Annotated in this window: 47 protein-coding genes (1 of these 47 only partly in view); 30 read left to right on the forward strand and 17 right to left on the reverse strand. The window is 69.8% G+C overall.

The annotated features are described in order from the left end of the window. Nucleotides 1–24: 24 nt before the first annotated feature. The 4 genes from ACZ69Q_RS00240 to ACZ69Q_RS00255 form a co-directional block, all read right to left on the reverse strand. Nucleotides 25–933: an amino acid ABC transporter permease gene (locus ACZ69Q_RS00240; protein WP_471033807.1), complete on the reverse strand. Its 909-nt coding sequence runs from the start codon at nt 931–933 to the stop codon at nt 25–27. Beyond that, on the reverse strand, nt 930–1,604 hold the full coding sequence (locus ACZ69Q_RS00245) for an amino acid ABC transporter permease (RefSeq protein ID WP_471033809.1): 675 nt from the start codon (nt 1,602–1,604) through the stop codon (nt 930–932). The genes ACZ69Q_RS00240 and ACZ69Q_RS00245 overlap by 4 nt, the downstream gene beginning before the upstream one ends. A gap of 96 nt (nt 1,605–1,700) precedes the next feature. Then, nucleotides 1,701–2,549, reverse strand: a complete 849-nt coding sequence (locus ACZ69Q_RS00250) for a glutamate ABC transporter substrate-binding protein (RefSeq protein ID WP_471033810.1) — start codon at nt 2,547–2,549, stop codon at nt 1,701–1,703. Between the two features lie 132 nt (nt 2,550–2,681). Next, nucleotides 2,682–3,458 carry an amino acid ABC transporter ATP-binding protein gene (locus ACZ69Q_RS00255; RefSeq protein ID WP_471033811.1) on the reverse strand — a complete coding sequence of 259 codons (777 nt, stop codon included), beginning with the start codon at nt 3,456–3,458 and terminating at the stop codon, nt 2,682–2,684. Nucleotides 3,459–3,747: 289 nt separating this feature from the next. On the opposite strand from ACZ69Q_RS00255, the gene ACZ69Q_RS00260 reads away from it, so the two are divergent. Beyond that, a complete protein-coding gene (locus ACZ69Q_RS00260; protein ID WP_471033812.1) occupies nt 3,748–4,434 on the forward strand; it encodes a response regulator transcription factor in 687 nt (228 codons plus the stop codon). 8 nt (nt 4,435–4,442) lie between these two features. Then, a complete protein-coding gene (locus ACZ69Q_RS00265) occupies nt 4,443–5,834 on the forward strand; it encodes a sensor histidine kinase (protein WP_471033813.1) in 1,392 nt (463 codons plus the stop codon). Between the two features lie 24 nt (nt 5,835–5,858). Here the strand turns inward: ACZ69Q_RS00265 and ACZ69Q_RS00270 are convergent, their stop codons facing one another. After that, complete coding sequence (locus tag ACZ69Q_RS00270) at nt 5,859–6,854, reverse strand: TAXI family TRAP transporter solute-binding subunit (protein WP_471033814.1); 996 nt, start codon at nt 6,852–6,854, stop codon at nt 5,859–5,861. A gap of 118 nt (nt 6,855–6,972) precedes the next feature. Between ACZ69Q_RS00270 and ACZ69Q_RS00275 the strand changes: the two genes are divergently transcribed. Then, on the forward strand, nt 6,973–7,377 hold the full coding sequence (locus ACZ69Q_RS00275) for a pyrophosphohydrolase domain-containing protein (RefSeq protein WP_471033815.1): 405 nt from the start codon (nt 6,973–6,975) through the stop codon (nt 7,375–7,377). 85 nt (nt 7,378–7,462) lie between these two features. Here ACZ69Q_RS00275 and ACZ69Q_RS00280 read toward each other — a convergent pair whose 3' ends face one another. The 3 genes from ACZ69Q_RS00280 to ACZ69Q_RS00290 are packed head-to-tail and all read right to left on the reverse strand — an operon-like array spanning nt 7,463 to nt 9,515. After that, on the reverse strand, nt 7,463–8,410 hold the full coding sequence (locus tag ACZ69Q_RS00280; protein ID WP_471033816.1) for an NADP-dependent oxidoreductase: 948 nt from the start codon (nt 8,408–8,410) through the stop codon (nt 7,463–7,465). Nucleotides 8,411–8,445: 35 nt separating this feature from the next. After that, on the reverse strand, nt 8,446–8,760 hold the full coding sequence (locus ACZ69Q_RS00285) for a DUF2218 domain-containing protein (RefSeq protein ID WP_471033817.1): 315 nt from the start codon (nt 8,758–8,760) through the stop codon (nt 8,446–8,448). A 44-nt stretch (nt 8,761–8,804) separates the two neighbouring features. Next, a complete protein-coding gene (locus ACZ69Q_RS00290) occupies nt 8,805–9,515 on the reverse strand; it encodes a GTP cyclohydrolase II (RefSeq protein ID WP_471033818.1) in 711 nt (236 codons plus the stop codon). Between the two features lie 252 nt (nt 9,516–9,767). On the opposite strand from ACZ69Q_RS00290, the gene ACZ69Q_RS00295 reads away from it, so the two are divergent. From ACZ69Q_RS00295 to ACZ69Q_RS00310, 4 genes are all read left to right on the forward strand, one after another. Beyond that, nucleotides 9,768–10,244 carry a MarR family winged helix-turn-helix transcriptional regulator gene (locus ACZ69Q_RS00295; RefSeq protein ID WP_471033820.1) on the forward strand — a complete coding sequence of 159 codons (477 nt, stop codon included), beginning with the start codon at nt 9,768–9,770 and terminating at the stop codon, nt 10,242–10,244. An 80-nt stretch (nt 10,245–10,324) separates the two neighbouring features. Beyond that, a complete protein-coding gene (gene miaB, locus ACZ69Q_RS00300; protein ID WP_471033822.1) occupies nt 10,325–11,851 on the forward strand; it encodes a tRNA (N6-isopentenyl adenosine(37)-C2)-methylthiotransferase MiaB in 1,527 nt (508 codons plus the stop codon). Between the two features lie 46 nt (nt 11,852–11,897). Continuing rightward, nucleotides 11,898–12,188 (forward strand): hypothetical protein, encoded by a 291-nt coding sequence (locus tag ACZ69Q_RS00305; RefSeq protein ID WP_471033824.1) that lies wholly within the window; start codon nt 11,898–11,900, stop codon nt 12,186–12,188. A 10-nt stretch (nt 12,189–12,198) separates the two neighbouring features. After that, nucleotides 12,199–12,927, forward strand: coding sequence for a class III extradiol dioxygenase subunit B-like domain-containing protein (locus tag ACZ69Q_RS00310; RefSeq protein WP_471033826.1), 729 nt, complete (start codon nt 12,199–12,201; stop codon nt 12,925–12,927). Nucleotides 12,928–13,015: 88 nt separating this feature from the next. On the opposite strand, the gene ACZ69Q_RS00315 is transcribed toward ACZ69Q_RS00310, so the two are convergent. Beyond that, on the reverse strand, nt 13,016–13,285 hold the full coding sequence (locus ACZ69Q_RS00315) for an antitoxin (protein WP_471033828.1): 270 nt from the start codon (nt 13,283–13,285) through the stop codon (nt 13,016–13,018). A gap of 24 nt (nt 13,286–13,309) precedes the next feature. Beyond that, nucleotides 13,310–13,576 carry a hypothetical protein gene (locus ACZ69Q_RS00320; RefSeq protein ID WP_471033830.1) on the reverse strand — a complete coding sequence of 89 codons (267 nt, stop codon included), beginning with the start codon at nt 13,574–13,576 and terminating at the stop codon, nt 13,310–13,312. A gap of 182 nt (nt 13,577–13,758) precedes the next feature. Here ACZ69Q_RS00320 and miaA point away from each other — a divergent pair, with 182 nt between their 5' ends. The 6 genes from miaA to hflX all read left to right on the forward strand — a co-directional run bounded on the left by miaA (nt 13,759) and on the right by hflX (nt 22,295). Beyond that, entirely contained in the window at nt 13,759–14,697 is a 939-nt protein-coding gene (miaA, locus tag ACZ69Q_RS00325) for a tRNA (adenosine(37)-N6)-dimethylallyltransferase MiaA (protein WP_471033832.1), read from the forward strand. 108 nt (nt 14,698–14,805) lie between these two features. Continuing rightward, nucleotides 14,806–15,315, forward strand: coding sequence for a hypothetical protein (locus ACZ69Q_RS00330; protein WP_471039956.1), 510 nt, complete (start codon nt 14,806–14,808; stop codon nt 15,313–15,315). Nucleotides 15,316–15,426: 111 nt separating this feature from the next. Next, nucleotides 15,427–16,302 (forward strand): diaminopimelate epimerase, encoded by an 876-nt coding sequence (dapF, locus tag ACZ69Q_RS00335; protein WP_471033833.1) that lies wholly within the window; start codon nt 15,427–15,429, stop codon nt 16,300–16,302. A 297-nt stretch (nt 16,303–16,599) separates the two neighbouring features. Continuing rightward, complete coding sequence (locus tag ACZ69Q_RS00340) at nt 16,600–18,771, forward strand: RelA/SpoT family protein (RefSeq protein ID WP_471033834.1); 2,172 nt, start codon at nt 16,600–16,602, stop codon at nt 18,769–18,771. Nucleotides 18,772–18,899: 128 nt separating this feature from the next. Beyond that, nucleotides 18,900–20,480, forward strand: coding sequence for a M1 family metallopeptidase (locus ACZ69Q_RS00345; RefSeq protein WP_471033835.1), 1,581 nt, complete (start codon nt 18,900–18,902; stop codon nt 20,478–20,480). 321 nt (nt 20,481–20,801) lie between these two features. Next, complete coding sequence (gene hflX / locus ACZ69Q_RS00350) at nt 20,802–22,295, forward strand: GTPase HflX (protein WP_471033837.1); 1,494 nt, start codon at nt 20,802–20,804, stop codon at nt 22,293–22,295. Nucleotides 22,296–22,383: 88 nt separating this feature from the next. Here the strand turns inward: hflX and ACZ69Q_RS00355 are convergent, their stop codons facing one another. Both ACZ69Q_RS00355 and ACZ69Q_RS00360 read right to left on the reverse strand, forming a co-directional pair. After that, complete coding sequence (locus ACZ69Q_RS00355; RefSeq protein ID WP_471033839.1) at nt 22,384–23,598, reverse strand: trypsin-like serine peptidase; 1,215 nt, start codon at nt 23,596–23,598, stop codon at nt 22,384–22,386. A gap of 269 nt (nt 23,599–23,867) precedes the next feature. Next, nucleotides 23,868–25,088 (reverse strand): trypsin-like serine peptidase, encoded by a 1,221-nt coding sequence (locus ACZ69Q_RS00360; RefSeq protein WP_471033840.1) that lies wholly within the window; start codon nt 25,086–25,088, stop codon nt 23,868–23,870. Nucleotides 25,089–25,603: 515 nt separating this feature from the next. On the opposite strand from ACZ69Q_RS00360, the gene ACZ69Q_RS00365 reads away from it, so the two are divergent. The 4 genes from ACZ69Q_RS00365 to ACZ69Q_RS00380 all read left to right on the forward strand — a co-directional run bounded on the left by ACZ69Q_RS00365 (nt 25,604) and on the right by ACZ69Q_RS00380 (nt 33,097). Continuing rightward, nucleotides 25,604–27,457, forward strand: coding sequence for a diaminobutyrate--2-oxoglutarate transaminase family protein (locus ACZ69Q_RS00365; RefSeq protein ID WP_471033842.1), 1,854 nt, complete (start codon nt 25,604–25,606; stop codon nt 27,455–27,457). Nucleotides 27,458–27,826: 369 nt separating this feature from the next. Continuing rightward, nucleotides 27,827–29,698, forward strand: a complete 1,872-nt coding sequence (locus ACZ69Q_RS00370) for an IucA/IucC family protein (protein ID WP_471039958.1) — start codon at nt 27,827–27,829, stop codon at nt 29,696–29,698. A 39-nt stretch (nt 29,699–29,737) separates the two neighbouring features. Continuing rightward, a complete protein-coding gene (locus ACZ69Q_RS00375; protein WP_471033843.1) occupies nt 29,738–30,691 on the forward strand; it encodes a GNAT family N-acetyltransferase in 954 nt (317 codons plus the stop codon). 417 nt (nt 30,692–31,108) lie between these two features. Then, on the forward strand, nt 31,109–33,097 hold the full coding sequence (locus ACZ69Q_RS00380) for an ATP-dependent DNA helicase (protein WP_471033844.1): 1,989 nt from the start codon (nt 31,109–31,111) through the stop codon (nt 33,095–33,097). A 213-nt stretch (nt 33,098–33,310) separates the two neighbouring features. On the opposite strand, the gene lexA is transcribed toward ACZ69Q_RS00380, so the two are convergent. Beyond that, on the reverse strand, nt 33,311–34,090 hold the full coding sequence (gene lexA / locus ACZ69Q_RS00385; RefSeq protein WP_123997280.1) for a transcriptional repressor LexA: 780 nt from the start codon (nt 34,088–34,090) through the stop codon (nt 33,311–33,313). Between the two features lie 564 nt (nt 34,091–34,654). Between lexA and nrdR the strand changes: the two genes are divergently transcribed. Further along, nucleotides 34,655–35,224: a transcriptional regulator NrdR gene (nrdR, locus tag ACZ69Q_RS00390; protein WP_471033846.1), complete on the forward strand. Its 570-nt coding sequence runs from the start codon at nt 34,655–34,657 to the stop codon at nt 35,222–35,224. Between the two features lie 164 nt (nt 35,225–35,388). Further along, on the forward strand, nt 35,389–38,283 hold the full coding sequence (locus ACZ69Q_RS00395; RefSeq protein WP_471033848.1) for a vitamin B12-dependent ribonucleotide reductase: 2,895 nt from the start codon (nt 35,389–35,391) through the stop codon (nt 38,281–38,283). A 156-nt stretch (nt 38,284–38,439) separates the two neighbouring features. On the opposite strand, the gene ACZ69Q_RS00400 is transcribed toward ACZ69Q_RS00395, so the two are convergent. Then, complete coding sequence (locus ACZ69Q_RS00400; protein ID WP_471033849.1) at nt 38,440–38,973, reverse strand: TerD family protein; 534 nt, start codon at nt 38,971–38,973, stop codon at nt 38,440–38,442. A gap of 157 nt (nt 38,974–39,130) precedes the next feature. Between ACZ69Q_RS00400 and ACZ69Q_RS00405 the strand changes: the two genes are divergently transcribed. The 3 genes from ACZ69Q_RS00405 (at nt 39,131) to ACZ69Q_RS00415 (ending at nt 41,449) form a co-directional block, all read left to right on the forward strand. Then, nucleotides 39,131–39,736, forward strand: a complete 606-nt coding sequence (locus ACZ69Q_RS00405) for a YdbC family protein (RefSeq protein ID WP_471033850.1) — start codon at nt 39,131–39,133, stop codon at nt 39,734–39,736. 129 nt (nt 39,737–39,865) lie between these two features. Next, nucleotides 39,866–40,525, forward strand: a complete 660-nt coding sequence (locus ACZ69Q_RS00410) for a histidine phosphatase family protein (protein ID WP_471033852.1) — start codon at nt 39,866–39,868, stop codon at nt 40,523–40,525. A gap of 12 nt (nt 40,526–40,537) precedes the next feature. Beyond that, on the forward strand, nt 40,538–41,449 hold the full coding sequence (locus ACZ69Q_RS00415; RefSeq protein WP_471033853.1) for an ADP-ribosylglycohydrolase family protein: 912 nt from the start codon (nt 40,538–40,540) through the stop codon (nt 41,447–41,449). 385 nt (nt 41,450–41,834) lie between these two features. Here ACZ69Q_RS00415 and ACZ69Q_RS00420 read toward each other — a convergent pair whose 3' ends face one another. Next, nucleotides 41,835–43,382, reverse strand: coding sequence for an MFS transporter (locus ACZ69Q_RS00420; RefSeq protein WP_471033855.1), 1,548 nt, complete (start codon nt 43,380–43,382; stop codon nt 41,835–41,837). A gap of 187 nt (nt 43,383–43,569) precedes the next feature. On the opposite strand from ACZ69Q_RS00420, the gene ACZ69Q_RS00425 reads away from it, so the two are divergent. From ACZ69Q_RS00425 to ACZ69Q_RS00435, 3 genes are all read left to right on the forward strand, one after another. Then, on the forward strand, nt 43,570–44,193 hold the full coding sequence (locus ACZ69Q_RS00425; protein ID WP_471033857.1) for a TetR/AcrR family transcriptional regulator: 624 nt from the start codon (nt 43,570–43,572) through the stop codon (nt 44,191–44,193). Nucleotides 44,194–44,275: 82 nt separating this feature from the next. Then, nucleotides 44,276–44,977 carry a ribonuclease HII gene (locus tag ACZ69Q_RS00430; protein ID WP_471033858.1) on the forward strand — a complete coding sequence of 234 codons (702 nt, stop codon included), beginning with the start codon at nt 44,276–44,278 and terminating at the stop codon, nt 44,975–44,977. Between the two features lie 68 nt (nt 44,978–45,045). Further along, complete coding sequence (locus tag ACZ69Q_RS00435; RefSeq protein WP_471033859.1) at nt 45,046–45,687, forward strand: hypothetical protein; 642 nt, start codon at nt 45,046–45,048, stop codon at nt 45,685–45,687. A gap of 315 nt (nt 45,688–46,002) precedes the next feature. Here ACZ69Q_RS00435 and ACZ69Q_RS00440 read toward each other — a convergent pair whose 3' ends face one another. Continuing rightward, on the reverse strand, nt 46,003–46,638 hold the full coding sequence (locus ACZ69Q_RS00440; protein ID WP_471033860.1) for a hypothetical protein: 636 nt from the start codon (nt 46,636–46,638) through the stop codon (nt 46,003–46,005). Between the two features lie 314 nt (nt 46,639–46,952). Beyond that, entirely contained in the window at nt 46,953–49,118 is a 2,166-nt protein-coding gene (locus ACZ69Q_RS00445) for a RecQ family ATP-dependent DNA helicase (protein WP_471033861.1), read from the reverse strand. A 250-nt stretch (nt 49,119–49,368) separates the two neighbouring features. Here ACZ69Q_RS00445 and ACZ69Q_RS00450 point away from each other — a divergent pair, with 250 nt between their 5' ends. The 5 genes from ACZ69Q_RS00450 to ACZ69Q_RS00470 form a co-directional block, all read left to right on the forward strand. Beyond that, the gene (locus ACZ69Q_RS00450) at nt 49,369–51,078 is read left to right on the forward strand and encodes a DUF4192 domain-containing protein (RefSeq protein WP_471033862.1); all 1,710 of its coding nucleotides are present in this window, start codon (nt 49,369–49,371) and stop codon (nt 51,076–51,078) included. A gap of 713 nt (nt 51,079–51,791) precedes the next feature. After that, nucleotides 51,792–53,732, forward strand: a complete 1,941-nt coding sequence (locus ACZ69Q_RS00455) for a glycogen debranching N-terminal domain-containing protein (RefSeq protein ID WP_471039960.1) — start codon at nt 51,792–51,794, stop codon at nt 53,730–53,732. A 407-nt stretch (nt 53,733–54,139) separates the two neighbouring features. After that, complete coding sequence (locus ACZ69Q_RS00460; protein WP_031486391.1) at nt 54,140–54,898, forward strand: NUDIX hydrolase; 759 nt, start codon at nt 54,140–54,142, stop codon at nt 54,896–54,898. A 169-nt stretch (nt 54,899–55,067) separates the two neighbouring features. Next, complete coding sequence (locus ACZ69Q_RS00465) at nt 55,068–57,083, forward strand: ABC transporter ATP-binding protein (RefSeq protein ID WP_471033864.1); 2,016 nt, start codon at nt 55,068–55,070, stop codon at nt 57,081–57,083. A gap of 163 nt (nt 57,084–57,246) precedes the next feature. Then, nucleotides 57,247–57,671, forward strand: the start of a protein-coding gene (locus ACZ69Q_RS00470; RefSeq protein WP_471033867.1) for a FadR/GntR family transcriptional regulator. It continues 463 nt past the right edge of the window; the window shows 425 of its 888 coding nt (coding positions 1–425); its start codon is at nt 57,247–57,249; its stop codon lies off the right edge, out of view.

A 57,671-nucleotide genomic window follows, 5' to 3' on the forward strand; every position in this document is an offset into this window, starting at 1 on the left:
GTGCTCAAGCGATGTGACCAGGGGTCAGATCGACCCTCCGGCACCGGTTCCGAAGGTGCCGCCGGTCGCCGCCGGGTTCAGCTCCTCCATGTCCTCAGCGCTGAGGACCGCGCCTGTGCTCCTCTTGCTGCGCCGCAGCCGCTTCTCCAGCCAGCTCGCGAAGCTGGTGAGTATGAAGTTGAGGACGATGTAGATGATCGCCACCACGATGAAGCTGGGGATGACGTTGGCGTAGAAGGCTGCCAGGGTCTGGCGCGCGTTGAGCAGCTCGGTGAACCCGATCATCACGCCGCCCAGCGCGGTGTCCTTCACGATGACCACGAGCTGGCTGACGATGGCCGGCAGCATGGCGGTGACGGCCTGCGGAAGCAGGATGCTCCGCATCGTCTGGCCCTTTGTGAGACCGACCGCCTTGGCTGCCTCGGACTGCCCCTTGGGCAGGGCCAGGATGCCGGCCCGTACAACCTCGGCGAGGACGGATGCGTTGTAGAGCACCAGGCCGGTGACGACCGCGTAGAGGGGCCGCTGTTCGCTGGAGACGTTCGTGTAGCGGTCGTAGAACTCGTTCGCGAACAGCATCAGCAGCAGGACCGGAATCGCCCGGAAGAACTCGACCACCCACGCGGCCGGAAGCCGCACCCACACATGGTCGGAGAGGCGGGCGATGCCGAAGACCGCGCCCAGCGGGAGGGCGATCAACATGGCCAAGGCCGCGGCCTTCAGCGTGTCGCCGAGACCCGGCAGCAGATAGGTCGTCCAGGTCTGCGACTGGGTGAACGGCTTCCACAGGGCCCAGGCCCACTGGTTCTTCTCGTCCAGCTTGTACCAGATGAACCAGGCGAGCAGGGCGAGCAGGGCGAAGAAGACCACCGAGATGAGCACATTGCGCCGCTTGGCGCGGGGGCCCGGAGCGTCGTAGAGAACGGAGGTCATCGCTTCACCGCCAGTCGCTTGCTCAGCCAGCCCATGAAGAGGCCGGTGGGCAGAGTCAGTACCACGAAACCGAAGGCGAAGATCGCGGCGATGAGCAGGACCTCGGCCTCGTTCTCGATCATTGCCTTCATCAGATAGGCAGCCTCTGCCACACCGATCGCGGCCGCCACTGTGGTGTTCTTGGTCAACGCGATCAGCACGTTGGCCAGCGGGCCGATCACCGAGCGGAACGCCTGCGGCAGCACGATGAGCCGGAGAGTCTGGCTGAAGGTCAGCCCGATGGCGCGGGCTGCCTCGGCCTGCCCGAGCGGCACGGTGTTAATGCCAGACCGGAGCGCCTCGCAGACGAAGGCCGCGGTGTAGGCGATGAAACCGAGGATCGCCAGGCGGAAGCCCTGGACCTTGAAGTCGTCGCTGCCCATCGTCACGCGGAAGATGTCCGCGAGGCCGAGCGAGGTGAAGATGATGATGACCGTCAGGGGGATGTTCCGGACGATGTTCACATAGGCCGTGCCGAACCCGCGCATCAGTGGGACCGGGCTGACTCGCATCGCGGCCAGGAGAGTTCCCCAGATCAGGGAGCCGATGGCGGAGAAGAAGGTGAGCTTCACCGTCATCCAGAAGGCGCCCAACAGGGTCGGGTCGTTGTAGTCAGAAAGAAAATCGAACACGATCTCCCGCGCTTCCGGGTGGGTGGCGTACGTGGATAGCGCGGCGCGCCGCCGCCCTGATCGCGGTGGACGGCGGCGCGCCGATGGATCCCTGCGCTACTGGACGATGACGCCGATCTTCGGCGCGGGCTCGTTCTTGTAGCTGGCCGGACCGAAGTTGTCGGTGACCGCCTTGTCCCAGGCCTTGTCGCTGACCATCTTCTCGAGGGCGGTGTTGATCTTGTTGACGGTCTCGGTGTCGCCCTTCTTCACGCCGATGCCGTAGTTCTCGTTGCTCAGCTTGAGGCCGGCGAGCTTGAACTGGCCCTTGTACTGCTCCTGCGCGGCGAAGCCGGCGAGGATCGAGTCGTCCGTGGTCACGGCGTCAACGGCGCCGCTCTGGAGGGCGGCGATGCACTCCGAGTAGCCGCCGTACTCCTTGAGGTTGGCCTTCGGGGCGATCTCTTCCTTGACGTTCTGCGCCGAGGTGGAGCCGGTGACGGAGCACAGGTTCTTGCCGTTGAGGTCGGTGGCCTTGCTGATGTCCGAGTCGGACTTGATCAGCAGGTCCTGGTGGGCCAGCAGGTACGGGCCGGCGAAGTCGACCTTCTCCTTGCGCTCGTCGGTGATCGAGTACGTCGCCGCGATGAACTTCACGTCGCCACGGGCGAGGGCGTTCTCACGGTCGGCGCTCTTCGTCTCGACGAAGTCGATCTGGTCGGGCTCGTAGCCGAGCTCCTTCGCCACGTACGTCGCCACGTCCACGTCGAAGCCGGAGAACTTGCCGTCCGGCTCCTTCAGGCCCAGACCCGGCTGGTCGTACTTGATGCCGATCTTGATCTTGTTGCCGCCACCGGAACCCGAACCGCTGTCGCTGTCGTTGTCGCCGTCGCCACCACAAGCGGTGGCTGCGAGGGAGAGGACGAGTGCGGCGGCCGCCGCGGCGGAGACCTTGCGGAGCTTCATGGTGAACATCCTTTGTGTGGAGAAGAGATGCGTGCCGCCAGGAGCGGCGGGGTGACGCAGGTCCTCGGCTGCGAGACGCGGTCCGTCAGTGGTGCGCAAACGCAGTCCGTCAGTAGTGCGTGACGCAGTCCGTCAGTGGTGCAGGATCTTGGACAGGAAGTCCTTCGCGCGATCGCTGCGCGGATTGCTGAAGAACTGGTCCGGTACGGCTTCCTCGACGATCTTGCCGTCTGCCATGAAGACCACACGGTTGGCGGCCGAACGGGCGAAGCCCATCTCGTGGGTGACGACGATCATGGTCATGCCGTCGCGGGCGAGCTGCTGCATGACCTCCAGGACCTCGTTGATCATCTCCGGGTCGAGCGCCGACGTGGGCTCGTCGAAGAGCATGACCTTGGGGTCCATTGCGAGTGCACGGGCGATGGCCACTCGCTGCTGCTGGCCGCCGGAGAGCTGGGCGGGGTACTTGTCCGCCTGGTTGGCCACGCCCACCCGGTCGAGCAGGGCGCGGGCCTTCTCCTCGGCCTTCTTCTTGTCCGTCTTACGGACCTTGACCTGGCCCAGCATCACGTTCTCGAGCACGGTCTTGTGCGCGAAGAGGTTGAAGGACTGGAAGACCATGCCGACGTCCGCGCGCAGCCGGGCCAGCTCCTTGCCTTCCTGGGGCAGCGGCTTGCCGTCGATGGCGATCGCGCCGGAGTCGATCGTCTCGAGGCGGTTGATGGCGCGGCACAGGGTGGACTTCCCGGACCCGGAGGGTCCGATGACCACGACGACCTCACCGCGGGCGATCGTCAGGTCGATGTCCTGCAGCACGTGCAACGCGCCGAAGTGCTTGTTCACGTTCTTCAGGACGACCAGGTCGCCGGTCGCGGCCACACTGTCCTTGGCCACCGATACTTCGGTCATCGCTCTCAGGCTCCGTCCTCCTCGGTTTCGGAGGACAGTAATAACCGTATCCGACCTGCGTCATTAGTTCTGAGGGGAATCTGAGCATCACGATCCGATAGCAATCGGACACGTGTCGTAGCACTTGCGACCTGCCGCGCGTACCGGCTGGGTAACGGAACCCGTCCGCAACCGGAACCCTCTTGACGGCGTCCTCGTCAATCAGCGTGACTCTCATGGTGCACGCGCGCGTGCGCACGCACTGTGTATCTATCCGAATCGTACGGCCGGTGAACCGAGGGAGGCCGGGATGAGACTCCTCCTCGTCGAGGACGACAACCATGTCGCTGCCGCGCTGTCCGCGGTGCTGGCACGGCACGGCTTCGACGTCACGCACGCGCGCAGCGGCGAGGAGGCCCTTCAGGCGCTCGTCCCCGAGGGCAACGGCTTCGGTGTCGTCCTCCTCGACCTCGGCCTGCCCGACCAGGACGGCTACGAGGTCTGCGGCAAGATCCGCAAGCGCACCAGCACGCCGGTGATCATGGTCACCGCGCGCTCCGACGTCCGCTCCCGCATCCACGGCCTCAACCTCGGGGCCGACGACTATGTGGTGAAGCCGTACGACACCGGGGAGCTGCTCGCCCGGATCCACGCCGTCAGCCGGCGCACCGCGCCCGAGGACACCGAGCCGGGCGGCGACGGTGTGCTGCGCCTGGGCGCCGTACACATCGAACTGCCCACCCGTCAGGTCAGTGTCGACGGTTCGGTCGTCCAGCTCACCCGCAAGGAGTTCGATCTCCTCGCGCTGCTCGCCCAGCGCCCCGGGGTGGTCTTCCGCCGGGAGCAGATCATCAGTGAGGTGTGGCGCACGAGTTGGGAGGGGACCGGGCGCACCCTTGAGGTGCATGTGGCGTCCCTGCGCGCCAAGCTGCGCATGCCGGCTCTGATCGAGACCGTACGCGGCGTCGGCTACCGGCTCGTCGCCCCGGCCTCGTAGCGGGCACGGTGCGCACTCGACTCCTTCCGCTGCTCATCGTCCTGATGGCGGCCGTGCTGCTCGCGCTCGGCGTGCCGCTCGGCATCAGCCTGGCCTCGGCCCAGCAGCAGAACGTGGTCGTCGACCGGATCGACGACACCGCCTACTTCGCGGCCATCGCCCGGCCCGCCGCGGACGTCACCACCGGATCCCGTGACGACCTGCGCATCCTGAGCCGGGAGCTGGAGAGCTACTACAACGTCTACGGCGTCCGGGCCGGTGTCTTCCTGCCGAACGACACGCCGCTCGCCAACGGACCGACGACCTGGTTCCTGCCCGAGACCGGCGAGGTACGCGACGCCTTCGAGGAGTCGCTGCTCAGCCGGCGCAGCCACGACCCCAAGCAGGTGTGGCCCTGGCAGCACGGGCGGCTCGTGGTCGCCTCGCCGGTGATCAGGGACGGTGACGTCGTCGCGGTCGTCGTCACCGACTCACCCACCGGGCAGATGCGTTCGCGGATCCTGAACGGCTGGCTGATCATCGCCGGCGGTCTGACGGTCGCGATGCTGGTGGCCGTCGGGGCCGCTCTGCGGCTGACCGGCTGGGTGCTCAGGCCGGTGCGCGTGCTGGACGTCACCACGCACGAGATCGCCAGCGGCCGGCTGAAGTCACGGGTCGCGGTGGCCAGCGGTCCGCCGGAGCTGCGTCGGCTGGCCCGGTCGTTCAACGAGATGGCGGACAACGTCGAGGACGTGCTGGAGCAGCAGCGCGCCTTCGTCGCCGACGCCTCGCACCAACTGCGCAACCCGCTCGCGGCGCTGCTGCTGCGCATCGAGCTGCTCGCCTTCGAGCTTCCCGAGGGCAATGAGGAGATCGCTTCGGTGCAGACCGAGGGCAAGCGCCTCGCGCAGGTCCTGGACGACCTGCTCGACCTCGCGCTGGCCGAGCACACCGCGGCCGACCTGCGGCTGACCGACGTCGGCGCGCTGGCCGCCGAGCGCGTCGCGGCCTGGGCGCCGACCGCCGAGGCCAAGGGGGTCCGGCTGGTCGGGAGCTGCCCGCCCACCACGGCCTGGGCCGACCCGGTCGCGCTGTCCAGTGCGCTGGACGCGGTGATCGACAACGCGGTCAAGTTCACCCCGAAGGGCGAGCGCGTCGAGGTGACCGTCGCCTCCAACGGCGCCATGTCGACGATCGAGGTGGCCGACAACGGCCCCGGCCTCACCGACGAGGAGCTCGCCCGCATCGGTGACCGTTTCTGGCGCAGCGGCCGCCACCAGAACATCAAGGGCTCGGGCCTGGGCCTGTCGATCTCCCGCGCCCTGCTCTCGGCGGGCGGCGGCTCCATCTCGTACGGCCGTCATGAGCCCCGCGGCCTGCGGGTGACGGTGACGGTGCCGAGGTCGGGGCCGTCCGCCTGAGTCCTGATCCCGCGGCCGCGTCGGCTACGGCTTGACCGAGCGGTAGTACCGCCGGGCCCCGTCATGCAGCACCAGCGGGTCGGTGTAGATCGCCGTGCGCAGGTCGACGAGCTGCGCGGAGTGGACGTGGGCACCGATCCCGTCGCGGCTCTTGATCACCGTGCGGGTGAGCCATTCGGTGAGGCGGGGGTCCATGTCCTTGCGGGTGATCAGCAGGTTGGAGACGGCGATCGTCGGCACCGTGTCGCCGTTCTGCACGGTCGGATACGCCGACTCCGGCATGTTGGTCGCGCGGTAGAAGTGCGCCGTGTCGCCCTGGGCGTGCACCTTGGCGACCAGGTCGGCGTCGATCGGCACGAACCGGAACGCGGACGACTCGGCGATCTTCTGCAGCCCGTCCGTCGGCACGCCGCCCGACCAGAAGAAGGCGTCGAGCTCGTGCCCGAGCCGCTTGGGCCCGGTGTCGATGCCCTCCGCCCTGGGCGTGATGTCCTTCTCCGGGTCGATGCCGGCGGCCTCCAGCACGCGGGTGGCGATCAGCCGTACGCCGGAGTTGGGCAGCCCTATGGCCACCCGCTTGCCCTTCAGGTCCGCGACGGAACGGATGTCCGAGTCCGGCGGGACGACGAGCTGTACGTAGTCGTCGTACAGGCGGGCGACACCGCGCAGTTGGTCGGTGGCGGGCCTGCCGCCCATCCTGTACGTGTCCACGGCGTCGGCGGCGGCGATCGTGAAGTCGGCCTTACCGGTCGCCACGCGCTCGACGTTCTCCTGTGAGCCGGCGCTCGTCAGCAGCTTCACCTTGAGCTGCGGCATGTCCCTGGCGAGCTCGTTGCGCAGGAGCTCGCCGTACTTCTGATAGACCCCCGCGCGCGTGCCGGTGCTGAACGTGATCGTCCCGCTCGGCGGGTCCTCGCCCAGGGGCAGCACCCACCACAGCAGCAACCCGAGGGCCACGACCCCGGCGGACGCGGCCTGCACGGCTCGGCTCCTGCTGATGCGGGTGAACGGCTTGGACATGGCGGCGATCCTGCCAGCCGGTACGCCGTGCTGACCAGGGCCGAGGTCACAGGGACCGGCCGCGTCCATGATCAGGACCGCGACCGGGACTGTCCGACCCGGTCGCTACAGTCGCCGCATGAGTTCCTCGCCTGCCGACCTGGTCCGTGAATTCCACCTCGCTTTCGGGCTGGCCGCGCGCAGTAGGCCGACAGAGGTGTCCCGGGACCTCGCCGCCCACAGAGGGGAGCTGCTCGCCGAGGAGGCCGCGGAGGTCGCCGAGGTCTCCGTCACCGGCCCGCTCGACAGGCTGGCGCACGAGCTGGCGGACGTCGTCTATGTCGCGTACGGCACGGCCCTGGTCCACGGCATCGACCTCGACGCCGTCCTGGCCGAGATCCACCGCTCCAACATGACCAAGCTGGGCCCCGACGGCCAGATCGCCCGCCGGGCCGACGGCAAGGTCCTCAAGGGCGAGCACTACGAGGCACCGGACGTGTCGGGCGTCCTGCGCCGCCAGGGGTGGGCGGCCGAAGGCGCGTGAGCCTGCGGCGCCGGGCGGCCAAAGCCGCGTGAGCGTGCGGCGCCGGGGCGGCCTCGCCGACCGGCGGCGGGCCGCGGTTGCGGCGTCAGAGCAGGATGACCGTCTTGCCGCGCGAGCCACCCGCGCGGGCGCGGATCACGGCGGCGGGGGCGTCGGCCAGGGGCACCTCGGTTTCGATCGTGATGCGGAGCTTGCCCGCGTCGGCGAGTGCGGCGAGGGACTCCAGCTCCTTGCGGCTCGGGTCGTTGACGAGGTTGACGCCGTGGATCTCGCGGGCGGCCAGGGCGTCGGGATCGGCGGCCCGGTTGGTGCTCACGAAGGTGCCGCCCGGCTTGAGCAGCCCCGCCAGGGCGTCGATCTCGCCGCCGGGTGCGGTGACCAGGTCGAGGATCGCGTCGATGCCGTCGGGATGGGCGGCCAGGACCTGCTCGGCGGTGGGCGCGGCCGTGAAGTCGACGGTCTCGTCGGCGCCGAGATCACGGAGGTGGCCGGCGATGTCGCCCGTGGCGGTGGCCAGCACTCTTGCCCCCTGGAGGGCGGCGAACTGGATCGCGGACTGCCCCACCCCGCCGGAGGCGCCGTTGATCAGGATCACCTGCCCGGCGTCGAGTCGGGTCGCCTCGATGGCCTGGTACGCGGTCACGCTGGCGGTGGGCAGCGCCGCCGCGACCGGGAACGGCAGGTCGTCGGGCATGCGGGCGAGAGTGCCGTTCTCGGCGGCGATCACGTACTCCGCGTAGGAGCCGCGGCCGTACGCGAGGTTCATGAACTGGCCGTAGACGGTGTCGCCGGGCCGGAAGTGGATGACACCGGGGCCGATGCGCTCGACCACGCCTGCGCCGTCCGAGCCCATGACGAGGGGGAAGCCGTGCTCGACCATGCCCTTGAGGGCTCCGTCGGCGACCTTCCAGTCGAAGGGGTTGAGCGCGGCGGCGTGCAGCCGGACCAGCAGCTCGCCCGGGCCCGGTTCCGGCACGGGCAGATCGGTGAGGAGCGGCTCGGCCCCGAAGCCTGTGATCGTGACGGCCTTCATGACGGTGCCTTTCTCTCGGGCGCCGGGCCGGCGCGTCAGTCCTGAGCGGGGTTCTCCTGAGCAGTGGGCTCGTCCCAGGCGACGCGCAGTTCGTTGCGCTGCCCGAAGCGTTCGAGGTGGCTGCCCACGACGTCCCGGATGGCGGTGAGCGTGGACGCGTCGGGTGCGGTGACGCGGATCAGCAGATGTGCGGGCCGGGGTTCGAGAACGACGTAGGTGTTCTGGAAGGTGAGGCGGTGGCCGCCGTCCGGTGTCTGCTCGACGGGGATCTTCCGGCCGAAGTGGGAGGCGAGCTGCTTGGCGTAGCGCGGGGCGGCGTCGGTGGCGACGCGGGCGAGGGATGAGGGCATGCGAGTGCTCCGGAGGTAGGCCCGTTCCTACGGGGTGGGGATGGTCAGCCGGCCAGCGTGGCAACCGCGCCCACCACGCCCACCGCGTCCGGACCGGCCTGCTCGGGCAGCGCGATGGTGTGGTGGGTCCGCTCGGCCTTGGCGTGCAGATAGCGGACGTTGCTGTCGGTGGCGAAGACGCCGGTGGGCCGTACGAAACGCACGGAGACGCCCAGGTCACGCAACTGCCCCGCCTTGTCGGGGTTGTTGGTGAGCAGGTCCAGCTCGCCGATGCCGAGGGCGGTGAGCATCTGGGCGGCGGAGGTGTAGTCGCGGCCGTCCTCGGGCAGGCCCAGCGCGGCGTTGGCCTCGTAGGTGTCCAGGCCGGTGTCCTGCAGGGCGTAGGCGTCCAGCTTGTTGTAGAGACCGATGCCCCGGCCCTCCTGGCGCAGGTAGAGCAGGACGCCGCCGGTGGCCGCGATGCGCTCCACGGCCTCGCGCAACTGGGGACCGCAGTCGCAGCGGGCCGAGCCGAACACGTCCCCGGTCAGGCACTCCGAGTGCAGCCGCACCAGCGGCGCGGGCGCGGTCGCGGGATCGCCGAGCACCAGCGCCACATGCTCCTCTCCGTCGGCCAGGCCGTGGAAGGTGACCGCGTCGGCGGTGACCTCGTAGCCGTCGGCGAAGCGGAGCGGGATGGTCACGCGGGTGCGTATCGAAGCGGCCGAAAAGGGGGCGGAGGAGCGGGAGTGACCTGCTGAGGGGGCGGCGTCCATGAGTACTCCTTCGAGGGCTGGACGAACCGGCGGAACCGGCGAACCGGCGAACCGGCGAAACTGGCGGAACCGGCGAAACCGATGGAATCGGCAGCACCGGCGGCACCGGCAGGTTCAAATTTGAACCTCGATGCTTCGACCCTAGCGCGAAGTTTCAAATTTTGAGCAACCTGCTTCGTGTTGCACCGGTCACATCCGGCAGCCCTTCTCGACGCCCGGTTCGAATTTGAACCACCGCGCTAACGTGGGCGCATGGCCGAACCCCAGTGGTTGAACGAGGAAGAGATGCGCGCCTGGTACGCCTTCGTGGCCGCCGGGTCGCTCGTCAACCGCCAACTGGACCAGCAGCTCAAGGACGAGGTGGGCATCACGCACCTCCAGTACGAGATCCTGGTGCGCCTCGCCGCCGCCCAGAACCAAGAGATGCGTATGAGCGGGCTCGCAGACGCGCTGCTCAACTCCAAGAGCGGCCTGACGTACCAGATCACCCAGCTCGAGAAGGCCGGCCTGGTCACCCGTCGCTCGTGCCCGAGCGATGTGCGCGCGGTCTACGCCGTCCTCACCGAGGCGGGCCGGAAGATGCTGGAGCGGGCCGCACCCGGCCATGTCGCCCTCGTCCGCAAGCTGTTCATCGACGTCCTGACGCCCCAGCAGCTCGCGACCGTCGCCCACGGGCTCGGCGAGGTCGTGCAGCGCATGCAGGAGGGCGAACCGGGGTCCGCCCGGTAGGGATCACGCGCTCTCGGGGCCGGACGGCCGGACGGGAGCAGGGGGCAAGGCCCCTCCGCAGACCGCCTACCCTTGAACGCATGACCAGCAGCAGTGACCGGAGCCCGGCAGTGGAAGCCCGCGGAAATCTCACCTATGAGGTGCGCACGTACGGGTGTCAGATGAACGTCCACGATTCCGAGCGATTGTCCGGCCTGCTGGAAGACGCCGGTTACGTGCGCGCGCCCGAGGGCTCCGACGGCGACGCGGACGTCGTCGTCTTCAACACCTGCGCGGTCCGCGAGAACGCCGACAACAAGCTGTACGGCAACCTCGGCCACCTCGCCCCGAAGAAGGCGAGACGGCCCGGCATGCAGATCGCGGTCGGCGGCTGCCTCGCGCAGAAGGACCGCGACACCATCGTGAAGAAGGCGCCCTGGGTGGACGTCGTCTTCGGCACGCACAACATCGGCAAGCTGCCGGTCCTGCTGGAGCGCGCCCGCGTGCAGGAAGAGGCACAGGTCGAGATCGCCGAGTCGCTGGAGGCGTTCCCCTCGACGCTGCCGACCCGGCGCGAGAGCGCCTACGCGGCCTGGGTGTCGATCTCCGTCGGCTGCAACAACACCTGCACCTTCTGCATCGTCCCGGCGCTGCGCGGCAAGGAGGAGGACCGCCGCCCCGGCGACATCCTCGCCGAGGTCGAGGCGCTGGTCGCCGAGGGCGTCTCCGAGATCACCCTGCTCGGCCAGAATGTCAACGCCTACGGCTCCGACCTGGGTGACCGCGAGGCCTTCAGCAAGTTGCTGCGCGCCTGCGGGGAGATCGAGGGCCTGGAGCGGGTCCGCTTCACCTCTCCGCACCCGCGCGACTTCACCGACGACGTCATCGCCGCCATGGCCGAGACGCCGAACGTCATGCCGCAGTTGCACATGCCGCTCCAGTCCGGCTCGGACACCGTCCTGAAGGCGATGCGCCGCTCGTACCGGCAGGAGCGCTATCTCGGGATCATCGAGAAGGTGCGCACCGCCATCCCGCACGCGGCGATCTCCACCGACATCATCGTCGGCTTCCCGGGCGAGACCGAGGAGGACTTCGAGCAGACGATGCACGTCGTGCGCGAGGCCCGCTTCGCGAACGCCTTCACCTTCCAGTACTCCAAGCGGCCCGGCACCCCGGCCGCGACCATGGAGGACCAGGTCCCCAAGCAGGTCGTCCAGGCACGCTACGAGCGGCTCGTCGCCCTTCAGGAGGAGATCTCCTGGGAGGAGAACAAGAGCCAGGTCGGCCGCACCCTGGAGCTGATGGTCGCCGAGGGCGAGGGCCGCAAGGACGGCGCCACGCACCGTCTGTCCGGCCGCGCCCCCGACAACCGCCTGGTCCACTTCACCAAGCCCGACCAGGAGGTCCGTCCCGGCGACGTCGTCACGGTCGAGATCACCTACGCCGCCCCGCACCACCTTCTCGCCGAGGGTGCCGTCCTCGACGTGCGCCGTACGCGCGCGGGCGACGCCTGGGAGAAGCGGAACACCGCCGAGGCCGCCAAGCCGGCCGGCGTCCTGCTCGGCCTGCCGAAGATCGGCGTCCCCGAGCCGCTGCCGGCGGCGACGGGCGGCTGCGCGGCACACTGAGCACAGACGGCTGAACCGGGGGCGGGCTAGCAGGCGGGGGCGGAACATGGCGCAGTGGGTCGTGGTCTTGCAGTCCGGCTACGGCGATCAGTACCAGTTCGACGAGGTCGCCCGCTTCCAGGGCACCCTGGAACAGGCCCGCGCCCGCCTCTACGAGATCGCCTGCACGCACAAGCACCGCAGCGCGCTGCGGCAGCAGCGCCGCGAGGTGTTCCGGGTCGGTGACGGGGACGCGTACTACGCGGTCGTCGAGGGCCTGATGACCACCCATCGCGTCCTGTTCCAGCTAGCCGAGCGGGCGTGGAGCACCGACCCGGAGCCGAACCCCTGGGAGTAGGCTCCCGATCATGCTCGTCGCCGCCGCAGTGTGTCCCTGCCCGCCGCTCCTCGTGCCCGGCGTCGCCGCGGGTGCCGCACCCGAGCTGGACCCCGCGCGTGCCGCCTGCACGGACGCGCTGGGCCTGCTCGCGGCCGCCCGGCCGGACCGGCTCGTGGTCGTGGGACCCGGCGATGAGAGCGAGCACGGGGCGTACGCCGAGGGCGCGCGGGGTTCCTTCCGCGGCTTCGGCGTGGACATCGACGTACGGCTCGGGCGGCCCGAGGCCGACATCGACTCCTCGGCGCCCTCGCAGCGCCCGCTCCCGACCTCGCTGGCCGTCGCCGCGTGGCTGCTGGAGCGGACCGGTTGGGCGGACGCCCCGATCGAGGGACTCGGGGTCGGGGAACCTCTCACGCCCGAGCGGTGTATTGAAATCGGAAGGGATGTCGCCGCCCGGGCCGAGCGGGTGGCGCTGCTGGTGATGGGCGACGCCAGCGCTTGCCGCACGCTCAAGGCGCCTGGCTACCTCGACGAGCGGGCGGCGCCCTTCGACGCGTCCGTCGCGCGTGCCCTGGGCAGGGCGGACGTGGTCGCCCTCAAGACGCTGGACACCGAGCTCGCGTACGAGCTGAAGGCCTCCGGCCGGGCTCCCTGGCAAGTCCTCGCGGGCGCCGCCGAGGAGCGGGGCCTGTTGGGCGCTCTGCTGTACGAGGACGCGCCGTATGGCGTGGGGTACCTGGTGGCGACCTGGTCGTAGGGCCGGAGCCAGGCCGCAGCTTTGGCCCGCACAAACGGCGGACGGCCGGGAGCCGTGAAGCTCCGCGGCCGTCCGTCGATGTGCCGTTTCAGGAGGTCGGCGGGGGTGAGTCCGACGGTGGCGTACTGCCGCCGGTCGCCGGACCGTCGCCCTTGTGCGCGATACGGCCCATGGCGCCCTTGGCCTTGCCCGTGCCCGTGTGGATCTTCTCGCTGTACTTGCCCTTGGTCCGCTCGTCGACGGCCCTCGCGGCCCGGTCGAGGCCGTGGTGCACCTGCGCCTCGTGCCGCTGCGCGAAGTCGGAGACCTTGCCCTTGGCCGGGGCGAGTTTGGCTTTCAAATTGTCCATCAGACCCATCGTTCACCTTCCCGCGCGGGGCAGTTACGTGCGGGCGCCCTCACCGGCCTCGCTGTCGGCGGCCTCGTCCGCGGACTGCTGCTTGGGGATCTCGACCCCGTCGTCGCCGTCCGCCTCGACGGACTCCGCCGCCTGCTCGGCCGACTCGTCGGCCTTTGCCTCGGTCGACCCCTTCGCCTCCGCCGTCTCCTCCGCCGCCTGCTCGGCCGTTGGTGTGTCGGCCTGAGCCTCGACGGTTGACGCCTCCTCCGTGGCCTTCGACCGCCGGAAAAGTCGTGCGAAAACGCCCATATCCACTCCATACGTTACTCGTGCGGGCGAAATCCCGCGTCGTCCGGTGCGTCCCATCGCGCCCCCGGGTGGCCGCCTCCGTGAAACCGGCGGCGAAAACCTCGCAACACGCAACGACCCCGCGCGCGTGCCGTCACGTAACTCGTTCGAGGCCACCCCCTGAGGTTTGCGAGACTGGGGCGGTGAGCAGTGCACCCCCCACCCCGCGCGTCATCGCCGTAGTCGGTCCCACCGCGGCCGGAAAGTCCGATCTGGGCGTTTTCTTGGCCCAGCAACTCGGCGGCGAGGTCGTCAACGCCGACTCCATGCAGCTCTACCGAGGGATGGACATCGGCACCGCCAAGCTGACGCCCGAGGAGCGCGCGGGAGTCCCGCACCACCTCCTGGACATCTGGGACGTGACGGTCACGGCGTCCGTGGCCGAGTACCAGCGGCTCGCACGGGAGCGGATCGACGCGCTGCTCGCCGAGGGACGCTGGCCGATCCTGGTCGGCGGCTCGGGGCTGTACGTCCGCGGGGCCGTCGACAACCTGGAGTTCCCCGGCACCGACCCCGAGGTCAGGGCCCGGCTCGAGGAGGAGCTCGCGCTGCGCGGCTCAGGGGCGCTGCACGCCCGCCTGGCCGCCGCCGACCCCGAGGCCGCGCAGGCGATCCTGCCCAGCAACGGCCGCCGTATCGTCCGGGCCCTCGAAGTGATCGAGATCACCGGCCAGCCCTTCACCGCCAACCTCCCGGGCCATGACTCGGTGTACGACACCGTCCAGATCGGCGTCGACGTGGCCCGCCCGGAGCTGGACGAGCGCATCACGCGCCGGGTGGACCGGATGTGGGACGCCGGGCTCGTGGACGAAGTGCGTGTACTGGAGGCGCAGGGGCTGCGTGAGGGGCGTACGGCCTCGCGCGCGCTCGGCTACCAGCAGGTGCTCGCGGCGCTCGCGGGCGAGTGCACCCTCGAAGAGGCGCGGGCCGAGACCGTCCGTGCCACCAAACGCTTCGCGCGCCGCCAGGATTCGTGGTTCAGGCGCGACCCGCGGGTGCACTGGCTCAGTGGGGCTGCGGCAGATCTCACAGAACTTCCGCATCTCGCACTGGCGTTGGTCGAACGACCGGTCACAGCCTGATCACGTGATGGCATCGGGACGCTCCGGCCGCCGTCCGGGCCTCCGGCGCCATGCCATCATCGAGCTTCGATCGACCAAGTGGAGTCCGAGTTGGGAGGGCGCGTGGCGATGGAGGCCGGCCCTCGCGACACCGCACAAGGCACCGAGAACGTCACCACCGACACGGGTGAGCGGGAACCGGACGGCGACCGCCTGAGCCCGGACGGGCCCGACGAGACCGAGGTCGGCGTCAGCGTCACCGACGACGGCCCCGAGCCCGAGGAGATGTACGCGAGCGGCCCCGAGGTCGAGGTCGAGCTTCGCCCGCAGCGCCGACTGCGCATCTGGCAGCTCGCGCCCATCGTGGGCCTCGCCGCGGTCGGCTCCCTGATGTTCGCCTTCCCGCTGGCCTTCGACTTCGGCGACAGCGGTGCCGTGATCGCCATGCTGGGGCTCCTCATCTGCTCCTGCGCGGCCGGCTGGGGCATGATGGCCGCCCGCCGGGTCGGCTACACCTGGCCGGGGCTGCCGCCGCGGGGCTCCGGGCGCAGACCCGACTGGCGCGTGGTGCTGGCGTACATGGCCGTGGTGGCAGCGGTGATCGTCCTGGCGGTGTGGCGCGTGGCAAGGCTCCGCTGAAGCGCTCCGACAAGGGGCGCGGGGCTGTGTCGACATGCGGCTCCGCCGCGTGGGCGCGACCAGCCCTCACCGGCCCGCAGCAGAAGAACTGCCTTCACTTACGATCGATGCATGAGCACGCGCACGCGGATCGCCTTCCTCAAGGGTCACGGCACCGAGAACGACTTCGTGATCGTCCCGGACCCGGACAACGTCATCGACCTGTCCCCGGCCGCCGTCGCCGCCCTGTGCGACCGCCGCGCCGGCATCGGCGGTGACGGACTGCTGCACGTGGTGCGGTCCGCGGCGCACCCCGAGGCCAAGGACATGGCGGCCGAGGCCGAGTGGTTCATGGACTACCGCAACGGCGACGGCTCGATCGCGGAGATGTGCGGCAACGGCGTGCGCGTCTTCGCCCGCTACCTCCAGCACGTCGGTCACACCACCGAGGGCGATCTCGCGATCGCCACGCGCGGCGGGGTGAAGACCGTGCACATCGCCAAGGACGGTGACGTCACCGTCGGCATGGGCAGGGCCCGCCTCCCCGAAGGGGACGTGACGGTGAGCGTCGGCGAGCGCACCTGGCCCGCTCGGAACGTGAACATGGGCAACCCGCACGCGGTCGCCTTCGTGGACGACCTCGCGCACGCCGGCAACCTGTTCTCCCCGCCGCCCTTCAGCCCGGCCTCGGCCTACCCGGACGGAGTCAACGTCGAGTTCGTGGTCGACCGCGGACCCCGGCATGTCGCCCTGCGCGTGCACGAGCGCGGCTCCGGCGAGACCCGGTCGTGCGGCACGGGCGCGTGCGCCGTCGCCGTGGCCACCGCCCGCCGGGACGGCACCGACCCGGCGGTGACCGGTGTCCCCGCGACGTACACCGTCGACGTGCCCGGTGGCACCCTGGTGATCACCGAGCGGCCCGACGGCGAGATCGAGATGACCGGTCCCGCGGTGATCGTGGCCGAGGGTGAGCTCGATGCCCAGTGGCTGGAAACGATCGCTCGCTGAGCCTTCGGGGGCTGGGAAGCGGGGCCTTGGGACCTCTGGGGTTTGGGAGTAGAGGTCCTGACGCCCTGAAAGCGTTGGAAATCGCGAACTCCGGCAGGTCGCGTGGCGCAAAATCGTAAACCTGCAAACCCTCGCTCGAATGGGTGATCCGTTTCACGCTCGGCGAGAGGCGGTCAGCCGCACGTGATGGGCTCGGTAGCATCAAGCACCGGCCCGGACGGGGGACAAGTTGCCATCCCCTGAGCCGTGTCCGCCATGGGGTACCCCGTCCGCCGGTTAACGCAGCCGGAGGTGCCCATGAGTGCGGAGGCCACGAATTCCGCGACGCCAGGCCCGGTAGCAGGCCCTGTCCCGCCTGCCGTGCCCCGCAGGAAGGCCCGCGCCCGCCTCGACCTGCGCCGCCTCGGCCGGGCGGCGCTGCTCGGCCCCGCCTCACGCGACCGGCTGCCCGACGCGATCGGCCATGTCGTCGACGCCCACCGGGCGCACCACGCCGACGCGGACCTCGAACCGCTGCGCCGCGCCTATGTGCTGGCCGAGTCCTCGCACCGCGGTCAGATGCGCAAGAGCGGTGAGCCGTACATCACACACCCCCTCGCGGTGACCCTGATCCTTGCCGAACTCGGCGCCGAGACCACGACCTTGACGGCCTCTCTGCTGCACGACACCGTCGAGGACACCGACGTGACACTCGATCAGGTCGGTGAGGAGTTCGGCGCCGAGGTGCGCTTCCTCGTCGACGGCGTGACGAAGCTGGAGAAGGTCGACTACGGCGCCGCCGCCGAGCCCGAGACCTTCCGCAAGATGCTCGTCGCCACCGGCAACGACGTCCGCGTGATGTCGATCAAACTCGCCGACCGGCTGCACAACATGCGCACGCTCGGCGTGATGCGCCCCGAGAAACAGGCGCGCATCGCCAAGGTGACCCGAGACGTGCTCATCCCGCTCGCCGAACGGCTCGGCGTCCAGGCGCTCAAGACGGAGCTGGAAGACCTGGTCTTCGCGATCCTGCACCCCGAGGAGTACGAGCACACACGGGAGCTGATCGTCGAGAACGCCTCGCGCGCCGACGATCCGCTCGCGGAGATGGCCGAGCAGATGCGCGGCGTGCTGCGCGAGGCCGACATCCAGGCGGAAGTCCTCATCCGGCCACGGCACTTCGTCTCCGTGCACCGGGTGTCCCGCAAGCGCGGACGGCTGCGCGGAGCCGACTTCGGACGGCTGCTTGTGCTGGTGAGCGAGGACGCCGACTGCTATGGCGTACTGGGCGAGCTGCACACCTGTATGAAGCCCGTCGTCTCGGAGTTCAAGGACTTCATCGCCGTCCCCAAGTTCAACCTGTACCAGTCGCTGCACACCGCCGTCGCCCGCGAGGACGGGCAGGTCACCGAAGTCCTCATCCGCACGCACCAGATGCACCGGGTCGCCGAGGCCGGTGTCGTCGCGCTCGGCAATCCCTACGCGCCCTCCGCGGAGGAGCAGGCCGTCATCGGTGACGGTGAGCGCGCCGACCCGACGCGTCCCGGCTGGCTGTCACGGCTCCTCGACTGGCAGGAGGCGGCGCCGGATCCGGACACCTTCTGGTCCACGCTGCGCGAAGACCTCGCCCAGGACCGCGAGATCACCGTGTTCCGGCCCGACGGCGGCACCCTCGGGCTTCCCGAGGGCGCGACCTGTGTGGACGCCGCGTACGCGCAGTACGGGGAGGACGCGCACGCGTGCATCGGGGCCAGGGTCAACGGACGGCTGGCGACCCTCAGCACGGTGCTGCGGGACGGCGACACGGTTCAGTTGCTCATGGGTCAGGATCCGGCCTCCGAGCCCTCCAGGGAGTGGCTGGAGCACGCCCACACACCCGCCGCGCGGATCGCCATCCAGCGGTGGCTGGCCGCGCATCCCACGCACGGAGCCGCGGAGGCCAAGGAGGCCGGGGTCGCCTTCCGGGGCGAGGCGGACGGACCCGCCAGCCCGGCGGCCGCCGTGGAGGGCTCGGTCGTGCGCGCGGCCGGCCGCTCCGCCGCCAACGTCCTCGTCGACCGCCCCGGCGCGAGTGTGCGCCTCGCCGGCTGCTGTACGCCCGTACCGCCCGACGAAGTCACCGGGTTCTCCGTGCGCGGGGGAGTGGTGACGGTCCATCGCGTCGAGTGCGCCGCGGTGGCGCGTATGAAGGGCGCGGGGCGTGCGGAGGTCGGCGTGCGCTGGGGGGACACCGCTGAGTGCCGGGTCACTCTGGTCGCCGAATCGTTCGTTCGCCCGCATCTCCTGGCCGACCTCACCGAAGCGATGGCCCAGGAGGGCGCGGAAATCGTCTCGGCCACGGTCGAGCCGCCGAGCCAGCAGCGCGTGCGCCACACCTACACGGTCCAACTGCCGGACGCCGCACTGCTTCCGGGGCTCATGCGGGCCATGCGCAACGTGGCCGGTGTGTACGACGTCAGCAGGGCCCAGACGCAGACGCAGGGGGCGTGAGGGCGCGTGGTACGGCGTGCGGTCGGCTGACATGCGCGTTCGGCCGTCCACCCACCTGACATACCCGTTCGAGTGTGGCGGTCGCGCGTCGTCGACGTCCTGTGCTTGTGCGCTGATAGCTCTGGCTCATGCTGCTCAACCCCCGCAACAAGGCCCAGCGCGCGGCCCGTCCACGCCGGCGTCTCAAGGTGCCCGCGATGCTCGTCGGCGCTGTCTCCCTCTGCCTGCTCGCCGCCAGTGCTCCCGCCACGCCGCTGGGCGTCGGTGACCGTCTCTACCCGCATCTGGGCAACCCCGGCTACGACGTGGCGTCGTACGACCTGTCCTTCACCTACCCCGGCTCCAACGACAAGCCCCTTCAGGCCGTCACCACCATCGACGCCTGGACGACCGAGGATCTGGACCGGGTCAATCTGGACTTCGCTCACGGCAAGGTCGACTCCGTGGAGGTCGACGGGGAGCCCGCGACGTTCCGCAGCGCCGGCGAGGACCTCGTGGTCACGCCCGGGCAGCCGCTGCCCGACGGCAGTTGGATGCGGATCACCGTGCGGCACACCAGCGACCCCGTCTACGGCAAGGAGCGCGAGGGGGGCTGGGTGCGCACCGCGGACGGGCTGGCCATGGCCAACCAGGCCGACGCCGCGCACGTGGTGTTCCCGTGCAACGACCACCCCTCCGACAAGGCGCTGTTCACCATCCGGGTCACCGCGCCCAACGGCTACACCGCCGTCGCCAACGGCCTGCCGACCGACGTGGACCGCGCGGGCGGCTCGACCACCTGGACGTACCGGACCCGGCACCCCATGGCCACCGAGCTCGCCCAGGTGTCCATCGGCCGCTCCAAGGTCGTGCACCGCGACGGACCGCACGGACTGCCCGTGCGTGACGTGGTGGCCACCGCGGACCGCGAGCGCCTCGAACCCTGGCTGAAGAAGACCCCCGGCCACATCGCCTGGATGGAGAAGAAGGTCGGGCGGTACCCGTTCGAGACGTACGGCCTGCTCATGGCCCACGCCACCACGGGCTTCGAGCTGGAGACGCAGACCCTGTCCCTGTTCGAGCGGGAACTCTTCACACAGACCGCCTTCCCGCAGTGGTACGTCGAATCGATCATGGTGCATGAGCTGGCGCACCAGTGGTTCGGCGACAGCGTCAGCCCGCGCACCTGGTCCGACCTGTGGCTCAGCGAGGGGCACGCCACCTGGTACGAGGCCCTGTACGCGGCGGAGAAGGCGGGCCGGCCGTTCGATGCGCGGATGAAGGCCGCGTACGCCGCGTCCGACCGCTGGCGCGCCGCCGGTGGACCGCCCGCGGCGCCCAAGGCACCCGCGCCGGGCAAGAAGAACGGGATCTTCCGGCCCAACGTCTACGACGGCGCGGCCCTGGTGCTGTACGCCCTGCGTCAGGAGATCGGCGCACCGGCCTTCCAGAAGCTGGAACGCCTGTGGGTGAGCCGGTACCGCGACGCCTCTGCCTCCACCGCGGACTTCGTCGCGCTTGCGGAGGAGGTCTCCGGACACCACCTCGACGGGTTCATGAACGCCTGGCTGTACGGCGCGAAGACCCCGCCGATGCCTGGTCAGCCGGAGTGGAAGTCCGTGGACCCCGCGAAGGCGGTCAAGGCCCACAAGAAGGCCGCGGGCAAGACGGCAGGCAAGAGCGCCGGGAAGACCGCCGGCAAGACCGCCGGCAGGGCGACCGGGAAGTAGGACCGGATCGGTCCGGATGTAGGACCGGGACGGTCCGGGAGGTAGGACCGGGACGGGTCCGAGAGGTAGGACCGGGACGGGTCCGAGAGGTAGGACCGGTCCGGGTCGGGGACGTAGGACCGGTCCGGAAATAAGGCGGTGACGAGACGGGCCGTGCCGTGCGACCATCATCGGGTCGGCGCGGCACGGCCCGCGGGAATCTCCCGGGGCGCTCGTGCGTTGTGAGCAGTGACGGATCAGGTTCCGGGTGCCACGGATTCGTTCCGCGGCGCCGCTGCCACAGTTGCCGTTAAGTGGATTCCCGATCGACGTAAGGACCCAATGACCTCCTCTTCTTCCTTTTCCCAGGACACGCAGCGTTTCGCGCAGACCTATGCCGACGGCCGTCGGGCCGATGCCCTGATGGAAGAGGACGTCGCCTGGAGCCACGAGATCGACGGAGAGCGGGACGGCGACCAGTTCGACCGCTCCGAGCGTGCGGCTCTGCGCCGCGTGGCGGGCCTCTCCACCGAGCTTGAGGACGTCACCGAGGTCGAGTACCGCCAGCTCCGACTGGAGCGGGTCGTGCTCGTCGGCGTCTGGACCTCGGGGACCGCGCAGGACGCGGAGAACTCTCTGACGGAGCTCGCCGCCCTCGCCGAGACCGCGGGCGCGCTCGTGCTGGACGGCGTGATCCAGCGCCGCGACAAGCCGGACGCGGCCACCTACATCGGCTCCGGCAAGGCCGACGAGCTCAGGGACATCGTGCTGGACTCCGGCGCCGACACCGTCATCTGCGACGGTGAGCTCAGCCCGGGCCAGCTCATCCACCTCGAGGACGTCGTCAAGGTCAAGGTCATCGACCGTACGGCGCTGATCCTCGACATCTTCGCCCAGCACGCCAAGTCCCGAGAGGGCAAGGCGCAGGTCGCGCTCGCGCAGATGCAGTACATGCTGCCGAGGCTGCGCGGCTGGGGTCAGTCGCTGTCCCGGCAGATGGGCGGCGGCAAGGGCGGCGGCCTCGCCACCCGTGGTCCCGGTGAGACCAAGATCGAGACGGACCGGCGACGGATCCGCGAGAAGATGGCGAAGATGCGCCGGGAGATCGCGGACATGAAGACCGGCCGCGAGATCAAGCGCCAGGAGCGCAAGCGCCACAAGGTGCCCTCGGTCGCCATCGCCGGCTACACCAACGCCGGCAAGTCCTCCCTGCTCAACCGCCTCACCGGCGCGGGCGTCCTGGTCGAGAACGCCCTGTTCGCGACCCTGGACCCAACCGTGCGCCGGGCCGAGACCCCGAGCGGCCGCCTGTACACACTGGCCGACACGGTCGGTTTTGTACGGCACCTGCCGCACCACCTGGTCGAGGCGTTCCGTTCCACCATGGAGGAGGTCGGCGAGTCCGACCTGATCCTGCACGTGGTGGACGGCTCCCACCCGAACCCGGAGGAGCAACTGGCCGCCGTGCGCGAGGTGATCAGGGACGTCGGTGCGATCGACGTACCGGAGATCGTCGTGATCAACAAGGCCGACGCGGCCGACCCGCTGACGCTTCAGCGGCTGATGCGGATGGAGACGCGCTCCATCGCGGTCTCGGCCCGTACCGGCCAGGGCATCGACGAGCTGCTCGCCCTGATCGACAACGAGCTGCCCCGCCCGTCCGTCGAGATCGAGGCCCTGGTGCCGTACACCCACGGCAAGCTGGTCGCCCGCGCCCACACCGAGGGCGAGGTGATCTCCGAGGAGCACACCCCGGAGGGCACGCTGCTCAAGGCGCGGGTGCACGAGGAACTGGCGGCGGACCTCGCGCCTTACGTTCCGACGCCGACTGTCTGAGCCGGCGCCGAGCGCAACCGCAGGACCGCCGAAGGCCCGCCCCCTTTCGCAGGGGGCGGGCCTTCCGTGTGTGCTCAGTGCACGTGGGTCACCGGCCGCCGTACGTCCTGCTCATGTTCTGGTACAGCGACTCGGCCCCCGTGCCGAGCTGCGGGCCCGCGAGCCAGGTGTTGTCCTCCGGACCGATCGACGTGTTCGACACCAGCTTGGTGTCGCCGTCGACCACGCGGAACCAGCCGCCGCCCGACGAACCGCCGGTCATGGTGCAGCCGATGCGATACATCGTCGGCAGGGCCGGGCTCAGCGCGAGACGGCCCGGGCGGTCGACGCACTTGAACATCTTCAGGCCGTTGAACGGCGGTGCCGCCGGATAACCCCACGCGCCCATCGTGTCGACCTCGGTCGCCGACGGGGCGGTGAAGTCGACGTCAAGGGCACCGGTGGTCTCCTCCAGGGACTTCGCGCCGGACTCCGGCTGCACATGCAGCACCGCGTAGTCGTACGCGGCACCCGCACCGCCCGTCTCCGAGCCGCCCTGGATCCACTCGTTGGAGGTCGAGACCCAGTCGGCCCACCAGTTGCCGTAGGGGGCGATCTCCGCAGGCGTGGCATTGCCCAGCTCCGCCTCCGACTTGCCGAGGTCGTTGTAGGCCGGGACGAAGGCGATGTTGCGGTACCAGCCACCGCCCTGGCCGGCGTGCACGCAGTGGCCGGCGGTCCACACGAGGTTGGACTTGCCGGGGTTGTTGACGTCCTTGACGACCGTGCCGGAACAGACGGCCGGGCCGTCGGGGGTGTCGAAGAAGACCTTGCCGACGGGCGCGGCGTTCTCGTGGTACGGCGTCTTCTCGGCCGTGGCCTGGACGGGCGCCGGCTCCGGGTCGCTCACGCCCTGGTCGGCGGAGGCGTCCTGCGTGGTGACCGTCTTGTTGGCCTCCTTCGCCGACTGCATCCGGTCAGGCTTCCACAGGCCCTCGATGACCGGGTTGACGAAGTCCTCTGCCTCGCTGAGCCACTTGTCCTGGTCCCAGTCCTTCCAGGCGCCGTCCTTCCACTTGTCGACGTCGATCCCGTGCTCCTTGAGCTTGTCCGCGATCTCGGACGGGATCTGGATCTTGCCGTCGCCGGCGTCACCGGCCCCGGCGGCCTGCGAGGCCGCGGCGTCGGCCCGGTCGCTCGCCGGGTCCCCGGCAGAGCCGCCACAGGCGGTCGCGGTCAGCGCCAGCGCGGCGACGAGGCCGGTGGCGGCGAGGAGGGAACGCCGCCTGTGATGTGGAGTGGCGGGCGATGGTGTGGAAAGCATGGTGCGGTAACCCCCGTTGAAGCGTGGTGCTGCGATGGGCGCCTTGATGGCGGCTGCTTGCTCGCCCCCGGAGGGGCCGTCTGCCATTGCTGTGCGGCCCCCCGAACGCGACATCCCACTATGCCCGTGGAGTTGAGAGCGAACGGCGGTGAGGCGGTGAAGGTTTCACCCCGGCGGCGGTTCCTCCCCTGAGCCGAGGTTCCCTAGTTGACGGGTCCCACCACCCTCCCACCGCCGCCGTCGCTGTCAACTCCGGGCTTCAGCGCGCATCACTGGCCGGTGAACTTCTCGCTCACCCCGTCGAAGACGGCCTTGGCCTCCTTGCCCAGCCGCGGACCTGCCAGCCAGCCCGCGTCCACCGGCCCGATCGACGTGTTGGACACCAGCGCCGGCTTGCCGTCCGAGCCGGCCGCGATCCAGCCACCACCGGACGAACCGCCGGTCATCGTGCAGCCGATGCGGTACATGGTCGGGTCGGACGCCCTGAGCGACAGCCGCCCCGGCTCGTCCTGGCACTGGTACAGCTTCTGGCCGTCGAACGGCGCGGCGGCCGGGTAGCCCACGGCCTTGATGCTGTCCACCTCGGGGACGGCCGGCGCGTTGAAGTCCACCGGGAGGGCCGAACCGACCGTCTCCTCCAGGGACTTGCCGTCGCCACCCGCCTCCGGCTTCACATGCAGCACGGCGAAGTCGTACGGCGCGCCGTCCCCGCCCGTCGGACCGCCCTGCGCGATCCACTGGTCGGAGGTCTGCGCCCAGTCCGCCCACCAGACGCCGAACGGGGCGGCCTGCTCCCTGGTGGCGTTCTTCATCGCGGCCGTCCCCAAGGCCTTGTCGTTGTACGACGGGACGAACGCGATGTTGCGGTACCAGCCGCCGCCCTTCCCGGCATGCACGCAGTGCCCCGCCGTCCACACCATGTTGGACTTACCGGGGTTGGCCGGGTCGTGTACGACCGTCGCCGAGCAGACCATCGTGCCTTCGGGGGAGTCGAAGAACACCTTGCCCGCCTCGGGGGCGTTGGCGTGGTACGTGGGCGAGACGGCCTGCGCGTCCACGGGCTGTGGCGTCGGGTCGGTCACGCCCTGGTCACCGGAGAGGTCGCTGTCGTCGACGCCTCGGTCCGGGTCCTCCGCGTCGCGCATGCGGTCCGGGTCCCACAGGCCCTCGATGATCGGGTTGACGTAGTCCTTGGCCTCACGCAGCCAGTCGTCCCGGTCCCAGTTCTTCCACGCGCCGTCCTTCCACTTGTCGAGGTCGATCCCGTGTTCCTTGAGCTTGTCCTTGATGTCGTCCGGGATCGTGATCTTGCCCTCGCCGCCGGCCGCGGCGGACGCACTGGCCTCGGCACCCGCCTCGGCGTCGCCCGACTCGCAGGCGGTGACGGTGAGCGTCAGTGCCGCGGCGAGCGCGACCAGGGGCAGCGGGGAGGTACTGCGGCGCGCGCTCCTCCCCCGACGGGCGGTGAACGACGGCCGTATCGATCGCATGATCTGTCTCCCCCTGAGGTGACGGTTCTTGGTGCCGCGGCCGTGCGGCTCTCGCCGATCGCCGACCCGGACGGCATCACACACTATGCGCTCGCTGTGGGTGAGTTCCGACGGAACAGCAACGGTTTCGCTACGGGCCGTCTGAACTGGCAACTTGTCCGACAGGCCGCCGATTTGAAGTCTCCCGGCGTCCGGTTTTGTCGGGCACTGTCCCGGCCGGCCGAGGCGTTTTCCGGCGCGGACGCCGCGGTGAGATTCGTGACAGTGGGGTGGGCCGCGTCGGACGGGTGATCGGTGTCGAGCGTCGACGGTTTCGTCTCGGCAAGGATCTTGAAGCAAACCCGTAACCCGGTGAACGGTCGACGGTTGGTAGCCGTGGGGGCCCGCCGCCCGTGAGCGGCCCCTGTGCCCAGTTCCCCGGAGTTTCGAGTGGACGCTCGCGGGGCTTCGTATGTCGGGTCGGGCGAGGATACGAAAGACCTGCTCGCCCCTGGACAGCGGGAGGACAGGGAGCCATGGCCGTGACCGAATCTGTGCGCGGGGATACGACCGAGTCGGCGGGGGTGGGCGCCGTGCACGAGGGGATCCTGCGACGGCAGTCGGCGCGCGAGTCGGCGGCGCGCACCTACGCCCGAGCCCTGCCCATCGTGCCGGTGCGAGCACGTGGGCTGACGATCGAGGGTGCCGACGGCAGCCGCTACCTGGACTGCCTCTCCGGCGCCGGGACGCTGGCGCTCGGACACAACCACCCCGTCGTCCTGGAGGCGATCCGCAAGGTCCTCGACTCGGGCGCCCCTCTGCACGTCCTCGACCTGGCGACGCCCGTCAAGGACGCCTTCATCACCGAGCTGTTCCACACTCTTCCGCCCGGGCTCGCCGACAACGCGCGCGTGCAGTTCTGCGGACCCGCCGGCACCGACGCCGTGGAAGCAGCCTTCAAGCTCGTCCGGGCCGCGACCGGACGCACCGGCATCCTCGCCTTCAGCGGCGCCTACCACGGCATGACCGCAGGCGCCCTCGAGGCATCCGGAGGCGCATTCGACGTACGCGTCGCGCGCCTGCCCTACCCCCAGGACTACCGCTGCCCGTTCGGCGTCGGCGGCCGACGCGGCGCCGAACTCGCCGCCCGCTGGACCGAATCCGTCCTCGACGACCCCAAATCGGGGGTCCGACAACCCGCCGGGATGATCCTCGAACCCGTCCAGGGAGAGGGGGGAGTCATCCCCGCCCCGGACGGGTGGATGCGGCGTATGCGCCAGATCACGGCCGACCGGTCCATCCCTCTGATCGCCGACGAGGTCCAGACGGGCGTCGGGCGCACCGGCTCCTTCTGGGCCGTGGAGCACAGCGGCGTCACCCCCGACGTGATGGTCCTCTCCAAGGCCATCGGAGGCAGCCTGCCGCTGGCCGTCATCGTCTACCGCGACGACCTCGACGCCTGGCAACCCGGTGCCCACGCCGGCACCTTCCGCGGCAACCAACTCGCCATGGCCGCCGGCATGGCCACCCTCGCCTACGTCCGCGAGAACCGCCTCGCCGAGCGCGCGGCCGACCTGGGCACCCGCATGCTGCACCAACTCGAAGGACTCGCCGCTGAGTTCGAGTGCATCGGGGATGTGCGCGGCAGAGGCTTGATGATCGGGGTCGAGGTGGTGGAACCGGACGCGGAACCCGTCCGCGACGGGGAGCGGCCGCCGGTCCTGGACGGTGAGGTGCTGGCCGCTCCGGACTGGCACGGGGGAGCGGGTGGCCAGGCGGTGCGGGGTGCTTCGACCGGCCTCGGGGGAAGGGAAGGTCAGGCGGTGCCGGGCCCTTCGACCGGCCCCGGGGGGACTGGCGGTTCCGGTGGTGGGGCCGGTGGCCCTGCGGGCCCCGCCCTTGTCCGGAGTGCGGGCGGTTCGAGGACCCGCATTGCCCCCGCCGCCCGGGCGGCACGCACGGAGGCTGAGGCGATGCGAGCCAGCCGGGATCGCACGCCTCGACCCGCCGCCCCCGAACTTGCGGTCGCCATCCAGCGCGAGTGCCTGCGACGTGGCCTCATCGTCGAACTCGGCGGCCGCCACTCCAGCGTCGTACGGCTCCTGCCACCCCTGACCATCAGCGACGAGCAGGCGGCAGCCGTACTCGACCGGCTCGCCGACGCGGTGGACGCGGTATCCCGCAGCCACGCCGGTCACGACCGGCAGCACCGACCGCAACCTGGTCAGCGCCGACGCGGCGACCGCGGCGATCGCGCGGACCGAGCCGGCCAAGCTGTTCGCGCGGACCGAGCTGACCAAGCTGTTCGCGCGGACGGAGCTGACCAAGCTGTTCGCGCGGACCGAGCTGATCACGCAGATCACGCAGATCGCACTGACCAGGCCGGGTAGCGCGGCCGCAGCCGGGGGCGTGCCGGCGCGTTTTCTGGCCTGCGCCCTCGCCTCGTCGCCTTTCGACCGTGCCCACCCCGGCCGGCGGCCCACTCCCAAGCGAAGCATCACGTACCTCCGCAACCTTGCCTCCAACTGACGCACCCCCTCCAAACGCACTCTTCGGAACGCGGCTCCACAGCCATCCCCAACGCAGTACGGCTCCCGCTCCCATTGCCGCGAGCCGGAACCACCTCACGAGGACCAGCCTTGAACAGCACCCCCACGACTGGCGGCCGCCGTCCCACCCCACCCGAGCTAGGGCACCTTCTGCACGAGCCCGCCTCGCCACGCATCGCAGCGTCTGCGCAGGTACCGGTCCGCACGCCGATGCAAGGAGGCGCCCCGGACATCGAGCACGTGTGCGGCGCTACTCCCGATCTGCTGGAGCACCCCGACCCGCACACCGCAGCCCAGGCCGCCGCCGTGGAGAGCCTGCTCCGCTGCTGGGTACGCGAGACCAACCTCCCGGCACCCCACGACGGGATCCTCCGCATCCTGCTGCCCGCCACTGGCACGGCCTTGGTCGCCCCGGTCCACTACTGGTCCCCGACGGGGTGGCATCGCTTCGGCCTTCCGCATCTGGCCGCCGCCACCGATCAGTCCTCGCTCATCGACTCCGTCACCCTTGCCGCACTCCTCACCAGGGAGGCGCTGTACCGGACCTCCGATAGCCCCGAGACCTCCTCAGTACCGACGCCCGCACCTGTGGCGTTCTCCGCGATGACCGCCGCCACCGACCTCGTCGCCTGCGTCGCCGACTCCACCCAACGAACCGCCACCTTCATCGGCGAGCGTCGGGCCAACCCGGTCGACAGCCCTGACCTCTTCCTCGCGGCCGAGCAGGCGCTCCTCCTCGGACACCCGCACCACCCGACGCCGAAGAGCCGCGAGAGCCTCTCCGGGACTGAAGCCCGTCTGTACTCACCCGAGTTGCGTGGCTCCTTCCCCGTGCACTGGTTGGCCGTCTCCCCTTCCGTGCTCGCCACTGATTCGGCGTGGACCGAACGCGGCCGTGCAGTCCCCGCGTCCCAGCTCACCGCTCGACTTGCCGGCCCTGACCTGTCGCTGCCGGACGGCTGCACTGCCCTGCCGCTCCACCCATGGCAACTGCGCGAGGTCCGGAACCGCCCCGAGGCCGCCGCCCTGCTCGATGCCGGACTGCTGGTCGACCTCGGTGACATCGGCGACCCGTGGCATCCCACCTCCTCCGTACGCACCGTCTATCGGCCCGGTGCTCCGGCCATGCTCAAGCTGTCTCTGGGGCTGCGCATCACCAACTCCCGCCGTGAGAACCTCCGCAAGGAACTGCACCGGGGCGTAGAGGTGCATCGACTCCTGCGCAGTGGTCTCTCGACGCAGTGGCAGGCGGAGCACCCGACCTTCGACATCGTTCGCGACCCGGCCTGGATCGCCGTCGACGGGCTGGACGGAGTCCCCGTCCCGGGTCTCGACGTGATGATCCGGCACAATCCCTTCCGGCCGTCCGACGATGTGTCCTGCGTAGCCGGACTCGTCTCACCCCTTCCTCACCCACAAACAGGCGTCACCGCAGCCAGACGCCGGTTGGACGGGGAGCCGCTGCGGTCCCGGCTGGCCGAGCTGATCACGCGTCTCGCCGCCCGAACCGGTCGCCCCCGAGGAGCCGTTGCCGTCGAGTGGTTCCTGCGTTACCTCGAACATGTCGTTCGCCCTGTGCTGTGGCTGGACGCCGAGGCCGGAGTCGCCCTGGAGGCGCACCAGCAGAACACGCTGCTCCTGCTGGACGGCGACGGCTTGCCCTCGGGTGGCCGGTACCGCGACAACCAGGGCTACTACTTCCGCGAGTCCCGGCGCGCGGAGCTGGAGGGCCGGCTGCCCGGCATCGGCGAGCACAGCGACACCTTCGTCTCGGACGAGGTCGCCGACGAGCGCTTCGCGTACTACCTCGCGATCAACAATGTGCTCGGTCTCATCGGCGCCTTCGGCTCCCAGCATCTCGTCGACGAACAACTGCTGCTCGCCGCATTCCGTCGCTTCCTCGGCGAAGCGGCAGCCGGTCCCAATCGGTTGCGCACGTCACTTCCAGCCCGCCTGCTCGACTCACCGGTCCTGCGATGCAAAGCCAACCTCCTGACCCGGATCCACGGCCTCGACGAACTTGTAGGCCCTGTCGACACCCAGTCCGTGTACGTCACGATCGCCAACCCCCTTCATTCCTGAGGAACATGCCCCATCCCGCTTCCTGAGAGGAGCGTCTCCGTGCCTCCCACCGACGCGAGTGCCAACGCAGGTGCTGCCCCGGGCACCGACATCGGCACCACCGCGAGCCCGACCGCTCGTGACAGCCGTATCGGCCCGGCTGCCGATGCGGCCGCAGACAGCGAGGACACGCTGGACCTGCATCTGCCCGACGAATTCGTCGCGCTTTTCGCGGAGGACACCGGTGCCGGCGGGAGGCGGAGCCTTGGTGCGACCGCTATCGCGGCCACGCCAACAGCCACAGCGACTGCCACATGCTCGGCCACTGCCACTTGCGCGGCCACTGTCACAGGCGCAGACACTGGCGCGGGCACTGCCGCAGGCGCGGGCACAGACACGTTTGCGCCTGGGGACGCGCCCGCTTCCACCGTCCAGAACACCGACGATCTCCTCGGAGGCGTCGCCGACTGGGGACCGGTCAGCACCCCGGCAGGGGTACTGCACCTAGTGCCCGTGCGGATCGAGCGAGACCTCCCGATCATCAGCCGCTGGATGAACGACCCTGCCGTCACAGCGTTCTGGGGTCTCGCCGGACCGGAGAACGCCATCGAGGAGCATCTGCGGTCCCAGCTCTTCGGCGACGGACGCAGCGTCCCGTGCGTGGGCCTGCTGGAGGGTACGCCGATGAGCTACTGGGAGGTCTACCGGGCCGACCTCGACCCGCTGGCCCGTCACTACCCGGCCAGGCCCCATGACACTGGAGTCCATCTCCTCATCGGTGCCGTGGGCGATCGAGGGCGAGGGCTCGGAGGAACCCTTCTCCGCGCCGTCGCCGACCAGGTACTCGACAAGCGGCCCGTCTGCGCTCGCGTCGTCGCCGAACCGGACATTCGCAACACCCCTTCCGTCGCCGCCTTCTTGACCGCGGGCTTCCGGTTCTCCGCCGAGATCGACCTGCCCGCAAAGCGGGCCGCCCTCATGATCAGAGACCGAAGCCTGCGCTATCTGATGTGACGCCGCGTCGCAACGTCGTCACTTTTGGTACACCGCTCACGTCGATCCGGTTCCCACTTCCGACGGACTGAATTCAGGCCGAGTCGATCTCCGTCACGACCGGGTCGATCGCTCGCGTCCGCAGGACGGACTGTGTGCCTCCGCCACCATTGCCGTCTCGGCCGGGCGCCCGAACCGCCCGGCCAAATCCGATCGACCTTGATCGCATCTGAAGCCCAACCGACCACGCCGAGCAAACCCCACACTCACCCGAACCCTCCCTGACCTCGACGGAACCGATCCCGCATGCACCCGGACCGATTTCATGGCCACCCGATCCGATCCGATCGTCGCCGGACGAACGCCCGGTCTTGATCCAGTCCCCGCCCCCGCCGCGGGCGCTCGTTTGTCAGTGCGGAGCCGTAGGGTGGTCGCTCTATGGAAAAGCCCTCACTCCCCGAACTCCTGCATGCTGCCGTCACCGCTGTCGGCGGTACGGAGCGCCCCGGCCAGGTGACGATGGCCGAATCCGTCGCCGAGGCGATCGACGGCGGCAGCCACCTGCTCGTCCAGGCCGGCACCGGCACCGGAAAGTCGCTCGGCTACCTCGTGCCCGCGCTCGCGCACGGAGAGCGCGTCGTCGTGGCGACGGCCACCTTGGCGCTTCAGCGCCAGCTCGTGGAGCGGGACCTGCCGCGCACCGTCGATGCGCTGCACCCGCTGCTGCGCCGTCGCCCGGAGTTCGCGATGCTCAAGGGCAGGTCGAACTACCTGTGCCTGCACCGGCTGCACGAGGGCGTCCCGCAGGACGAGGAGGAGGGCCTCTTCGACCAGTTCGAAGCAGCCGCACCCACCAGCAAGCTGGGCCAGGACCTGCTGAGAATGCGTGACTGGGCGGACGAGACGGAGACGGGCGACCGCGACGACCTGACACCCGGTGTGTCCGACCGCGCCTGGGCGCAGGTGTCGGTGTCATCGCGGGAGTGCCTCGGTGCCTCGAAGTGCGCGTACGGCGCGGAGTGCTTCGCCGAGATGGCCCGGGAGCGGGCCAAGCTGTCGGAGGTCGTGGTCACCAACCACGCGCTGCTCGCGATCGACGCCATCGAGGGCGCCCCGGTCCTCCCGCAGCACGAGGTCCTGATCGTCGACGAGGCGCACGAACTGGTGTCCCGTGTCACCGGAGTAGCAACCGGCGAACTCACCCCGGGTCAGGTCAACCGCGCGGTGCGCCGCGCCGCGAAGCTCGTGAACGAAAAGGCCGCCGACCAGCTCCAGACCGCCGCCGAGGGCTTCGAACGGCTGATGGAGCTGGCCCTGCCGGGTCGTCTGGAGGAGATCCCGGAGGACCTCGCCTACGCGCTCATGGCGTTGCGCGATGCCTGCCGCACCGTGATCTCCGCGATCGGCGCGACCCGCGACAAGTCGGTGCAGGACGAGGATGCGGTCCGTAAGCAGGCGCTGGCCTCGGTCGAGTCGGTGCACGACGTGGCGGAGCGGATCACCAACGGCTCCGAGTGGGACGTCGTCTGGTACGAGCGTCACGACCGCTTCGGGGCGTCCCTTCGGGTGGCGCCCATGTCGGTGTCGGGTCTGCTGCGGGAGAAGCTCTTCGCCGACCGCTCCGTCACCCTGACTTCCGCGACCTTGAAGCTGGGCGGTGACTTCAATGGTGTCGGTGCCTCGCTGGGGCTCGCGCCGGAGGGCACCGAGGGCGACGACCTCCCGCAGTGGAAGGGCGTGGATGTCGGCTCGCCGTTCGAGTACCGCAAGCAGGGCATCCTGTACGTCGCCAAGCACCTGTCGCGCCCCGCGCGGGATGGCGACCGCGTGGACATGCTCGATGAGCTGACCGAACTGATCCAGGCGGCCGGCGGCCGCACGCTCGGCCTGTTCTCCTCGATGCGAGCCGCCCAGCTTGCCGCCGAGGAGCTCCGCTCCCGCATCCCCGAGTTTCCGATCCTCCTCCAGGGCGAGGAGACGCTCGGTGAGCTGATCAAAAGCTTTGCCGCCGACCCGAAGACCTGCCTGTTCGGCACGCTCTCGCTCTGGCAGGGCGTCGATGTACCCGGGCCGAGCTGCCAGCTTGTCGTCATGGACAAGATCCCGTTCCCGCGCCCCGACGACCCGCTTATGAGCGCTCGCCAGAAGGCGGTGGAGGACGCCGGCGGCAACGGCTTCATGGCGGTCGCCGCCACCCACGCCGCGCTGCTCATGGCCCAGGGCGCCGGGCGCCTCGTACGGGCTTCAGGAGACCGGGGCGTGGTGGCCGTACTGGACCAGCGGCTGGCCACAGCCCGGTACGGGAGCTATCTGAAGGCGTCACTCCCCGACTTCTGGTACACGACGGATCGTAATCAGGTCCGAAAGTCGCTGGCCGCCATCGACGCGTCGGCGTCGCAGAAAGAGGCCGAAGCGGCGGCGGAGTAGCCAGGACCACCGTGGTTAGCCTGTCGCGGCACCGCGACAGGCTAACCACTGGTCCAAAATCCGCGGACACCGGGTCCAGTCCGCTTCCTGCGGCACGCCCGGCCGGTGCGCTCGAGCGTGTCGCGCTCGGGACAGCACAGGGCCCCGGAACCGGCGCAGGGGTCCCGGGGCCCGGTCAGAGGGCGACGCCTATCGGCTCGCCCGCCGCAGCCGTCACACGCGCCGCAGCACCGCCACCACCTTGCCCAGAATGGTCGCGTCGTCGCCGGGGATCGGCTCGTACGCGGAGTTGTGCGGGAGGAGCCAGACGTGCCCGTCCTCGCGCTTGAAGCGCTTGACGGTGGCTTCGCCGTCGAGCATCGCGGCCACGATGTCGCCGTTCTCGGCGACCGGCTGACGACGGACCGTGACCCAGTCGCCGTCGCAGATCGCGGCCTCGATCATGGAGTCACCGACGACCTTGAGCACGAACAGCTCGCCGTCGCCGACCAACTGCCGGGGGAGAGGGAAGACGTCCTCGACCGACTCCTCGGCGAGGATGGGGCCACCGGCGGCGATGCGGCCGACCAGGGGGACGTACGACGCCGCGGGCTTGCCGGCGGTGTCGGTGGGCTGCACGGAGGCGGCCTGATCGGAGCCGCGCACCTCGTACGCCCGCGGGCGATGCGGGTCGCGGCGGAGGAAGCCCTTTCGCTCCAGTGCCATGAGCTGGTGCGCCACCGAGGATGTGCTGGACAGGCCGACCGCCTGGCCGATCTCCCGCATCGACGGCGGGTAGCCACGGCGCTGCACGGAATCCCTGATGACTTCGATCACGCGGCGCTGGCGATCGGTGAGCCCTGAGCTGTCCGCCCGGATACCGGGAGGTCGACCCGGTAGGGAGCGCTTGTGTCCCTCGGGATTCACGGCTTCGTTCATCGCATGCACCGGCTCGAGTCGGCCCTGGGAGCGGTCCTGGGCAGTGATGGTGGCACTGTCTGCGGTGGTGGTCACGTCGGCCCCTCTCGATGGTCTCCCTGCTGCACAACGGTAGTTGCTTTCGAAAGGTTGCGCCAAACACACGTTCGAGTGAAAAATCGCGAATCGGCTTACGTGATCGCGTGTCGGGGTGTATGGCTGACGAACTGTCCGGCGGGCAAAAGGGCCCATTGTTGTACTCTTCGCCGCCGGGGGTGACGACCTCGTGGGTTGTTGCCCCAGTCTGCCATCCAGGACCAGCTCAGCCGGGAACCGACCCCCATCTGTGCGGGAGTCCCACGTCCCCTCCGTGTGGCGCTCACGCTATCTCCGTATGTGCTGCAGCGATACGGCTGCGCGTCGGAGTGTGCGGCGGGCGGACGTGGCGGTACGCCATCTGCCATGTCTGTGCGACACGCGCGTATGGCCTGGATGTATGAGCCAATCCCCACATCTAGTGGTTGGATTGCAGCAGCAGCCCAGAAGTTGTGGTCCCCCCGGTCTTCGGACCCTCGGAGATCGCCTATGCTTGGGGCTGCTTCGCGGGGCCCATGAGGCCCAGCGAGGCTATCGAGTCTGCTGTGAGGAGGGTTGGGAGTTATGCACTGTCCCTTCTGCAGGCACCCCGACAGTCGTGTCGTCGACAGCCGTACGACCGACGACGGCACGTCGATCCGCAGGCGCCGCCAGTGTCCTGACTGCTCCCGTCGCTTCACGACGGTGGAGACATGCTCGCTGATGGTGATCAAGCGGTCCGGAGTCACCGAGCCGTTCAGCCGTACCAAGGTCATCAACGGCGTGCGCAAGGCATGCCAGGGACGACCTGTAACCGAGGACGCGCTCGCCCAGCTCGGCCAACGGGTCGAGGAGGCGGTGCGGGCCACCGGAAGCGCCGAGCTGACCACCCACGACGTGGGGCTGGCCATACTCGGCCCGTTGCAGGAGCTCGACCTCGTCGCCTTTCTGCGATTCGCCTCCGTCTACCGGGCATTCGACTCGCTCGAGGACTTCGAGGCCGCGATCGCGGAGCTACGAGATGCGACGGGACGCCCCGCCGCGGACGAGGACGACCGCGAAGTCGACGTAGACGCAGTCACAGGGGGCCAGGAAGACGACCGCGGGTCCGGAGGGACTGCACAGGTCCCCGTGCCCGCCAACGCCGCCGACTAGGGCGGGCCGGATCCGGACGTCAGACCCCGGATCCGGTCGAGAGAGCGGCGACAGAAGACCTGCTGCGGGTGGCGATCAGAGGGTGCCCGCAGCGCAAGACAGAACACGTGCCACGGGGAACATCGCGGCACTTCAGGGCGTTTTAGCCCGTACAGGGAGGCGGCATGACAGAGACGGCGAGCGGTCCGGCACGGAGTTCCCGCGCCAAGGGCACCAAGGCGACCAAGGGACTGCGTATCGAGCGCATCCACACCACTCCCGGCGTGCACCCGTACGACGAGGTGGCCTGGGAGCGCCGTGACGTCGTCATGACCAACTGGCGCGACGGCTCGGTCAACTTCGAGCAGCGCGGCGTCGAGTTCCCCGACTTCTGGTCGGTGAACGCGGTCAACATCGTCACCAGCAAGTACTTCCGCGGTGCCGTCGGCACCCCGCAGCGCGAAGTGAGCCTCAAGCAGCTCATCGACCGCATCGTGAAGACGTATCGGAAGGCCGGCGAGGACTACAAGTACTTCGCCTCGCCCGCCGACGCCGAGATCTTCGAGCACGAGCTGGCGTACGCCCTCCTGCACCAGATCTTCAGCTTCAACAGCCCCGTCTGGTTCAACGTGGGCACCCCGCAGCCCCAGCAGGTCTCCGCCTGCTTCATCCTGTCCGTCGACGACTCCATGGAGTCGATCCTCGACTGGTACAAGGAAGAGGGCATGATCTTCAAGGGCGGCTCCGGTGCCGGCCTGAACCTCTCCCGCATCCGCTCCTCCAAGGAGCTGCTGTCCTCCGGTGGCAACGCCTCCGGTCCGGTCTCCTTCATGCGCGGTGCGGACGCCTCCGCAGGAACGATCAAGTCGGGTGGCGCCACGCGTCGCGCCGCCAAGATGGTCATCCTCGACGTCGACCACCCCGACATCGAGGACTTCATCGAGACCAAGGTGAAGGAAGAGGAGAAGATCCGCGCCCTGCGTGACGCGGGCTTCGACATGGACCTGGGCGGCGACGACATCACGTCCGTCCAGTACCAGAACGCCAACAACTCGGTCCGCGTGAACGACACGTTCATGAAGGCCGTCGAGTCCGGTGGCAAGTTCGGCCTCACCTCCCGTATGACCGGCGAGGTCATCGAAGAGGTCGACGCCAAGGCCCTGTTCCGCAAGATGGCCGAGGCCGCCTGGGCCTGCGCCGACCCCGGCATCCAGTACGACGACACCATCAACCACTGGCACACGTGCCCGGAGTCCGGCCGCATCAACGGCTCGAACCCGTGCAGCGAGTACATGCACCTGGACAACACGTCCTGCAACCTCGCCTCGCTGAACCTGATGAAGTTCCTGAAGGACGACGGCAAGGGCAACCAGTCCTTCGAGGTCGAGCGCTTCGCGAAGGTCGTCGAGCTGGTCATCACCGCGATGGACATCTCCATCTGCTTCGCGGACTTCCCGACGCAGAAGATCGGTGAGAACACACGCGCGTTCCGCCAGCTCGGCATCGGCTACGCCAACCTCGGCGCCCTGCTGATGGCGACCGGCCACGCGTACGACTCGGACGGCGGCCGTGCCCTCGCCGGTGCCATCACCTCCCTGATGACCGGCACGTCGTACCGCCGTTCCGCCGAACTCGCCGCGGTCGTCGGCCCGTACGACGGCTACGCCCGCAACGCGACGCCGCACCTGCGCGTCATGAAGCAGCACGCCGACGCCAACGGCAAGGCCGTCCGCATGGACGACCTCGACACGCCGATCTGGGCCGCCGCCACGGAGGCCTGGCAGGACGTGCAGCGCCTTGGCGAGAAGAACGGTTTCCGTAACTCCCAGGCGTCCGTCATCGCCCCGACCGGCACCATCGGTCTGGCGATGTCCTGCGACACCACCGGTCTTGAGCCCGACCTCGCGCTGGTCAAGTTCAAGAAGCTGGTCGGCGGCGGTTCGATGCAGATCGTCAACGGCACCGTCCCGCAGGCCCTGCGCCGCCTGGGCTACCAGGAGGAGCAGATCGAGGCGATCGTCGCCCACATCGCCGACCACGGCAATGTCGTCGACGCCCCCGGCCTCAAGCACGAGCACTACGAGGTGTTCGACTGCGCCATGGGCGAGCGCTCCATCTCCGCGATGGGCCACGTCCGGATGATGGCCGCGATCCAGCCGTGGATCTCCGGCGCCCTGTCCAAGACGGTCAACATGCCGGAGTCGGCGACCGTCGAGGAGGTCGAGGAGATCTACTTCGAGGCCTGGAAGATGGGCGTCAAGGCGCTCGCGATCTACCGCGACAACTGCAAGGTGGGCCAGCCCCTCTCCGCCAAGACCAAGGAGAAGGAGAAGACCGAGATCACGGAGAAGGCCGAGGCCACCATCCGTGAGACGGTCGAGAAGGTCGTCGAGTACCGCCCGGTCCGCAAGCGCCTCCCGAAGGGCCGTCCCGGCATCACGACGTCCTTCACCGTCGGCGGCGCCGAGGGCTACATGACCGCCAACTCCTACCCGGACGACGGTCTCGGTGAGGTCTTCCTGAAGATGTCCAAGCAGGGTTCGACTCTCGCGGGCATGATGGACGCCTTCTCGATCGCCGTCTCCGTCGGCCTCCAGTACGGCGTGCCGCTGGAGACGTACGTCTCGAAGTTCACGAACATGCGCTTCGAGCCGGCCGGCATGACGGACGACCCGGACGTGCGGATGGCGCAGTCGATCGTCGACTACATCTTCCGTCGCCTGGCGCTGGACTTCCTGCCCTTCGAGACGCGCTCCGCGCTCGGCATCCACTCCGCCGAGGAGCGTCAGCGTCACCTGGAGACCGGTTCGTACGAGGCCGGCGATGACGAGGTCGACGTCGAGGGCCTGGCCCAGTCGGCGCCGCGCGCACAGGAGCTGAAGGCCGTCGCCACGCCGAAGGCCGAGGTCGAGGCGGCCAAGCCCGCTCCGCAGCAGGCTCACACCAGCGCCGAGCTGGTGGAGATGCAGTTGGGCATCCAGGCCGACGCCCCGCTCTGCTTCTCCTGCGGCACGAAGATGCAGCGGGCCGGCTCCTGCTACATCTGCGAGGGCTGCGGCTCGACCAGCGGTTGTAGCTGACACCGCGCGGGGCTCGGCCCCGACCGTCGGATCAGCCCTGAAGGGCTCTGACGGCAGGTAGCGCAAAAGAGGGGCGCCGACGACATGTCGGCGCCCCTCTTCGTCGTACGTCCCACGCGTGGGCGGTTACGGTCCCCGTGCACGTGCGAGCGACTGTCAGGGCTGGCGAGCCCGGCCCATGACCGCCGTGAAGGTCGCAGGGTCATCCGCGAAGCCGTGGACGCCCGGGTGGAACTCCCACGTGTTGGATCCTTCGCGTACGAACTCCGCGATCGTGGCAGCCGTCGAGCCGAGCACGCCACCGAAGTCGTCCTCGGCCATGACGGTGTAGCCCTCGCGGATGCGCAGGGCCGGTTTGATGACACTGACGAAGGTGCGCTCCGCCGGGCGCTGCTGGATCACGACGCCGACCAGCACGCGCGCGTACCGGCTGTCGAGCCGGTCGAGCTCCACGGTCAGCACCTCGTCCCAGCCGAAGCCCTTGCCGTCCTTGCTGTCCCGGTTGAGATAGATGGTGCCGTCGGGTGAGCGGCTGTCGAAGTGCACCACGTAGGCGGGATCGCCGTAAGGATCGCTCGTCAGATAGGTCGCGGCCACTATGTCCAGATCGGTGGGCGGCTGCCCGGCCGGACTCGGATCCCACTTGAGGGAGATCTCGACTTTCCGGTTTCCCTTGTTGATGGCGTTCACCAGGCTTCCCCTTCCCCGTAACGCGAATGGTCCCAGCCCGAACTGCCCTGTGGGCCAGGCCGGTTGTCCATCCTGCCACGCTCGCGGGATCGCGCGCGGGGGACCTCTGGGGGCCGACAGTGACCGACGCCACGCTCAAGGGCCGTACCATGGCGCGGTGCTGGTCAAGTGGATTCGCTGCACCGTGGTGGACCGCCGCGGCTTCGAGCGGGGGCAGCGAAAATGGGCGGGGCTTCTGGGGGAGCCGGGATTTCGGGGGCAGGGTGGTGGCTGGAGTCGGGGGCGGCAAGGGGTGGCGCACATCTTCTCGTTCTGGGAGAGCCGTTCCTTCTACGACTCCTTCATGGCCCGCTCCCATGACCGGCTGGCCGCGGCCCAGTCCGGCACCTTCAAGGACATGCAGGTCAAACTCTTCGACTACCGCTTCGACGTGAAGACCGGCTTCGAGCCGCGCTTCACCGACGCGGACCTTGTCCGGGTGGCCCACTGCCGTGTCCACGAGGAGCGCGCCGAGCACTTCACGCTGATGCAGGAGAAGGTCTGGAACCCCGCCATGGCCGGCTCCCCGGGCATGGTCCGCGGACTGTTCGGAGAGGCGCCGGGCCATGAGTTCCTGGTGTTGTCGATGTGGCACTCGCCTGCCGAACACGGCAAGTACCGGACCGAACGCGTGGAGCGACTGGCGCTGCGCGCCCAGACGGAGGCGGATGTCGCGGCCCTTACGGGTGACATCGTGGAGCTCGAAGCGACCTGGACGGTCTGAGAGAGTTTGAAATCCAGACCCGCTACGAGAGGGTCTCAATGTGGCCGGTGATACAGGAAATGTGTGACCTACGCCGTATGGAGCCCGTACGAGTGCTCGATCAGCCGTCAGCCGATCTAGGGTTTTGGCATGGCACGACCACGGCGCATCGTCCTTGTCCGGCACGGGGAGTCAACGGGCAATGTTGATGACACCGTTTACGAGCGTGAGCCCGACCATGCCCTGGCGCTGACCGAGCGCGGCTGGCGGCAGGCGGAGGAGACGGGCAAACGCCTGCGGGAGGTGTTCGGCCGCGAGCGCGTCAGTGTGTACGTCTCGCCCTACCGCCGTACCCACGAGACCCTGCGCGCGTTCCACCTGGACCCCGAGCTCATACGCGTGCGCGAGGAGCCCCGCCTGCGCGAGCAGGACTGGGGGAACTGGCAGGACTGCGACGACGTACGCCTCCAGAAGTCCTACCGGGATGCCTACGGCCACTTCTTCTACCGCTTCGCCCAGGGCGAGTCCGGTGCCGACGTCTACGACCGGGTCGGCAACTTCCTGGAGAGCCTTTACCGCAGCTTCGAGGCGCCCGACCATCCATCGAACGTGCTGCTCGTGACCCATGGACTGGCCATGCGGCTGTTCTGCATGCGCTGGTTCCACTGGACGGTCGCGGAATTCGAGTCACTGTCGAACCCGGGGAACGCGGAGATGCGGATGCTCGTTCTCGGGGACGACGGCAAGTACACGCTTGACCAGCCGTTCGAACGCTGGCGTGATCCGGAACCGTACGGGATCACCGGATAGAGTGGCAGGGCGATGACCGCTGACTTCTCTCCCGAAGGGCGCCTGGACCGCGCCCTCGCCAGCCTGCGCGGACTCGCGGTGGGGGACGCCCTCGGCTCGCAGTTCTTCGTGCCGGTGAACTATCCGCTGCTGAAGCGCCGCGAGCTTCCGTCCGGCCCCTGGCAGTGGACCGACGACACGGAGATGGCCTGCTCCGTGGTCGCCGTCCTGGCTGCCCACCACCGCATCGACCAGGACGCCCTGGCCCGCTCCTTCGCCGAGCACCACGACTTCGACCGGGGCTACGGCCCCGCGGTCAACCGGCTGCTGCGCCTGGTCAGGGAGGGCGGGGACTGGCGCGAGCTGTCGGCCGCGCTCTTCAACGGTCAGGGCTCCTGGGGCAACGGCGCCGCGATGCGGATCGCACCCCTCGGGGCCTGGTACGCGGACGACCCGGAGCAGGCGACCCACCAGGCCGAGATCTCCGCCTACCCCACGCATCAGCACCGCGAGGCCGTGGTCGGCGCCATGGCCGTCGCTGCGGCTGCGGCACTTGCTGCCGCACCCGGCGGTCCGCCCAGCCCGGAATCGCTGCTGGACGACGTCATCGCTCTGGTTCCGAAGAGCGCGGTCGGGGCGGGCCTGCGGCGCGCCCGGGACATGCTCGACTACGGCGATGCGGGCACCGTCGCTGCCGTCCTGGGCTGCGGACGGCGTACGACGGCCCATGACACCGTGCCCTTCGCCCTCTGGTCCGCCGCACGGGCGCTGGGCGACTACGAGCGGGCCTTCTGGACGACCGCGCAGGTCGGCGGTGACGTCGACACGACGTGCGCCATCGTGGGCGGCGTGATCGGATCCGGGAAGGCAGGGTCGGTGCCGGCCGAGTGGGCCGAGCGGACCGAGGCACTGCCCGAGTGGGCTCTGGCGTCAATGACGGGCTGATGCGCCCCGAGGGGGTGCCTACGCCGATAACTGCCCAGGGCGGTTCGGTGCCCTGCCGGAGTCATCGATAACTTTCCGTGCATCCCGGGAACTCTGCGTGACCGTCGGTCCGTTGTCGTGGTAGCTGGTGTGCGACCGGTGGGGTCGCGCGCACAGGGGACACGCGAAGGGTCCAGGGGGTGGAGTCGTGAGGTTGGTGTCGGTCATGGACGCGCTGTTTGTCGCGGCGGCTGCCGTGTTGGGCCGGCTGTGGCTCGCCCGCCTCGTCGCGACTCGCCCCACGGCGGTTGCCGTGAGAGAGGTGCGAATGGCCGGATCGGCGTCCTCGCCTTGGGTCCCCCGGACCCGATCCGGCCATCCGCGGCTTTTCGCGGACTCGGCAGGCTCAGCCGGCCATCGGGCCCGCCGTCCCGGCGAGGGCGTCCAGATCGCTCTTGCGGACCCGGATCACCAGCCACGCGGTGGCCAGGGCGATGACGGCCATCGCGGCGGCCGCCACGAAGCCCGTCGAAATGCCTTGGGAGAGCACTTCGTGGCCCCACGTGCCGGGCAGTTGGTTCGTCTTGGCGAACTCAGCCTTCTGCTCGGCCGATCCGTCCGCCAAGAACTTCGGCAGTTGTTTCTCCGCCTCGTCCTTGCTGGCCGTGCCGAACACCGTCGTCAGGATGGACAGGCCGAGCGAACCACCCACCTGCTGCGTGGCGTTGAGAAGCCCGGACGCGGCACCGGCCTCGTGCTGGGCGACACCGGACACCGCGGTGATCGTCAGCGTCACGAAGTTCAGACCCATGCCGAAGCCGAACACCAGCATCGGTCCGAGCACTCCGCCGACATACGAGCTGTCCGCGGTGATAAGGGTCTGCCAGGCCAGCCCGATCGCCGCGAGTGCCGAACCGGCGAGCATGAACGGCTTGGGGCCGAGTACCGGCAGGAAGCGCTGCGAGAGGCCCGCTCCGAGCGCGATCACGACCGTCACGGGCAGGAAGGCGAGGCCGGCCTCGATCGGGCTGTACAGGAGCACGTTCTGCACGAACAGGACAATGTAGAAGAACATGCCGAACATCGCCGCGGCGAGGCTGAGCATGATCACATACGTGCCCGAGCGGTTGCGGTCCGCGAACATCTTCAGCGGGGTGATGGGCTCCTTGGCCCGCGATTCGATGAACGCGAAGGCCAGCAGCAGGACCACAGCGGCGCCGAAGGACCCTATGGTCAGGCTGTCCCGCCAGCCTTCGTCCGCCGCGCGGATGAAGCCGTAGACCAGGGACGCCATGCCCGCCGTCGAGGTCACCGCGCCCGCTATGTCGAAACGGCCGCTGTGCCGTTCGGACTCGTTGATGTAGAGCGGTGCGAGCACGGCTATCACGATGCCTATGGGCACGTTGACGAAGAGCACCCATCGCCAGTCGAGCCACTCGGTGAGCATGCCGCCCGCGAGCAGACCGATGGCGCCGCCGCCCGCGGAGACGGCGGCGAAGACGCCGAAGGCCCGGTTGCGCTCCGGGCCTTCGGGGAACGTGGTGGTGATGAGCGCCAACGAGGTGGGCGACGCGATCGCGCCGCCCATGCCTTGGAGTACGCGCGCGGCCAGCAACTGCCAGGGCTCCTGGGCCAGTCCGCCGAGCAGCGAGGCGAGCGTGAACAGCAGGATGCCGGTCATGAAGACCCGGCGGCGGCCCAAGATGTCACCGGCGCGGCCACCCAGAAGCAGCAGACCACCGAAGGTGAGCGTGTAGGAGCTGACGACCCAGGTGAGGTCGGTCGTGCTGAACTTGAGCGCTTCTTGAATGTGCGGGAGCGCGATGTTCACAATCGTCGCGTCGAGTACCACCATGAGTTGGCAGGCGGCGATGACGGTGAGCGCGATACCGGGATGTCCCTGCTGGCGGGCCGCACCTGGTTTCTGATCTTTGATCAACTGAGAGGTTGTCACTATGGGTCCCCCACAAGTGCCTTAGTGAACGCTCGCGTTCACTGTCGCGTCAACCGTAGTGAGTCCCCGGTAGTGAACGCAAGCGTTCACTCGTATCGTCGTCGCGCGGCATGTCCCCCGTAGTTGCCGTGTGGTGAGTTCCATGTCCCCGGAATCCCCGCTTCCCTTGTTCGTTGGAGACGCTCAGATGGTTACTTCGCGCTGGACGGCCGCCCCCGCTCAGGCGGCCTCCCCTCGTCGGCGCGGCGCCGTGCTCGAACGCGCGATCCTTGAAGCCGCACTGGACCAACTCGGTACCGTCGGCTGGAACGGCCTCACCATGGAGGGCGTCGCCGCCGGTGCGCAGACCGGCAAGGCCGCCGTCTACCGTCGCTGGCCCTCCAAGGAGGACCTCGTCGCGGACGCGCTGCGGGCCGGACTGCCGAGATTCGAGTCGGCCCCCGACCTCGGAAGTGTGCGCGAGGACCTCCTGGCGCTCTGTCGGCAAGCGCGTGAGGCGATGTACTCGCGCCCCGGATTCGCCCTGCGGTCAGTGATTCACGAATGCGACACCCTCCAGGCCGAGCGCTTTCACGGCGTGATCTTCGAGGGAGTCGTGGAGCCGACGATCGCGTTGCTGCGCGAGGTCATCACCCGTGGAATTGAGCGGGGTGAGGTGCGGGAGGACGCGGCCAACGGCTACGTCTTCGACGCCATCCCAGCGATGATGATGTACCGCTCGAAGATGTGCGGGAGCGAATGGGGGGAGCGGGATCTCGAGGAGATGATCGACCAGTTCATGGTTCCCCTGCTCCGCCCGAGAGGCGTCTGACGCATCGCTGTGCCGGCCCGGAGATCACTTCATGGAACCAGGGTGTCGAAGCGGGTTCCAGGCGGCGTAGGCTAAGGGCGCCATGCCGTACGAACCGCCTACTCACACCGTCGAGCGCTCCCTTCGAGCCACGACCGGAGCGAAGATCATTGCCGGTGTCGACGAGGTGGGGCGAGGTGCGTGGGCCGGGCCTGTCACCGTCTGCGCGGCGGTCACCGGACTGCGCCGGCCACCCGAAGGACTCACGGACTCCAAGCTGCTCACCGTCAAGCGCCGCACCGCGCTCGCTACGGAGCTGCGGAAGTGGGTGACGTCGTACGCCCTCGGGCATGCCTCTCCGGAGGAGATCGACGAGTTCGGGATGACGGCCTCGCTGCGACTCGCAGCGGGGCGCGCACTGGAAGCCCTGCCGGTCCGCCCCGACGCCGTGATCCTCGACGGGAAGCACGACTATCTCGGGTCTCCCTGGAAGGTCCGTACGGTGATCAAGGGCGACCGGTCCTGCGTGGCCGTCGCGGCGGCCTCGGTGATTGCCAAGGTTCAGCGCGACAAAATGATGGCCGAACTGGGTATCGACCATGCAGACTTCGGTTTTGCGGACAACGCCGGGTATCCGTCGCCCGTGCACAAGGCCGCACTGGCGGAGCGGGGACCCACCCCGTACCACCGGTTGTCGTGGGCGTATCTTGATGCGCTGCCCCAGTGGCAGCACCTCAAGAAGGCGCGCACCTGGGTGGACGGAAGCGTTCCGGAGATCGAGGGTCAGCTCGGCTTCGATTTCTGACGATTCCGCTCGCACTCATGTGCCACCCGCCGACGCGAGCCGTACCAGCGTTTGATAGACATCAACTCATGCCTCTCATTCCCGAGGAGCCTCAGATTCACGAGAGTGCCCAGGGTCCCCGCGCCACGCCGGCCAGTGGCCGTACCGCGCCGACCCCTCGCCCCGTACCCGGCCCGCGTCCCGCGGCTCCGTCGCGTCCCGGCCGACCCGGGCCCGTGCGGCCCGCGCCGCCGGTGCAACGTGCGCCGCGTGACGTGGCCGGTGCCAAGCCCGGACCGTCGGGCCCCGCTGCTTCCGTCGCCACCGCTCCGGCTCCGGCGACCCCGCAGATCCAATTGATCCCGGCCTCACCCGAGGGAGCGCTCGACGCTGCCGAGGAAGCCGTCGACCTGCTGCTGGACTCGGGTCGCGCTCCCGGCGAGGTGCTGGTGATCACCACCGGCGAACAGCACCCGTGGGCCACCCACGAGCTGTCCTTCGGTGACACCTCCTACTGGGCGCAGCATGACGCCGGCGACGACGTGTTCTACGCCGACGCCTCCGTCGCGAGCCGCGCCACGGCGCGCCCCGTGGTCGTCGTGGCCGTCAACGGCGGTGACGACACCGCTGCCGCCAGCGCCCTGCCTCTGGCTCTCGGCAAGGCTGGTGCCCTGCTGATCGTCTGCGGTGACCCGCAGCGGATCAACTCGGTGCTGGGCGCGGGCGTCTGATCCGGTTCCGGTTCGTCCGGGGGGACATTCCGCAGGACGCCGGGGATGGGACGCCGGGGATGGGACGCCGCTTGTGGCGGCGTCTCCGCACGGTGGGGCCTTTGGAGTGCGCGCACGAGTGGAGAACTCGCCGTGCTCAAGCCCGAAGGCTCGGGGGGCGGGTCCATGTACGGCCGAGTCGTCATGGACCGGTTTCCGAGTGCGTCGTAAGTCGGGACGGTGTACGTCCGTGCCGCTCTGTCGGCCGGGATCTTCCGTTCGTGTCCTCAGAGAGGCCGGAGTCCTTGGCGGGCGTGTGTCCCGTGCCCTGTGATTTCAGCGGGCTGCCGCGCGCCGGAGGACCTCCGACGCCGCGCCGCCGGTGCGGGGAAGGGGGATCGGTGACTCGGACGTCGCGAAGGGCTCGGGCGACGAGTCGGCGTTGGGACGGCGGCCGCCGCGCCCCTCACCCAGGACCTGCCAGCCGTCGCTGGTCAGCGTGATGTACGCCCCGCAGCGCAGGCCGTGCAGGGTGCAGGCGTCCCGCAGGCCCCACATCCAGGCGCCGTCCTCCTCCGTCCAACGGGCGTCGCCCTCGCGGCAGTAGAGCAGCACGGCGGTGCGCACCGGGGTGCGTCGTCGAAGGTCGTGCGGGATGACCCGGCGCAACTGGGCGAGCAGCGCGTTACGGAACATCCAGCCGTCTGCCGGGGCCGCTCGGCGGGTGAACGAAGCACTCGCCCGCAACCGCTCCTCTGCGTCGAGCACGGCGACGATCGCGGTCGCCGGCCTGGGGCGGTGCCGCGAGTGCAGACCGCTGACGATCTCGCGGGGGTTGCGGAGCAGTGGAATGCCCGCAGCGGCCCACTCCGCGGGTTCGAGCATGCGGGCCAGGGAGTTGGCGGATGCGGCGGACAGGCCGGCTGACGTCGACACGGATGCTGCGGAGGACGGAGCGAATCCGAAGGTCACGGTCCTCCCTTCGGCTACGCGCCCACACTGCGGGGCGGGATCGGATTGGGGGAGCGCACACCGCAGCAGAGCCCATCCGAATCACGGACGAGCCGCACGGGGAGCGGACTCCAATTCTTCCTGTCGAACCGGAATGCGGCAACGAGCAATTGGGGCCACCGACCGATATCTGACGGTGCGAGGGTTATATCCCTACCCAATGCATGACTGCGAGACGCATGGTGCGACAGTGCGCAACCAGCTCATACCCCCGGGATGAAGGTGTACGCCCTGGGTGCCGCGGACTTGGCGGCCGTGGTTCGTATCGGCCGCGATCACCCCTGGACGGCCAGAACCAGTGGCATGACGCCCTGTGCCCCTGCGCGGCGGAGCATGCGGGCGGCGACGGCGAGGGTCCACCCCGTCTCCGTGAAGTCGTCCACCAGTAGCACGGGCCCCGGGGTCTCGGAGAGTGCCGAGGCCAGGGCGGCCGGCACGGTCAGCGCGCCGTCGAGCGCCTTTAGCCGCTGCGCGCTGTTGCTCCGGGAGACCGGAGACCCCTCACCGGTGTACTCCAACGAACCCAGCAGTGGGAGTCTGCCGATCTCCGCGATGCGCGCGCCCAGTGAGTTGACCAGCCGGGGCCGGGTGCGTGAGGCGACCGTGACCACGCCGACCGGGCGCGGTGCGGCGTCCTGAGAGCCGGAAGCCCAGCCGCCCGGTCCCTTGGCCCAGTCGACGAGGACTCCCACGACCGCCTTCGCCACATCGTCGGGCACGGGTCCGTCCGGGGCATGGGGCGCGAGCATCGGTCGCAGACGGTTGCCCCAACCGATGTCCGACAGTCGCCCCAAGGCCCTCCCGGGAGCAGCCTGTTCGCCGGCCGGGATACGTCCCTTGAGGTCGACGCCGATCGCAGGGAGACCGGTCGGCCACATGCGGCGTGGCTCGACCTCGGCACCCGCCCGGCCGAGGTCGACACGCGCGGCGTCCAGTGCGACCTCGGACGTATCGGCGGTGAAGCGTGCGCCGGCGCAGTTGTCGCAGCGCCCGCAGGGCTTGGCTCCCTCGTCGTCGAGCTGGCGCTGGAGGAATTCCATACGGCAGCCCGTAGTGGAGGCGTATTCGCGCATCGCCTGCTGCTCGGCCTTGCGCTGCCGGGCGACCCAGTCGTACCGCTCGGCCTCGTACACCCAGGGCTGCCCGGTGGCGATCCAGCCGCCCTTGACCCGGTGGACCGCGCCGTCCACGTCCAAGACCTTGAGCATGGTCTCCAGGCGGGAGCGGCGCAGCTCGACCAGGGGTTCCAGAGCGGGCAGCGACAGAGGCCTGTCCGACCGCGCGAGGACATCGAGCGTGCGATGGACCAGGTCCTCGGAGGGGAAGGCGAGAGAGGCGAAGTACTGCCAGATCGCCTCGTCCTCCTGCCCGGGAAGGAGGAGCACCTCGGCGTGCTTGACGCCGCGGCCGGCGCGGCCGACCTGCTGGTAGTAGGCGATGGGGGAGGAGGGCGAGCCGAGGTGCACCACGAATCCGAGGTCCGGCTTGTCGAAGCCCATGCCGAGCGCGGAGGTGGCGACCAGGGCCTTGACCCTGTTGGCGAGCAGGTCGTCCTCGGCCTGCTGACGGTCGGCGTTCTCCGTCTTGCCGGTGTAGGAGGCGACCGTGTGTCCGCGTTGCCGAAGGAAGGCCGTGACCTCCTCGGCTGCGGCCACCGTGAGCGTGTAGATGATGCCCGAGCCCGGCAGCTCGTCGAGGTGGTCGGCGAGCCAGGCCATCCGGTGGGCGGCGTCCGGCAGGCGCAGGACGCTCAGGCTCAGGCTGTCCCGGTCCAGCGGACCGCGCAGCACCAGGGCGTCCGAGGTGCCCCCGGTGCCGAGCTGCTCGGCGACATCGGCGGTCACGCGAGCGTTGGCTGTGGCGGTGGTCGCCAGCACGGGCACTCCCGGCGGGAGGTCGGAGAGCATGGTGCGCAGCCGCCGGTAGTCCGGCCGGAAGTCATGGCCCCAGTCCGAGATGCAGTGTGCCTCGTCCACCACGAGCAGGCCGGTCGCCGCGGCGAGCTTGGGCAGTACCTGGTCCCGGAAGTCGGGGTTGTTGAGGCGTTCCGGTGAGACGAGCAGCACGTCGACTTCGCCTGCGGCGATCTCGCTCTGGATCGTGTCCCACTCCTCCGTGTTGGAGGAGTTGATGGTGCGTGCGTGGATGCCGGCTCGTGCGGCGGCCTCGACCTGGTTGCGCATGAGCGCGAGGAGCGGGGAGACGATCACGGTGGGGCCGCTGCCCTGAGACCGCAGCAGGGACGTGGCCACGAAGTAGACCGCGGACTTGCCCCAGCCCGTCCGCTGGACCACGAGCGCGCGGCGTCTGTCGGCGACCAGTGCCTCGATCGCCCGCCACTGGTCCTCACGCAGCCGGGCCGTGCCGGTGTCGTCCCCGACGAGACGGGCGAGGACCGCGTCGGCGGCCGTCCGCAGGTCCGCGTTGCTCGTGTGTTCCATGGGTTCCATACAACAGGACGGCACTGACATCTGGGGTCGGACGGCACTGACATCTGGGGTCGGACGGGTCGGGCATTGGGGTCGGACGGTTGGGTAAAGGGGGCCGGGGGGCCGGGGCGGAGGCACCGTACCGCTGGGCGGGCCAGGGCCCAGGCACCGTACGCCTCGATCGTTCCGGGGTTGTCGTGTCCCTGGTCGGAGTTATCCACAGGGCAAAGCGGAGTCTCAAGATCCGCGAGATCGTCTCCGCATGACGAACCACAGCGAAGCCACCGGATCCCCCGAGAACGACGGCTCCTCGGGCCAGGAGCAGCCTTTGGCCCCTCGGGCCACGGACCCGAACGACGCGCATGACATGCGGGTCGTCCGCGGCAGGCACGACGAGAGTCCAGGAAGCGCGGGGCACAAGAACCCACTCGACTGCCCGGCGTACGCAGGGCAGTTGCCCGAGCACCAGGTCACATTGCGTACCCCGGCCGAACTGGCCGACGCCCTGCCATACCTCCTCGGTTACCGCCCCGAGGACAGCATGGTGCTCGCAGCATTGCACGACAGGGACGGCCGGGGCCGGTTCGGCGGCCGGGCACGGCTCGGTATCCCCGCGAACGCGGACGACTGGGACTCCGCCGCCGCACAGCTAGCCCACGGCCTGGTGACGGGCAGCGAGCGCAGGGGAGCCCGCCCGGGACAGATCGTCGCCTTCCTCTGCCAGGAACCTGGCCGGGGCGAGACGGGCCGGCAGGTGATGGAACGGCTGCGGCCGCTGGCCCAGAAGATGCGCCTCGCCTGCGGCAGCCTCGATGTGCCGGTGGTCGAGGCCCTGTGCATCTCGGGCGGGCGCTTCTGGTCGTACTGCTGCGACAGGACGGAGTGCTGTCCGGCCGAGGGCCGACCGATGGGCCTGCCCGGTACGTCGGTGCTGGCTGCCGCGGCCGCCTACGCCGGAGTGCAGGTGCGCGGCACGCTGAGTGACCTGCGGGCCAGGCTGCTGCCCTGGGAGACCGCCGCCGCTCTCGAGCAGGAGAGCGCTCTGGACAGGGGCGGGATGGCGCTGGTTCCCAGGATCCTCGACGACGAGCAACGCGCAGGCGTGGCGGAGGAGACGCTGGAACTGGCCGAGCGGCTCCGGAACCGGTTCGCGGCGGCCCCGACCGCGTCCGGAACGCTCACCTCGGATCTCCGTGACGACGAACTGCTCGATCATGACGAAGCCGCGAGGCTCATTCTGGGCTTGCAGGACCGTGTGACGCGCGACCGCGTGGCCGAGTGGATGGAGGGCGACGAGGCCGCGCCCGCCCTGCGGCTCTGGCGCGCATTGGCCCGCCGCTGTGTCGGGTCGTACCGGGAGCATGGTGCGGCGCCCCTCACCCTGGCCGGTTGGGTCGCCTGGTCCATCGGCGATGAGATCGAGTCTCGCGAGGCCTTTGCCCTGGCGCTGGGGGCCGACCCCGACTATCTCTTCGCCCGTCTGCTGCACCAGGCCTGCAACGAGGGGCTGGACCCCGAGTCGATTCGTCGTTGCCTGCGAACTGAACGCGCGGGGCGCGAGGGGGTGGCGGATGACGGCCGGCAGGACATGCTCGGGGGTGTCGAGGAACCGGCGGGTGGGTCGGCGCGGGGTGAGGTGGTGAAGCACGTGTCGACGTCCGATGCGGGGGGTATCCGCCGCTCCCGGCACTCCGCGGGTTCGGTCGGCGGGCTCTCCCGTGTCGCCAGGGCCGTCGTGCGAAAGCGGGCGTCGAGCGTTTCGCGTGCGCGTACGGCGGCCGGGTCGCATCCGGGAGCCGTGCGCCCTGGCGGCAACGCGTCGGGAGCTTCGAAGGGCACCGCTCCGAGGACGGCGAAGGGCACCGCTCCGCGCGAGGCGAAGAACACAGCTCCACGCACCCCGAAGAAGGGAGCCGCGCCTCGGGGCGGGGCCGGTCCCGACGGCGTGCGTCCCGGGAGCACCGGCGTGTAGGTGGCGCCGTGAACCGGCGCGGTACGAGCCTTTAGGAGCACCGGCGTGGAGGGGGAGGCGTGAACCGGCGCGGTACGAGCACTGAGGAGCACCGGCGTGGAGGGGGAGGCGTGAACCGGCGCGGACCGAGCACTGAGGAGCATCGTCGAGCTGAACGAGATTCCGACGCGCCGGGGTTGCACCATGCCGGGCGTGACCTGGAGGGATCCCTCCCCGTTCACCTGAGTGGCGGAACGCCTGGACCGGCCGTGTCGCCGAACCGCCCCTGTCACTCCGGATCCCCCAGCCGGCGCCGCACTCGCCCGCGGCGCGATGAGCGCAGAGGAAGCCGCACCATGCCACAGCCGATTCCGGCCTCGCCGGCCGCCGACGACCGCTCCACCGCCGGCGGTCCGGTGCCGTCCCAACGGCAGGACACGGGTCCCCCTCGCTGCGGGAGCGGTGAGGTGCAGCACTCGCCCAGGGTTCCCAGCGGTACTCCTCGGAACATCCAGCCGACCAGCCACGGCTCGTCATGGCAGACCCTCAACGACTGGCCGTCACCGATCGACACGGGCTGGTCACCACCACCGGCAGATCAGCAGCAGCACACCAAGCTTCCTCAGCAGCCGACACGGCCAACAAGGCCGACAGACCCGATAAGGCCTACAGGCCCGACGAGTCCGGTCCCCCCTCCCTCGCGACACACCGGCCCCGCACGCACCTCCGCCGCCCTGCCCCCCACCCACAACGCCTTGATCTGCGTGGCTCTGCCAGGCCTGGCGATCTCCACGGATCAGGGCCAGTTGACCGGCCGAGGCCTCGACGGGTTCTACCGCGCGGGTCGGCGTGTGCTCTCGCGCTGCCAGATTCGCGTGGCCGGACGTGAACCACTCGCCGTGCAGGCCCGGATGACCGCGGCTGACTGCGTTCGCTTCGTGGGCACGGTGCGTTCCTCCCCGCAGGCCGGCCCCGACCCGGACGTCGTCGTCGAGAGGACCCGTCACGCGGACGGCACCGAGCGGATCACTCTGCGCAGTGCGGCAGTTCGCCCGCTAAGGCTGCCGGTCGAGGTCGCGCTGGCCACGGACCTGGCCGACCTCGGAGCCATCGCCTGTGGCAACGCTGGGCCCGAACTCCTCGCCAGCGTCCACGACTCCGGCCTGCGCTGGTCGTCCACCAGAGGCAACTCGACGGTCTCGGCCGACCCGCCGCCCACCGACGCGCTCGCATCGGCAGGACTGCTGCGCTGGGAGTTCGAGCTGCCTCCAGGCGGCGTGGCGAACATCGAGCTGAGGGTGCGGCCGGACGGAGCCGGACCGGTGCGCTCGGCGGGCAGGGCGGCGACCAGCCCGTTGGCTACCGCTCGGGCCGCCGGTGACGATCCCAGGGTGGGGGCGCTGCTGCGAACGAGCATCGAGGATCTCCAAGGGCTCCTCCTGCGCGACCCCGCTCACCCCTCCGACACTCACCTGGCCGCCGGAGCACCCTGGCGCTGCGGTCTGGCGCCGGCCGAGGCCCTCAGCGCCGCCCGGATGTCCTTGCCCCTGGGCACCAGGCTCGCCGCGGGCACACTGCGCACCCTCGCCCGCACCCAACTCCGGGACAAGGGACCACAGTCCGGCATGATCCCCGGACCGAGGCGCGACGCGGGCACGCATCTGCCGCCGGGTTGCACAGGCACGGAGGCCACGCTGCTCTTTCCCGCGCTACTTGCGGAGGCCCGACGCTGGGGATTGCCCGAGCCAGAGATCGAGGAACTCCTGCCGGCGGCCGAGCGGTGCCTGAGCTGGCTGCGGACCGCCGTCGGCGGCGGTACGTACCTGCCGGACCCGCACCCAGGCGGCCCCGTCCGATGCGAGACCCAGGCTCATGCTCACCGTGCGGCACTGCTCGGCGCAGATCTGCTGGACGCCTGCGGCGGCTCGGGCGGTGCCGAGCTGCGGCACTGGGCGAGGGAATTACAGGCCGCGTTCCGGACGGACTTTTGGATCGACGACCTGGGCGGTGGCAGGCCCGCTGCCGCCCGCACCCCGGATGGACGCCCGGTGCCGTATCTGGGAGCCGCTGCCGCCCACCTTCTCGACACCGGCCTTCTGGGTGGGGGAGAACTGGCCCCCGGCCTGCTCGACAAGGTGCAGACCGAACAACTCGCCCGGCTGCTGGGCGGCCCGACCATGGACTCGGGCTGGGGGCTGCGCGGGCTGAGCGCGAAGGAGGCGGGGTACAACCCGTTCGGTCACCGCAGCGGTGCCGTGCGGGTCCATGAGACAGCGGTCGCCGTGGCCGGCCTCGCCGTGGCCGACTACGAGAAGGAGGCGAGCGCATTGATGCGGGGCGTCTTGGCGGCCGCGGAGGCGTTCGGCCACCGCCTCCCGGACATGTACGCCGGGGAGGCACGCGCCGAAGGAAGCGCTCCCCTCCCGCATCCGGCGGCCTGCCGCCCAGCGGCCACGTCCGCGGCAGCCGGGGTACTTCTCCTCACCACCCTGGCAGGCATCCGCCCGGACGCCCCGGCGGGGACAGTCACGCTGCGGCCCATGCGCGGTGCGCCGCTGGGCGAGATCGTCCTGACCGGCATTCGGGTCGCCGGGGCCCCTTTCTCGGTACGTGTCAGCCGGCTGGGCCTCGCCATGGTCGAGGAGGCGGCCGACGGGTTGCAACTGCGAGCGTGACCTCGCACGATCCCCGACCCGACCCGACCCGACCCGACCCGACCCGACCCGACCCGACACGGCACCTGAGATGACCTTGCACCCGCTCAGATGACGCCCGCACCTCAGTTGCAACTGCGAGCGTGACGTCGCACGGTCCCCGAGACGACCTGATGCGGCACCCGAGACGACCTCGCACCGCACCTGAGATGACGCACCGCACCTCAGATGACCTCGTCCGACCCGAGGTGCCCTCGTGCGCCATGACCTGACCTCGCGCGCCGCACGACGTGACCACGCACGGCGACGTGCGACAGGACGAGCCACGTCAGAGGCCAGAGCACCTCGTGCCGTGCCGGATTGGATCAACCGTCGATGGGCTCGACGAAGGGAGTGTTTATCGTCAGGCAGACGACTATGATCGCCGCATGCCCTACGACCCGTCAGCCTTCCCGCCCTTTGCCGTGACCGTGGACCTGGTCGTGCTGACCGTGCGCCGCCATGCCCTGTGCGCGCTGGCGGTGCGCAGGGGCGAACCGCCGTTTCAGGGGCGCTGGGCACTGCCAGGTGGGTTCGTACGAGCGGACGAGGACCTGGCGCAGGCCGCCGCGCGTGAATTGGCCGAGGAGACCGGGCTGCGGGCGCACGACCCCGCGGTCCCCGCACAGGACAACGGTGCACACCTGGAGCAGCTCGCGACCTACGGTGACCCCAAGCGGGATCCGCGGATGCGGGTGGTGAGCGTTGCCCACCTGGCGTTGGCCCCGGATCTGCCCGCGCCCCGCGCGGGCGGCGATGCCAGCAACGCCCGCTGGGCTCCGGTCGACGAACTGTTGCAGCAGGGCGGATACGGGCGCGATGGCGAACCGGTGGCGCCGCTCGCGTTCGACCATGCGCAGATCCTGGCCGACGGTGTGGAGCGGGCCCGTTCGAAGATCGAGTACTCCTCGCTGGCCACGGCGTTCTGTCCGACCGAGTTCACGGTCGGGGAGCTGCGTCGGGTCTACGAGGCGGTGTGGGGTGTGGCGCTCGACCCGCGCAACTTTCACCGCAAGGTGACGGGCACGCCCGGCTTCCTCGTCCCCACCGGCGGAACCACCACCCGTCAGGGCGGCCGCCCCGCCCAACTCTTCCGAGCCGGTGGTGCGACGTTGCTCAATCCGCCGATGCTGCGCCCCGAGGTCTGACGCGCGAGGCGGAGGTGAAACGCCGGTCCGGAGACGGTCCGACGTATCCCGGCCCGGAGCCGAAGAGTGAACAGGTGGCCGTACAGATGGCTGACCGTGCGGAATACCGTCGGCCGAGCGGGCCTTGCCCTACCGGAAAAAACGGACATAGCGCGCTATCTTGCTGCGGGTGATCCAGGCGATCGGACTGACCAGCAATCCTCGCAAGGAGTTTCCCCCCGCCCTCGACGATGTGTCCTTCGAGGCTCGGGCGGGCTGTGTCACCGCGCTGCTCGGAGGGGCGGGAGCGGGCAAGACGACGGCGCTCAGACTCATGCTCGAACTCCAACAGGGCCGTGGCATCACCTTCTTCAGAGGCCGCCCCCTGCATCGCATGGCGCATCCGTCGCGCGAGGTCGGTGTGCTTCTGGGCGACGTTCCCGGGCATCCGGCGCGTTCGCTGCGCGGTCATCTGCGCATGCTGTGCGCCGCGGCGGGCGTGCCGGCCCGGCGCGCCGACGAGGTCCTGGAGGTGGTCGGCCTCGTCAGCCTGCGCGACGAACGCCTCGGCACCCTCTCGCGCGGCATGGATCGCCGCTTCGGCCTGGCCTGCACGCTCCTCGCCGACCCGCACACCCTCGTGCTCGACGACCCCGCGGACGGGCTCACGACCCGCGAGCGCCGTTGGCTGCACGGCGCGCTGCGCGCACACGCGGCCCAGGGCGGCACGGTCCTGCTGACCACGGCCGACCCCAAGGAGGCCGCGCGCACCGCCGACCGGGTCGTCACGCTGGAGCGGGGCAGGCTCGTCGCCGACCAGGACGCCTCAGAGTTCGCACGCACCCGGCTGCGTCCTCGCGTCGCCGTGCGTACCCCGCACGCCTCGCGACTGGCCACCCTGCTCGGCAAGCAGGCGCGCACCGCCCACCGTTCCGTCGAGGTCGTGCGCGAGAGCGGCAACCGTCTCTCGGTGTACGGCAGTAGCTGCGCCGACGTCGGCGAGATCGCCTTCCGCAACGGCATCCTCGTACACCAACTCGCCGACGAGATCGGGGACATGGGCCCGGGCCCCGAGACGGACTCCGACTCGATCGAGCCGCGAGCCGACGAGGAGCAGCGGGCGGCGTACGGCGACGCAGCGCAGGCCACAGTCGCTGCCGCAACCACATCCGGTGCCGGAGCCGGTGGCCGACGGCGCAGGGCCGCAGCGACGAGGCAGGGCGGGAGGCGGGCCGCGGCCGGTGATCTCTCGTCGGCCTCCGAGGCGGCGCAGACGTCCGACGAAGGGCAGGATGGAGTCACAGGACGCGAGGACTTCGCCGAGGCCGCGCAGGCGGCCGAGGGTGAGCTTTCGGCTCGGGCCGCCGGCTCCCGTGCTTCCGACGACGTCGCGGACGACCTGCCCGATCTCCCGCCCCCCATCTCCGTCCGTCCCGCCCCCAGCCCTCTGCGACCCCTCCGCTACGAACTCCGTCGCGCGCTCGGCGTCGGCACGGGATTCGTCACCACGGGTGTCGTGCTCGTGGTGTCCGCCCTCACCGCCGTGGTGCTCGCCCGCATCGGGCACACGCCGCACGCGCGCCTGCTGGTCGCATGGCCGAGGGAGCTGCCGCTGCCGCCCGCGGCGCTCGGTGCCGGGCTGCTCGGGGCGATCGCGTTCGGCGATGAGTTCCGCCACCCCGCCCTGGCAGCGGATCGCGGCACCGTCCCCCGCCGGCTGGGGCTGCTGGCCGCGAAACTCCTCGTCGCCTCCGCCACCGCGCTGGCGCTGGCCGTCCTCACCGTGGGCTGCGACATCGAGGTGCTCTATCTCGTCTACGGACGGGAGCTCGCGGAAGTTCCCGCCGACTGGCTTTCACTGAGCGCGAGTTGGATCGGACTGGTCGTCGGATGCGCCTGGGCCGGCGTGCTCGCCGCCGGTCTTTTCCGCTCCACCACGGCCGGGCTCGCCGCGGTGGTCACCGTGCCCATCGTCGTCGTACCCCTCGTACAGAAGGTCCTGGAAGGACCGTCCGTTCGAACGGCGGCCGGATTTCCGCTGCGGCTGAGGGAGGTGCTCCTGTCGCAGTGGCCGTTCGGCGGAGAGCGGTATGTCGCGGCGGCCGCGCGGGTCATCGGTCAACCTGTGGGCGGCGCAATGACGTTGTCGCTCGCCGCGCTGCTCTGCGCCTATCTGTACACGACCCTGAGGAGCCGGGTCCGATGACGACCGTCCGTGCCGTTCCCCGATCTGTCGTGCTCACAACTCCCCGGGGAAAGCCCATTTCTTTCCGATAAGGCGTCAATTGCGACGGGGTGAGCGATCACCCTTTCGTGTGCTTTTCACCAAAGACCTCAAGGGAGTTGAGGAGGGCGCCGACAAAGGATCCGTGAGTACCCTTGCGCACACCATGATGACCGCCGCCCGCGCCGCCGACTCCGGTCTCGCCGGCCCGGGCGATCTCGACCGCTACCCCTACGCCGAGGCCTCCGTCGCCGACCGCGTCGGAGCCCCCGCCTGGGACAGCGCGGAGCCAGAACTGGGCCGTGTCGGCCGGCGCGCCGCGGGCAGCCGCGGACGCGGACTGCACGGCCAACTCGTCCAACAGCTTGGCCAGATGATCGTCTCCGGAGACCTGGGCGCCGACCGACCGCTGGTGCCGGAGGAGATCGGCCAGCGTTTCGAGGTCTCCCGCACCGTCGTCCGCGAGTCGCTCCGCGTTCTGGAGGCCAAGGGCCTGGTCAGTGCCCGCCCGAACGTCGGCACGCGCGTGCGCCCCGTCAGTGACTGGAACCTCCTCGACCCCGACATCAT

Source organism: Streptomyces sp. NPDC036764 (assembly GCF_055609385.1).

What these genes read in the sequence shown, in the direction of transcription:
- ACZ69Q_RS00270 (WP_471033814.1), bottom strand. Translation starts at nt 6,854, where the DNA reads ATGTCCAAGCCGTTCACCCGCATCAGCAGGAGCCGAGCCGTGCAGGCC.
- ACZ69Q_RS00395 (WP_471033848.1), top strand. Translation starts at nt 35,389, where the DNA reads ATGACAGAGACGGCGAGCGGTCCGGCACGGAGTTCCCGCGCCAAGGGC.
- ACZ69Q_RS00305 (WP_471033824.1), top strand. Translation starts at nt 11,898, where the DNA reads ATGGCGCAGTGGGTCGTGGTCTTGCAGTCCGGCTACGGCGATCAGTAC.
- ACZ69Q_RS00255 (WP_471033811.1), bottom strand. Translation starts at nt 3,458, where the DNA reads ATGACCGAAGTATCGGTGGCCAAGGACAGTGTGGCCGCGACCGGCGAC.
- ACZ69Q_RS00320 (WP_471033830.1), bottom strand. Translation starts at nt 13,576, where the DNA reads ATGGGCGTTTTCGCACGACTTTTCCGGCGGTCGAAGGCCACGGAGGAG.
- hflX (WP_471033837.1), top strand. Translation starts at nt 20,802, where the DNA reads ATGACCTCCTCTTCTTCCTTTTCCCAGGACACGCAGCGTTTCGCGCAG.
- miaB (WP_471033822.1), top strand. Translation starts at nt 10,325, where the DNA reads ATGACCAGCAGCAGTGACCGGAGCCCGGCAGTGGAAGCCCGCGGAAAT.
- ACZ69Q_RS00310 (WP_471033826.1), top strand. Translation starts at nt 12,199, where the DNA reads ATGCTCGTCGCCGCCGCAGTGTGTCCCTGCCCGCCGCTCCTCGTGCCC.
- ACZ69Q_RS00340 (WP_471033834.1), top strand. Translation starts at nt 16,600, where the DNA reads ATGAGTGCGGAGGCCACGAATTCCGCGACGCCAGGCCCGGTAGCAGGC.
- ACZ69Q_RS00435 (WP_471033859.1), top strand. Translation starts at nt 45,046, where the DNA reads ATGCCTCTCATTCCCGAGGAGCCTCAGATTCACGAGAGTGCCCAGGGT.
- ACZ69Q_RS00240 (WP_471033807.1), bottom strand. Translation starts at nt 933, where the DNA reads ATGACCTCCGTTCTCTACGACGCTCCGGGCCCCCGCGCCAAGCGGCGC.
- ACZ69Q_RS00430 (WP_471033858.1), top strand. Translation starts at nt 44,276, where the DNA reads ATGCCGTACGAACCGCCTACTCACACCGTCGAGCGCTCCCTTCGAGCC.
- ACZ69Q_RS00360 (WP_471033840.1), bottom strand. Translation starts at nt 25,088, where the DNA reads ATGCGATCGATACGGCCGTCGTTCACCGCCCGTCGGGGGAGGAGCGCG.
- dapF (WP_471033833.1), top strand. Translation starts at nt 15,427, where the DNA reads ATGAGCACGCGCACGCGGATCGCCTTCCTCAAGGGTCACGGCACCGAG.
- ACZ69Q_RS00250 (WP_471033810.1), bottom strand. Translation starts at nt 2,549, where the DNA reads ATGAAGCTCCGCAAGGTCTCCGCCGCGGCGGCCGCCGCACTCGTCCTC.
- ACZ69Q_RS00410 (WP_471033852.1), top strand. Translation starts at nt 39,866, where the DNA reads ATGGCACGACCACGGCGCATCGTCCTTGTCCGGCACGGGGAGTCAACG.
- ACZ69Q_RS00445 (WP_471033861.1), bottom strand. Translation starts at nt 49,118, where the DNA reads ATGGAACACACGAGCAACGCGGACCTGCGGACGGCCGCCGACGCGGTC.
- ACZ69Q_RS00345 (WP_471033835.1), top strand. Translation starts at nt 18,900, where the DNA reads ATGCTGCTCAACCCCCGCAACAAGGCCCAGCGCGCGGCCCGTCCACGC.
- ACZ69Q_RS00450 (WP_471033862.1), top strand. Translation starts at nt 49,369, where the DNA reads ATGACGAACCACAGCGAAGCCACCGGATCCCCCGAGAACGACGGCTCC.
- ACZ69Q_RS00460 (WP_031486391.1), top strand. Translation starts at nt 54,140, where the DNA reads ATGCCCTACGACCCGTCAGCCTTCCCGCCCTTTGCCGTGACCGTGGAC.
- nrdR (WP_471033846.1), top strand. Translation starts at nt 34,655, where the DNA reads ATGCACTGTCCCTTCTGCAGGCACCCCGACAGTCGTGTCGTCGACAGC.
- ACZ69Q_RS00380 (WP_471033844.1), top strand. Translation starts at nt 31,109, where the DNA reads ATGGAAAAGCCCTCACTCCCCGAACTCCTGCATGCTGCCGTCACCGCT.
- ACZ69Q_RS00355 (WP_471033839.1), bottom strand. Translation starts at nt 23,598, where the DNA reads ATGCTTTCCACACCATCGCCCGCCACTCCACATCACAGGCGGCGTTCC.
- ACZ69Q_RS00280 (WP_471033816.1), bottom strand. Translation starts at nt 8,410, where the DNA reads ATGAAGGCCGTCACGATCACAGGCTTCGGGGCCGAGCCGCTCCTCACC.
- ACZ69Q_RS00290 (WP_471033818.1), bottom strand. Translation starts at nt 9,515, where the DNA reads ATGGACGCCGCCCCCTCAGCAGGTCACTCCCGCTCCTCCGCCCCCTTT.
- ACZ69Q_RS00365 (WP_471033842.1), top strand. Translation starts at nt 25,604, where the DNA reads ATGGCCGTGACCGAATCTGTGCGCGGGGATACGACCGAGTCGGCGGGG.
- ACZ69Q_RS00415 (WP_471033853.1), top strand. Translation starts at nt 40,538, where the DNA reads ATGACCGCTGACTTCTCTCCCGAAGGGCGCCTGGACCGCGCCCTCGCC.
- ACZ69Q_RS00285 (WP_471033817.1), bottom strand. Translation starts at nt 8,760, where the DNA reads ATGCCCTCATCCCTCGCCCGCGTCGCCACCGACGCCGCCCCGCGCTAC.
- ACZ69Q_RS00330 (WP_471039956.1), top strand. Translation starts at nt 14,806, where the DNA reads ATGGAGGCCGGCCCTCGCGACACCGCACAAGGCACCGAGAACGTCACC.
- ACZ69Q_RS00425 (WP_471033857.1), top strand. Translation starts at nt 43,570, where the DNA reads ATGGTTACTTCGCGCTGGACGGCCGCCCCCGCTCAGGCGGCCTCCCCT.
- ACZ69Q_RS00260 (WP_471033812.1), top strand. Translation starts at nt 3,748, where the DNA reads ATGAGACTCCTCCTCGTCGAGGACGACAACCATGTCGCTGCCGCGCTG.
- ACZ69Q_RS00370 (WP_471039958.1), top strand. Translation starts at nt 27,827, where the DNA reads ATGCAAGGAGGCGCCCCGGACATCGAGCACGTGTGCGGCGCTACTCCC.
- ACZ69Q_RS00275 (WP_471033815.1), top strand. Translation starts at nt 6,973, where the DNA reads ATGAGTTCCTCGCCTGCCGACCTGGTCCGTGAATTCCACCTCGCTTTC.
- ACZ69Q_RS00295 (WP_471033820.1), top strand. Translation starts at nt 9,768, where the DNA reads ATGGCCGAACCCCAGTGGTTGAACGAGGAAGAGATGCGCGCCTGGTAC.
- ACZ69Q_RS00315 (WP_471033828.1), bottom strand. Translation starts at nt 13,285, where the DNA reads ATGGGTCTGATGGACAATTTGAAAGCCAAACTCGCCCCGGCCAAGGGC.